Below are 57,671 nucleotides of genomic sequence, written 5' to 3' on the forward strand. Positions count from 1 at the left end.
CTGACCCTCCTTTTTACAGTTATGATTGATAACGTAATATTGGTTTACGAGCTGCTAGTGTTTCATCTAGACGTTTAATTACTGTTGTATGTGGCGCTTCTTGAACGATTTCTGGATTCTCTTCCGCTTCCTTAGCAATTTGGATCATCGCCTCTATGAAAGAATCTAAGGTTTCTTTCGATTCTGTTTCAGTTGGTTCGATCATGATACATTCCTCAACATTCAATGGGAAATAAATCGTAGGCGGATGATAACCGAAATCAAGCAACCTTTTAGCAATATCAAGGGTCCGCACGCCTAGTTTCTTTTGGCGTCTGCCGCTTAATACGAATTCATGCTTACAGTGCTTATCGTATGGAAGGTCATAGTACTCAGCGAGCCTTCTCATCATATAATTTGCATTTAGAACCGCATTCTCTGTCACGGCCTTCAAGCCATCCGGCCCCATTGAGCGGATATATGTGTAGGCTCTAACATTAATGCCGAAATTGCCATAGAAAGGCTTAACGCGTCCAATCGATTGAGGTACATCATTTTCAAACATATATTGACCATCTTTTTTTACAAGAACAGGTTTAGGCAAGTATGGGATTAAGTCTTGCTTTACGCCAACTGGTCCAGAACCAGGGCCACCGCCGCCATGTGGCCCGGTGAACGTTTTGTGTAGATTTAAATGCACAACATCAAAGCCCATATCACCAGGACGTGCTTTGGAAAGTACAGCATTTAAGTTTGCTCCGTCATAATACAGTTTACCACCTGCATCATGGACAACTTTTGCCATTTCTAAAATATTCTCTTCGAACAATCCTAATGTATTAGGATTCGTTAACATTAACGCAGCTGTATCGTCACCTACTACGCGTTTTAAATCTTCAAGATCAACCAAACCGAATTCATCCGATTTGACTGTGATCGTTTCAAACCCAGCAACAGTTGCAGAAGCAGGATTCGTTCCATGGGCAGAGTCTGGGACAATGACTTTCGTACGTTTCGTATCTCCGTTTGCCTCATGGTAAGCACGAATCATCATTAATCCAGTCCACTCACCGTGTGCCCCTGCGGCAGGTTGTAGTGTGACTTGATCCATGCCCGTAATTTCCACAAGATGTTCTTGAAGATCATACATTAGCTCAAGTGCACCTTGCACAGTGCTGGCATCTTGAAGCGGGTGAATATGAGCGAAACCGGCAATTCGAGCTACATTTTCGTTAATTTTCGGATTATATTTCATCGTACAAGAACCGAGTGGATAAAAACCTGAATCCACACCATGGTTACGATTCGAAAGAGCCGTATAGTGACGCATAATATCAAGCTCAGATACTTCTGGTAATTCTGCTTCCTCAATGCGGATATAGTCAGTTGGAAGCAACTCTTCAAGCGAGATCGCTTCTACGTCCATTTCCGGTAGGCTATAACCGATGCGTCCTTCGGTACTCATTTCAAAAACTAATGGTTGATCCTGATTATTCATGGCTATCCCCCAATTCTTGTACAAATGCATCAATTTCTTCTTTTGTTCTCAACTCTGTTACGGCCACAAGCATATGATCTTGCAGTTCTGGGTAAGTTAAACCTAGATGATAACCGCCAATCATATCTTTTGCAAACAATTGATCATTAATTTCCCGATATGATCTTGGAAGTTTTATCACGAATTCGTTAAAAGAAGGTCCTTCGAACACGACTTCGATTCCTTTAGCTTGTAAGGCTGTTTTCGCATAATGAGCTTTTTGAATATTTTGTATAGCCATTTCCTTTACACCCTTTTTACCGAGTGCCGTCATAGCAACAGAGGCAGCGAGAGCATTTAGCGCCTGGTTTGAACAAATATTGGAAGTCGCTTTATCACGACGAATATGTTGTTCTCGAGCTTGAAGTGTCAATACAAAACCACGTTTGCCATCCTCATCAACGGTCTGCCCGACAAGTCTACCTGGAACTTTACGCATTAATTTATTTGTAACTGCAAAATAGCCGCAGTGTGGTCCGCCAAATGCCGCAGGAATTCCAAATGGTTGAGCATCCCCAGTAACGATATCAGCACCTAGTTTTCCAGGTGGCGTTAGGGCACCTAACGCTAATGGGTTACTTGAAACAATAAACATCGACTTTTGTTCATGAACGATTTTTTCAATCTCTTTCAAAGGTTCAATGCGTCCAAAGAAATTTGGATATTGAATGATGACTCCCGCAATATCATCGCTGATTAACTCTTTTAGTGCATCCAAATCGGTTACGCCATCACGATGAGGTATTTCCACCACTTCAACTCGCTGTCCCTTCGCATATGACGTAACAACATCACGAGACTCAGGATGAACCGTGTTAGAAATCAAGATTTTCTTACGTCTTGTATGTCCACTGCTTAACATCGCTGCCTCAGCAAGAGCAGTTCCACCATCATACATAGAAGAATTGGCAACATCCATGCCAGTCAATTCACAAATCATCGTTTGAAATTCAAAGATTGCTTGAAGCTCCCCTTGAGAAATCTCCGGCTGATATGGAGTATACGCTGTATAAAATTCAGATCGAGAAATCACATGGTCGACGATAATTGGTTGATAATGATCGTACACACCAGCACCTAGAAATGAAGCATACCGCTTTGCATCAGCGTTTTTCCCAGCCAATTTAGTAAGCTCTTTTAAAAGAGCGGGTTCTGATTTAGCAGGTTTAATCTTGTATTCACCTTGGAAACGTACACTCTGTGGAATATCACTGAATAGCTCATCTATACTAGAAACACCAATTGCATCTAACATTTCATTTTGATCTTTGTCAGTCATCGGTAGATAGCGATGTTTAGTCATGATTTTCTCCCCCTCATCCTCTTGGTCGTTTATAAAATGGTGTCTTAGCCACTACCGCTTTCACACGTTTGGAACGAATTTCAACTTCAACTTCTGTTCCAATCCCTGTATACTCTTTTTTCAATAAGGCAAGACCGACGTTTTTCTTCAATGTGGGCGATTGTGTCCCAGTTGTCACTTCGCCAATCAATTCAGAACCGTAGTAAACAGAATAGCCATGACGTGGTATGCCGCGTTCGATCATTTCGATGCCGACGAGCTTACGAGGTGCACCTTGTTCTTTTTGCTTAGAAAGAACAGACTTACCAATGAAATCAGCCTCTTTGTCAACTTTGACAGCAAAACCAATTCCCGCTTCAATAGGCGAAATATCAGGTGACAACTCTTGACCATATAACGGAAGCTTCGCCTCGAACCGGAGCGTATCACGAGCACCTAGACCGATTGGTAGAACGCCTTCATCCTTACCTGCTTCAAGAATCGCTTTCCAGAGAGTTTTTGCGTCTTCGTTTTTACAATACATTTCAAAGCCATCTTCCCCCGTATACCCTGTGCGTGAAACGAGAGCCAAGACTCCATTAAGTTCCACATTTTCTTTGAAAGTAAAAAAGTCAATCTCACTCAAATTCGTGTTTACAGCTAATTTCTGAAGGATTTTTTCAGCCGCAGGGCCTTGAAGAGCAAGCAAAGCTACTTCATTTGAGATATTTGTCAGTTCAACATCTTCAATCAAGTGTTCGTGCAGCCAATTGTAATCCTTCTCGATATTGCCAGCATTCACAACTAATAAATAGTCATCTTCCGCTTTCTTATAAATAATTAAATCATCGACAACACCGCCATTTTCATAGCACAATGCGGCATATTGCGCATGCCCCACATCAAGCTTGAGAAGATCGTTCGTAATCATTCTTTGTAAAAAGTCAGTGCTTCCTTTTCCTTTTACAACAAACTCTCCCATATGAGAAACATCGAACAAGCCTGCCTTTGTTCGTACTGCTTCATGTTCTTCTTTAATGCCAGAAAATTGGACTGGCAGCTCCCAGCCACCAAAGTCAATCGTTTTACCACTATAATCTGCATAGATCGTAAATAATGGCGTCCTTTTTAATTCAGTCATACTACGCCTCCTCACATTTTTTAGGGCATAAAAAAAGACAGAGTAGCCCCTTAGAAGCTTTTTCTCTGTCCTGAAACCTGAAAGTTTACCTAAAAAGGCTTTCCCCTTTGGTGGTCTTAAAAGCTTCTGCTTCTAGACACTCTCCAGAGTTGCGTCCAACAAGGGTTCTTTTGCCTGAGAGATTCGCTGCTAAGCTTGCTCCTTCGGCGCTACAATTGTAGTCTCTCCCCCAGCCTTCATCCGCATATAATATTATCTTTTTTGCACATACTATGTAAATAAGGGTTGCACCATAAAAATGGTCTTTGCCGACTTTACACATTTTTTTAATTCGCAGTAAATGAGGCTACTTCCGCCAAACACTTAGAATACCGTTATTACTATAGTAATAAAACAGTGGGATTCTTTCAATTAAAAATTATATTTATTGATAGAAAATTTCAAAATTTAACACTTACGTTCATACTACCATTAATAATGCTTGAATCGCAATCATTTTTCGTAAAATCCTAACTTTTATTATATTTTATCCTATTAACGTTCGTATTTAACCTTTAATTGTTTAGAAAGGAGCATTGTTTATGCAAATTCAAATCACATTTGATGATGAATGGTCAGAAGAATTTTTAGATAAAGTGGAGAATGATGGTCCCTGGGCGAATTGGGAACTGTATAAGCTTGCCGTTCAAGCGGAAAAACATCTGGCCATTCCAGAATTTGAAGGATTGCAAGCACCTCATCACCTTAATCAGCTAACACCACTTCCTCATCAGCTTGAAGCCGCCCGACAAGTTGTCGAGAATATGAATGGCAAAGCGATTTTGGCTGATGAAGTAGGGCTTGGGAAAACAATCGAGGCCGGTTTAATCATTAAAGAATATATGATTCGCGGTCTAGTAAAAAAAGTACTCATTCTCGTTCCAGCTTCACTCGTTTCACAATGGGCATTCGAGTTAAATACAAAATTTCATATTCCCGCTGTTGTTCAGAGAAAGAGCTATGTATGGGATTCATGTGATTGCATCGTATCATCAATTGATACAGCAAAGCGTAACCCACATAGAGACATCATTTTTAAACAAGAATACGATTTAATCATTATTGACGAGGCCCATAAATTAAAAAATAATAAAACGAAAAACTATGAATTTGTTCAAAGTTTAAAAAAGAAATTCTGCCTATTGTTAACCGCAACACCCATTCAAAATAAGGTAGAAGAAATCTTCCATCTTGTTTCCCTTCTTAAGCCCGGACATTTAGGGAATGCTGCTCTTTTTTCAGAGAAGTATAAAGGAAAAGGTCGGACGATTTATGAAGATGAGCACCTAAAGAAGCTAGTGAACACGGTCATGATTCGAAATCGCCGTGCTGATACTGGAATCGAGTGGACAAAACGACATGTTGAAACAATTATTATTAAGTTTTCACCTAATGAGCAGGCATTATATGATGCTATAACTGCATTCCGACCGCATTCTGAAGGAGCAGGAAGTTCATTTTCCAGCCTAACCCTCCAAAGAGAAGCTTGCAGTAGCAAAGAAGCGGTCTTTACCACTTTAAAAAACATGTCTCAAAAACATGAAAATCCTGCACCTGAATTCATAGAAAAGTTGAATAGTCTCTTTGAAACAGCAAAGCAGGTTGAACGCAATTCAAAGGCAGAGAAGGCATTGGAATTAATACAGAAAATCAATGATAAAGTCATTATTTTTACGGAATACCGAGCTACACAACTTTATTTACAATGGTTTTTACAGCAAAACGGCATAAGCTCAGTGCCTTTTCGCGGCGGATTTAAACGTGGTAAAAAAGATTGGATGAAAGAGCTTTTTCAAAATAAAATTCAAGTACTGATTGCCACAGAAGCCGGCGGTGAAGGAATCAACCTACAATTTTGTCATCATCTAATCAACTTTGACTTACCATGGAATCCGATGCGTCTCGAGCAACGAATAGGCAGGGTACATCGGCTCGGTCAAACGGAAGATGTCATGATTTATAATTTCGCTACAGAAAATACAGTGGAAGAACATATTTTGAAACTTCTCTATGAAAAAATTCATTTATTTGAAAAAGTAATTGGCGAGTTAGATGATATTTTAACAAAATTAGATATCGGCAATATTGAAGATTACTTAGTGGATGTAGTAGAAGGATCAAAATCAGAAGGGGAGATGAAAATCAAAATGGATAATCTTTCGTCCATGATTCAATTTGCCCAAGAAATGAAGGAGGGAAATCTTCATGCAGCAACAGGAAATTCATGATTTTTTGCTCACCTATTTCAAAGCGAATCATTGTGAAATCATAGAAAATCACCCTGCATATTTAACAATTCAGTTAACAATTGAACTCGATAAGGAATTGATGAATCGTCCCTTTTACTGGCACTACCTTGAAAAAACCGGTGGCGTTCCCAACCCATCTCAGCTCACTCTTATAACAGATCCGCAGCAGGCACCTGCTGACTTAAAAGGAGAATTGATCCATTTCGGTTCACAACGACTTCATCAGATTTTTGCGTCTACGAAAAAGCTTGCCGGATTTATCCGCTTATACGAGGAAATTATCCAGTCAGGTCCTGCTCAAAATCCTTTATATCCATGGCTTTCTATCAATGCAAAAATATCCTATCAAAGTGATCGCAAGAAGGATATCCTGTTGTCTGCAGGCTTAAATTTAATCACAGGAGAAATCGTTGAACAGTTTCATGAAAAACTTTTACAAATACAAGTAACTCCGAAAATTCCAGATTACTCATTTACCTTATCGCCGCTCATCAAACCAAAAAGCGGTCTGCTCAGACTTGATTCATATATTCGGCGAACATTTGAAGGAGATGATCATACTTGGGCTGAAAGAGCAATTGAGCGATGGGAAGATGATTTACGGTTACTTGAAAATTTTTATCAAGATATGGAAGACAAAGCTGAGAGCTACTATACCGAAAAGGAAGCATTACAAAATCGTTATGAACCGAATATTACCATTTCTATTGTCAATGGCGGATTATTTTACTTATCCAACCAAGCGATTTAGTTTTCTTGAAACGAAAAGAGGTTGTACCATAAAGGTCAAGACTCCTCAACTACTATATTTTGTTTATATGATATATCCATAGCACGATAAACAATATATAGAGAATGAGAACAGACCCTAATAGGACAACCTTTTTCGTTTATTTTCTTTTTAATAGCATGCTTATTGCAAAAGGGATAATTCCAAACCATTGACTCAGAAATGTTGGTCTATTTTCTTTTTTATGTTTGCGTTGTTCTTTTCGAACAGATTTCGGAACTTCGAAGTATGTGACGAATTGCTGGGTTAAATACTTAATATAATCATTTGTAGACATAGACATCACCTAGTTTTCAGTATGGACAGAGTCAGATTTAATTATGCAAGAGATCAAAACTACTTTATTCGCATTAAGTAAATACTTCTACCCATTCCAATATCTTTGCTTCCTGTTTGTCATAAAGGATCGTCACTTTCCTTATTAGATCTTGCGTTGTTAATACCGATAATTTAATCGAAAGATAACGCTCTTCCCTGCTGATTACCACATATTCAACAGTCCCATTCAGATAATGAAGGACTCCCTCATTCATATGGTCATCTACGACCAAGCTTGGAACCTCATGAATGGCCAACAACAGAAGATGATCAAGTACTAAACCATTTTCAACATCTTTATAAAACATTTTTTCAATTTTGAATTTTTCTACGCCATAGAAAGTGAAAACAATCAAAACCGTAGCTACAACTAGTGTGACAGGCAGCACTGCCCCTTTCTCATTCTTGAACATGTTCAAATCCACTTGTCACAAAGGGCCTCAGCACCGTTGTATACGTATCGCCTATTAAATCTGTTACAGATATAATCAGCTTATATCCTTCTACCCTACAATGAAAACTAGAGACGTTTTGCAGCATGATTTGATGTCCCGTATGATTCACTCGCCTTCGTAAAATATGATTATATTTTTCTATACTGACAATATCTTCTCCTACAACAAGATAAATACTACCATTTGCTATCGTCTGACTGCTAGATCGCCAAAGTTCTTCCTTAATTTGATGCAGAAAAATTTCCCACTCCATTTGATTTAGCCGTTTATCTTGCTGAACTTCTTTCCCTACTACAACATAGAGCTGAACAATCATTGCAGCAATCAGGATAAACACTGACAAAGATAGCAGCATCTCGATGAGTGTAAACCCTCGATTATTCCACTGAATCACAAATCGCTTCATATGAACCCTCTACATTTTTATATTCTATACAACCCATTAGCTTTGCCGATCCGTCCGCATTCTTCCAATTGAAACGGTACTCGTCCGTTATTTCAGTTGACACTCCTTCATCACTGTCAAGATAGGAGGCCAATTTTTCATAAAGATGATGAAGAGCAACAGATCTATTTTTCAGATTTGCACGATCATTCTTGATTTCATGGACGATAGGCAAAATTGTACCGACGATTATTAAGCAAATAACAAAAGCAACCATTGTTTCTAGAAAGATATACCCGTTAGAGTTTCTCAATTTTCATCCTTCCTGACCCAAGATAAATAGTAAGTGTATGCACTGAGTGCTTTGTCCGAATCAGCCAAGTGCCTGACAAATTAGGTGCTCCTTTTTGATAAAAAGAAATTTCTAAATTCATACTCCCTTTTTCGATTTTAATATCATTTGGAATCGAGCGCTGAACAAGTCTTTTCTTTTTATACTCAGTACTTCCATAGTATTCTTTGTTTTTCAAATCAATCGAAAAAATCGTTTTCCTATTATGAGTCATTGCATAATGCTGAACATAATGCAAATCATCCATCAGCTGATCCATGAAGAGCCGATTCTCCATACTTTTTGAAAAGCCTGGGAGAAAGCCGACACTAAGCGAAACAATCAACATAAAAATGGACAAAACAAGCAACATCTCCGAAAGAGTATATCCCTGTTCGTTACTTGTACTCGGGAACTCATTCTTCATCTTTACTTCCAGTTACTAAGCTGACTTCTCCATCCGTATTCATCACGATATCTCCTTCTTTCTTGCAATAAGTCTCTTTCAGATATCCTTCATCTTTCAATTCTGCTAAACTATTCGGTAGTGTATTATGATCGATTTGATACGCCTGTACCTGACTTTGAGCCATTTTCACATAAGCATCACAGCCTTTCGACTGAATGGAGTTTTGATTTTTCAAAATGTTAGGGATGGTAATGATTAGTAAGATGGAAATAACAAATAGTACAATCAACATTTCAATAAGTGTAAAACCTCTTTCATTCATGCTTTCTTCCTCCTTAAAGTCCTTTCATAAGTGAAAACATTGGTAATAAAACCGCCAAATAAATGGAAACAATCACAAGACCAATGAGCGAAAATAAGGTTGGCTGAATGATCTGCATCAATCCCTTCATCTTCTCTTCCGCTTGATCTAAAATAAACCTGCTATACATATATAATTCTTGCTCAAGCCTTCCAGACTTCTGCCCATTTGCAGTAATGACCCCCAATCTCTTTTCAAAATAGGGCAGATCGCGAAAAATGGCGTCAAGTGGCTTCCCTTCTGTTAATTCATTTTTTATTAATTGACAAATATCATGATAAAAAGGCTGGACTCCACTTCTTGCGAATAGAGTAATACTTTCATTAATAGACAAACCACCTGCTAATAGGCCACTTAACTGGCTTGCGAAAAAATGGGTTTCATACAATTTTATAAAAGTGCCAACAAGGGGAATTCTTAATAGCAAATTTTGGCGTTTGAAGGGTGAGAGTTTCTTCAAATAGAAGGAGTGAAGTAGCAAATAGACAATAATCGCAAAAACGAGGAAGTAAGGAAGCAAATCTAAAAAATTCACGAATACAAGGATGACTTGTAACAACAACGTTTCATCTGCATTCATCGTTTGAAAGAGTAGTTGAATTTTTGGTAGAAGCACAGTTTTCATCATATAAAATACAAGCGTTACAAAGAAAATAAGGAAAAACGGGTACAGAAAGATTTTTTTTAGTTTCTCAATGTCATCATTTCTTTGTCCCCAATACAGCCCTGCTTCCTGAAGTGCTTTAGGTAGGTTTCCATATGCTTCAGAAAAATAAATAAAATGGACCAGTTGAGGATGAAAATTCATCATCGTTAAGACGCTGTGAAAGGGATTGCCACTTCGCAACGCTGAAATCGAACGCTGCAAATCCGTTTCTTTCTTTTTATTATGTTGAAGCATCAGAAATTGGATCGCCTCAGCAAGCGGGTAACCAAATTCTAAAAGCTCTCCTAATTTAAGTAGAAATTGTGATTGCTCCTTCATTTTCCAATTACTTCGTTTCATATTCAAACACCAATCTTGTAAATTCTTCTTGATTGACATAACCAAATGCAACTGCTTTGCCGATTTCATTCCTCAATTTCCGATACGAAACATCATTACCTGCTCCTTTGGCTGCTCGTAATACTGCTGACAGCTCTTTCCCGGTAATTAGTTCGTAGGCACTCGCTCTTTTTCTTCTTTGAATACCGCACTTACCCTTACATTCATTTCTTTCACAAATAGGACATTGAAGTTCTAATAATCTTTGAGCTGTCACAGCTAGTAGTGTTTGTTGAATTTCAATCCAACTAATTCCGAATTCTAGCAGTCGATAAACAGCACCTTGTGCATCCCTTGTATGCATCGTTGTTAAGATGAGATGGCCCGTCATAGCCGCCCTCACAGCGATTTCTGCCGTTTCTGCGTCACGAATTTCGCCAACCATTATCACATCAGGATCGTGCCGCAAAACTGCCTTTAAGCCTACGGAATACGTAATGCCGGCTTTTTCATTAATTTGTACTTGCAGGACTTGTTCTGATTCGTTTTCAATGGGGTCTTCTAAAGTGATGACATTGCGGTTCATCATAGCTTTTGCGTGGTGAAGTAGCGAGTATAAAGTAGTCGTTTTGCCGCTTCCGGTCGGTCCAGTTAGAATAATCATCCCGTGAGAGTGTTTTACTAGAGCTGAAAGTTTGTCAGCGGTGTTCTTAAAGATGGAAAGATGTTCGATAGGGAGAATGTTGTGCTTGGGAATGAGGCGAATCACAAGGCTTTCGGAAAAAGTGGCGGGTAAAGTAGATAATCTTAGACCAATCATTTTGTTTTCCATCTCAATTGTGATGGCACCGCTTTGTGGTCGTCTCTTTTCCCCAATATCCATCGAAGCAAGAAATTTCAAATGAGATATGAGGCGTTCACTTTCGTCTTTCGTTAATACTTCCTGAGGATATAGCTTGTTGTCGATACGGAATTGGATGAGAGGACCATCTTTTCTAGGTACAATATGAATATCAGATGCTCCTAGACGGACAGCCCGCGAAAGAATATCATCAGCTGTCTTTTCAATTGATTTCAATTACAAATCACCTCCTATTTTGGATACTTGTACAATTCGACGCCATTTGGCAAAATCCTTCTAAAAAATAAAACTTTTTAATTATTTTTGGCAAATGTTGTTGCTATGTGGCTTTATCTGATTGGGCTTGATTGAATTGTATGACTTGCTGACTCTTTTACTACCAAAAGAATTTCCATATATAATAATGGGCAAATTAAATAAGACATTGGACCAAATGTTGAGAGAAAAATGACCCAAAAAGGAATATGCTAAACAGATTACATCAAATGATTGTAGCATTGGCAGAACAAGCGAGTAATTCCTATTTGTTGTAAACCTTCCAACCAACACATATTTGGTAGTGTTTACAAACTAAGCTTTACAGGTCGTGAGCAACTATTCTATAATTACGTTAGATGTAACCATCATTGGGAATTAAAGGGGGTATTAAAGTGGATCGTATGTATCGCGTTCTAGGTTTTTGGACAGCCATTATGGCAATCTTTTTCTACCTTGGAGACATGTATGGATTATCTTTACTTTTCTTCGGGCAAACTGGTTTTTTTGTACTTTTAAGTTATCTTCGTCTTTCAGAGCGTATGTATATCTATGTGTTTGGCGCTTATTTAACCGTTTTCTTCGTTGGATACAGCTATTACACAGTATTTTTACTGCCTGTGGGCGGGGCAGCACATTAAGTGCTACATAGCAAAGGGGCCAAGGGTCATACCTCACACTCTATACACCGTTTATTATGTCATTACACGACAAATAAACGATATATAGTAAAAGTGGGGGTCTGACCCTTTTTTATTTGGGAACTCTCTTTTTATCGCACTAGAGCAAAAAGCCCCCTACAGTTTGAAATTTCTCTTTATTTTAAAATCCATTCAGAAATGGGTTTTGATCCATTTCATCAGCAATATTCGTAATCGGTCCATGTCCAGGCAAGACAATCGTATCCTCCGGCAAGGTTAATAGCTTATCGTGAATGCTTCTCAGCAATTGCTGTTCATTGCCACCTCTTAGATCTGTTCGGCCTACGCTTTGTTGGAAAAGGACATCCCCTGAGAAAATCATCCCTTCATCTCGTAAATAATAGGAAACACTTCCTGGTGAATGTCCTGGCGTTTCCAATACAGTAAAATTGAATTCACCGAGCAATAAGTCAAATTCTTTAGTAATCATTTGATCTGCTGGTTTTATTTCGATTGGATGCGCTGGTGTAAATGATTGTGAGCCATTTAGTGATGCATCCGCCAGCCATTTTGCTTCTTTTTCATGTAAATATACGGGAATCTGGTAATACTCTCTGATAACATCCACAGCCCCGATATGGTCAAAATGAGCATGTGTTAATAAAATCGCAATGGGTTGCCATTGTTTCGTCTGGATGTACTGAATTAATTTATTGCCTTCTCCACCAGGATCAACAATCACACACTTTTCTGCTTTTTCCATTACATAACAATTTGTTTGTAACGGTCCTAAAGGAATCTGATTCCACTTCAATATCTTCCACTCCTATTCTAATCACAATACGTATTATTCATTTTACACAATTAATAGTAGATTCACGAGTAAGCTGTACCGTTTTAAACCTATCATTTTTGAAAAAATAAAACCATTTATTTAACTTACTGACGGAATCAATTCAAAGATACAACAATCAAAACATACTGGAATTCTAATGGCTTAAAATAATTATAGGTATGAGTGTGATGTCATTTATAGTGCGCACTTAATATATTGAAGAACATAAATGAAATAACAAATATAAATTAACCCGCAAATTAAGTGGTGAAAAACTTGCGATTGCGCCAAACAAATTGCCATGTTTTTTCCCCCACAAGTAAACCCGTTATGAACTTGCAAACAAGGTTCATTTTTTAACCTCGACAAACATCCAAAAAAACATTAAAATGTTAATATATGCAATCAAAATTACATATTCTAAAGTTCATTAGCTAATCTTTGGGTACATTTAGGTAAGCAAAGATTAAGAACAAAGGGGGCTAAAACATGGGATTAGTAATTATTTTCGCTCTAGTCGCGTTACTAGGACTAGCTGCTACACTTCGTGCATTTAAAGATAAAAACATTCTAGCAATTTTGTTTGCTGGAGGAAGTACTGCCGTATTTGGCTGGTTTGCCGTAATGACTCTAGTTAATAACGGCTTTCCAACACTTGTACACTGATCAATTAAAGCGTAAGAAAAAAGAGGCTGCCAATCCGGCGGTCTCTTTTTTCTTAGCTTATTTCAAATATAGTGAAACTTCAATCAGCAGAGGACTTACTGCCCGTTAATGCGGAATAAATGCTTTACTGTTTTATTATTCAAATTAATGATTTTTTCAAATTGATTCCCATATAGGCACCAATTGCCATTCGGTGAACAGCTTATTGGTTCATTCTTTGCTTTAGTGAGAATCACTTCTTCTTTTTCCGTTTTCCAGTTGAATACCTGTAAAGAAAATCCCCCAGCATATTGTCCAACATTCGCAGCTTTTTCCGGTATGAAAGATATAAACTGAGAAGATTCTTCTCTCATATCAAAGTAAGGAATCAGCCAATTTGAATAGTTCTTTAAATGAGGAGCTGAAAAACTAGATATAAGTTTGTTTTCATCATTAAAAAAGCTATACGTAGCTTTATCATAGTTCTCACTTTGATCTTGAATGGTCATTAATGTATGTGCTGTTCTAGAAAAGTAAATTACATCAAGCATGATACTTTCCCGTTGCTTAGTATAAAGATTCTTCTTCATCAGCGGCGCTTTTAAATTGGGCTCATCTTCATTCCAATCAAGATACAGCAATTCTTCCTTACTTCCCCACTTCACAAAGGGCTGTGGAAACTCTATCGCTTCAATCTTTTGTTCTTTCGTATTGACGATGTATGTTCGAAATGACCAATCTTCAAAAAAACTAGAAAGAAACAATACACCTGGGTCATGAATATTCCATTCATACGCTAATTCAATGGATGGAACTGAAGCTGAAAAAGCTTTCGTGCCGTCATGATTCAAAACTTCAATTATTGCTTTATTGGCTAACGGAGCTAAACGAACGAGCACATATGAATGATCCGGACTAATACTAACGTCCACAATATCATCGGTAGGTAAATAAAAAACGAGCTTTTCCTGAGTCTTAAAATTCCAACTCATTAATTGCAACGAATCGCTTTCATCAAGTTTTGACGCATAAAGAATGGTGGAAGAATCCAGCCAACCATACACTTTTTCAATCTGTTCATGAGAGTCGATTAGAAATTCTGGTATCTCGTCATTGTCTTTAACGGCGATGGGGTTTTCTAAGTCTTTTTCCGGTTTCAGTGTTTCTTCATTATTCGTGGCCTCACAAGCCGATAGGAGAAGGAAAGTGGAGATGATACATAAGATTAAACGAATGTTTAAACGATTTGCCACAAATCTTGGCTGCAGCAATTGATAAGCTACTGGCCTAAAAAACTTTTCAACCTCCACACCTCCTATTTTTACTAACGGTATAGATATTCATTATAAAACAAAATATCTACGAAAGCCCCTAAAAACTGTCACAAAAATAAATTTTTATTAACTTACGTACAAAACAAATATTGCGTTAAAACGCCACCATTTATCATGAAGGACCAATCAAATAGCACGCTACACTCACCTAATCACAATGGTTGCGGAGCGAAGCCAGATTTCAAGATGTTTTCTATAAAAATAAGTATACTTGCTAAATAGAAGGCTTATTAATAAGTTGCGAAATCCTGAACCCCATGTCCTCATACAAAAAGATGTCCCAAAATAAAAGGCCAGCTCTTACAAGGACTACATCCAGTTTAAATGTCGATAAACTGGATAGTAAATGCTTCGACTGACCGTTTTGGAACATCCGTTTATTGTCATAATTTATCTAAAGTGTTTAATTAGCAAATTGTTTTTTCACAAGCCATGCGGCGCCGATGACACCTGCATCATTTCCAAGTGTAGCCAAACTAATGGTTGTCGATTTGCGAACACGTTTAAATGCGTACAGTTCGAAATATTCCCGTACTGGCTTAAGCAGTAAATCACCTGCTTTAGAAACACCTCCGCCAATTACAATCTTTTCTGGATTCAAGATATTACCTGCTTGTGCTAATGCAAGGCCTAAGTACTGACTAACTTGTTGAATAACCTTTAGTGATATCGCATCTCCTTGTTCCGCACATGTGAAAAGTAGCTTCGATGACAAGCTCTCACCACCAAATATCTTTTCTTGTAGTAAGGAAGGTTCGTCTGTTTTTTCCAAAGCTTCTTTTGCCAATCGAACGATTCCTGTGGCAGAAGCTACCGTTTCAAGACAGCCTGTTTTACCGCAGTTACAAGGAGCACCTGCGTCCGGCACAACTGTAATATGCCCCAATTCTCCGCCTGCACCGCTTACACCATGAACCATTAAACCATTTGCAATGACGCCACCACCAACGCCCGTTCCAAGTGTCACACAGACGATATCTTTTGCCCCATTCCCAGCACCTTTCCACATTTCACCGAGAGCCGCGATATTTGCATCATTATCAATAACAGCTGGTAATAAGGTTTCCGCCTCCAACAAGTCCTTTAACGGGTAGTTGTTCCAACCAAGATTAATAGCTTCATAGATTGAGCCATTAGCAGCATTAACAGGGCCTGGTGCCCCCATACCAACACCCAGCAACTTACTTTTAGACTCGCCTAATTCCGCTAATTTATCATCAATCGCTTTGGCTATATTAGTAGTAATACGTTGACCACTATCTGAAATATCAGTGGCAATTTCCCATTTATGAAGCATTTCTCCGTACATATTAATAATTGCGAGTTTTGTTGTAGTTCCACCCAAATCCACGCCCATTAACCATTTATCCATTTTAGTCACCTTCTATTTTTAATATTGAATATTTTTATGCATCAACTTGACTACTTCTCATTCTCAGCCTGAATCTCCTGCCGTAACAACAAAATAGCCATCTGAAATTCTTTAGGTTCCATCATACCTAACTTATACATTTCTCGAATTTCTACTTCCATTAATTCAAGATCTGCGATTCTGTCACCCGTATAGATGAACGTTCCAAATCTTTTTAAGTATGTTTTAATATCATATATTGTTTTCATGAATTCCCCTTTCTAAAGTTGCTTTACTTAGCTTTATTTAAATTCTATTAAAAGTATAGCGAATGCATGATTAACCAACAAGTGAAAGCGTTTTTTCGGAAAAGGGGCGGTACTTCGCAAATTCAACTCCACACCGCCGCCTTCATAAAGTGATACAGTTTATATAACTGGAACCTTTTTATCCTGCATTAATGAGCAGTAAGCCCCCACTGATTGAAGTTTCACTTTATCGATGGGTTTTTAGAGCAGGCCCTCATGGATGTTTTATCTTTGAAAAACAAAATCTTTTTTCATAGTTGTCCATCTAAATTCATAAGATGGAGTACCGTGATCTTTTGGAGGTGAACGATGAAAATTGAATGGAAGCATACAGCCATTATATTAGTAACAGCTCTATTAGCTGCATTCTTTTCATTCGGATCAAAATCTGTCGAAGAAACTATTATCTTTTTTCCGATAGATCCAGACCTCAGATTTAATACAGTTGATACCAATTTACTTGCAAGGCAAGCTGGTACCTCTCAATATCAAGTAAACTGGAAAATCGAATCAACCTTAGTTAAGCCGGTTTATTTACGCCAAGATATATCTTTATTATATAAAAACGGCCGATTAATAGGAATAATAAAGGATTGGAAACAAAATCAAGCAAATTTATTACAAACAAAATCTTTTACTGAACAAGAAAGTGGTCTCTTCGAAAGTGTTAGTTATCATTACGGAGAAGTGCATCCGAAATCAAACACCTATACTAGTGTGCAAAAAATGAGTAAAGATCATCTTTATGCAATACTCACTCCCAAAAAGGACTTTCAAGCGTTTCACGATTCAAGCAATAATGAGCAAAGAGCATGGCAGCATACGTTTGACAAGTACACAAAATCGATTGTAGAAACAGCTTATACTGACGCACTAAAACAATTTGGCATCCTAGAAAATCATTACATCGCTTTACCATTAACGGATCTGGCAAGTAGATTCGATGAACTGCTTAAAAGTTTTCCACCGGAACAGAGAGAAGAAATAATCGGTAAACTGTGGGAAGGGTTATATAAAAATTATGTTATGGGGATCAAAAAAGAAGACGGTAGCATTCTAAATCCAATTGGCAGTACCGTCCCTATTGTGCTTGTTGCAAAAAATCACAGCGAGCTTCTCGTTCTATTTCAAACTAGTGACGGTACCCCTATTTTGCTTCGTCAAAGTTTATAAAAAATGGTTCAAAATCACAGAAGGGTCAGACCCCGCAAACATGAATGAAACGCTTCATACTGATTTAGAGTGTGTGGTCAGACCCTTCAGAGATACTATTGTGACTTTTTAAAAGGATTAGCTTTAATACACGGACTAATAATTTTCAATCAGGTTTCCTCGTATTGCATACGTAGGGTCACTTTATGGCGCTTCGTTCAACAAATTCAATATTTTTTGATATTCTTCTTGATTTGGAGAAAGATCAACCGCTTTTTGAATCTGCTTCTTCGCTTCTTCCATACGATTCAGTTTATAATAGCATAAACCTAAATAATAATACGCTTCATGAAATTCCGGTTTTTGCTTTACAGACTCTTCATAGTTGATTGAGGCATCTTGATAATTTCCACGCTCAAATTCAATATTTCCTAAAACAAATGATGACCATGGATGATTTTCCATTTTATCAATACTAGCCTTTAACAAATCGGATGCTTTATCAGTCTCTCCAGCTGTCATATATTCTTGGGCTAGACTCGCTGTCGTTTCATCAAAATATATGGATTGATTCCTATCACTATAGGCGTATTGAAGTAATCCATAAGTAAGGATAATCGTAGCTCCCGCAAATAACAGTTGTTTAATGTTTAGTCTATGTTTAGGCAGATGAACGATTCCTGCAGCCAAGAAACCGCCAATCAACCCGCCAATATGCCCGGCATTATCAATTCCTGACACTGAAAAGCCATAGCCTAAGTTAACAGCAATCAGAATAATGATATTCATACCCATCGTTCTAAAAAATAGCTTCGGGTATATTATTCCAAAATATAATAAAGCCCCAAAACAACCAAAAATTGCTCCACTTGCTCCTGCAGAAAGGGACGGCGTGATGATCAAACTTGCTAACGATCCTCCAAAACCTGCAACGAGATAGATGATCAAGAAACGGATATTTCCATAAAGCCGTTCAACTTCCGTACCAATAAAATAAAGAGACATCGTATTCATCAATAAATGCATAAAGCCAATATGTACAACAATCGGTGTAAAAAAGCGCCACCATTCCCCAGACATAATATAAGGAGAATATTTCGCACCATAATCCACTAATGTTTTTGTATCCGTACTACCGCCATTCATTTCCATAAGTAAAAAGATGATAAGCTGAATTGCCATAAAAAAATATGTAAATAGAGGTTTCCCTCTTTGGAATAGCTGTTGTTCTTCCTTTGCCTGTTGAACAGAACCCGCTAGTGCTTCCTGTTTTATCTTATTAATCTTTTGTTCGTCGATTTCCTCATCAGGAGATAATTCAATGAAAAGAGACTTAGTAAACATCGTATCAAGCTCATTTATTCTGGCAGAATAGGATGCTGTACTTACAATTTGTGAAGTGACAGTCGTTTTGTTTGCCGTCCTTTTCTTGTCAATAAATTCATAATCATCTACAGGTTCAAAAGCTGAAATATAAATATTCAAAACATCCAACGGCTTTTTAACCAGTTTCTTTCTTATTTGTTCACCTATTAGAGTAGCTCTTTCAATATCACGCTTTAACCAATTCGCCCAATCAAGATCGTGACGAATGATTCTAACAACAGGAAACACTTTGTCTTTATCTGTTTCAAGCCAGATTTCTTGATGATTGTCAGATATCGTAACCATTCGATAATGATATTGAACTGAAAGCTTTTTTACGATTGACCAATATAAATAGTCCTCCTTAAATCCCAATACTTTCCCCACTTTCTTACTGCTAATTTATGTAGTCTTGCTTACCCTTCCTCTTCACTATAGTAGATTTAATTGTAATTGTACAAACATAGATATATGAATTGTTATGCTTTTTATAAATCTAAAGACTTAGAAAAATCTAGATCGTATCAGATTGATGGACTCTTACTCTCGAAAAGTTTGCCATTCAACCCGTTAGCCCCTAAAAAAGGGCTGATCCTCACTCCTCTAAATTAAGGAGATACAGAATCAGACCCAAAACTTTCCTTACGTATAATTGGAGCCATTCCCTTCACTAAATAGACTTTGCATCATCTTTTCACGCACAACACGTGATCCAAATGTTCCCGAAACGAGCAATTTACGCAAAAAAGAATTGGCTAATACTAGATTTATCAGGCGGTACCGATAATGATACCCAAAATACACAGCCGTGCCAATCATCGCAATTTTCATTATTGTTCGAAGCATAATAATCCCTCCTACTCCTAGTGTGGCGAAATCGGGATTTTTTATCCCGGTTTAACTGTTCGTATTAAATCTAACGGCTGTGTACTTCATTTATGCTTCCTAGTCATGTCCGTTATATCCACTTTAATGAAACATACGAGCATGATGTTAAAACAGTACAGCACGACTAACTTTCAATAGAATGACACTCTTTTGATGGATGTGCCTCTGGATTAACGCTTCGTACTATACACATGATTTGGTGTGATAATTTGGGCAACAGGGATATCGTGACCCTCAATTGGCAAGTATTCCATTAACTGAAGTTCGAATGCAAGTGACAGTAGCTTACCTTTATAATCAGTAAGAAAACGGTCATAGTACCCGCCACCGAAGCCTAAACGGTACCCTTGTCTAGTAAATGCTAAGCCCGGGACAACCAATAAAGAGAGGTCTTCCTTATTTGCATGCTCCGTCTGCAATACTGGCTCAAGCAAGCCAAAATAAACCGTCTCTAATTCCGAGAAGCTGGTTATGTACCTGAAATCTAATTGTTTACTGCTTGGTATACATTTCGGAACCGCTACGCGTTTTCCTTCGAGCCAAGCTTGTTCGATTATAAATTTAGTTTCAGGCTCCGGATGAACCGCTACAGTAATACCAATCGTTTCTGCCTGCTTCCATTCTTTTAACGCGAATACGTTCTGTGCAATATCACGTGAAAACTGGGTATGCTCAATCGTAGATAAACTCGATAATCTACGTTTCATTTCTTCACGGATTTTTCGCTTAATATTTGTCATGTATAACCCTGCCTTTCTATTATTTCAACATGCAATCCTTAACATAAATAAAGTGAAACTTCAATCAGTGGGATGTTTCTGCCTGTTAATGCGGGATAAAAAGGTCGCTCGTTTTTGTCAGATCTATTCAAATTTTCAATTAATTAACTTCGTATTGTGCTACGTTTTGCATAGCAAAACCATTTACTTCATAAAAAAAACAACAGGAGAAAACCCTGTTGCTTACTTTGTTTCACGGTGTGTAGTTGAACGTTTTTCTCTTGAGCAGTACTTTTTAAGCTCAAGACGATCTGGATTGTTACGTTTATTTTTTTTAGAAATATAGTTACGATCTCCACATTCAGTGCAAGCTAATGTAATATTCACGCGCATGTGTATTTCCCTCCAAACATATTGACGTTTTCACATAGGACTTTTCTATAATAGCATTTTTTCTATGCAAATGCTAGTCTGTTTTTTGAGAAATATCATTATAAAATTCAACTATCCATCAGGAGATTTATAGGTTGTTTATCATCCACCTATTATTTCATTATTTCTCAAAACAAAAGCTGTTGTGTGGGATTATAGCCTGTAAAACCCGGGCAAAACACTATTATTAATCGGGAAGTGCAGAGAGTAGTTGATCATGCATAAACAATGCTTCCTCTTTCGTCTTTGTATGGATGACCCAAGCGACTGCTTCAATACATTCATCAGGTTGAATTTCCGGTTCCAAGGAAAAAATGCTGCTCACTTCTCCTTTTGCAAGCGGTGAATAGGAAAGAATTCCGTCTTTAAGCGATTTAAAACAGCCATACTGATACAAGCTTCCTTTCCCTTGAATACAATACTGCGAGATTCCCTTTCCTTTTACAAGCCCACCAAGCAAGGCGACTGACTTTTTGCCAATGTGTAAGATAGCCTTCTCACCTGGGCAATAAAAGGCAACATTTTGAGGATCCCGCATGTTTTCATAATGAAATACCATTTTAGGTGATTTTAAAAAAGCAGATGTATTTTTTATCGTACATCTCACAAATGAGATATGCTGTTTTGAAAAAGATTGGATCAATGAGCGCATTTTCCCCCCTGAATTGACAGCCATTTCTTCTTCAGAATACCAGTCAAATTCTCCGTCAATCCATATGCCGGTTTTTAATTGCTTCTGGAAACCATATGACTCATTTCCCTTTGGTAATGTTTCGTAAGCAGATAATGTGTTCATCATGATTCTCTCCTTTTCAATAAATGTAAGCGCTTCAATCTATCAGTACAAAATGAGACCTACAACCTTAAAGCTGTGCGTCCGTTCAATAGTTAGAATAATCAGTTTTTTATTACTCTAATGGTAGCACTGAATAGCATTCCGTACAATAAACGCATTTTGTCGAATTTCATGACTCCTTTTCCTTCTAAGTAAAATAGTAAAAAATTTTTTCTATAACAAAGCATTTTGTTTTTTTTAAGTTGAATTCGACAACGTTTCAGACAAATACCGGTTTATTTTTTATTATTATGCTCAATGTTTCGGAAACTTGCCCAAATTTGCAAAAAAATGTGGTAAATTAAGAAAAGTGACTGAACGGTTAACGCCAATTCCCTTTGTTTTTACCGTCCTTGAACAGCATCCTTTGCTCAATGAATGGTCTATTTATCGAGATATCAGGATAATTAAACAAACAAATGACCCAATTAATAAATACTGAGGTGAACGTATGGAATATCTACTAATTGGTCTTTTTACATTTTCGATTATTCTTTTACTAATTTCCTTCTTCAAAAAAGATCATGTAAAACTTGAAGAAGAAATGGAACAAATGGCCATTACGCATATGCAAGAAATGTATCAAATTAAAAAGAAAATAAAAATATTGGAAGAAGAACTACTTATTCAAGAAACTCCTTCATCGTATGCAGTACAACAACCAACCAACACTGTATTACAGATCAATGAAATTCTTAAAAGCCAGGTGCTCTCACTATATCACCAAGGAGTATCTCTTGAGCAAATAGCCAAACAATCTACCTTATCAATGGATACGGTCATCACTGTCATTGAAGAAGCAACAAAAGCGAGGATCAAAACATGAATAAATCTACAATTCGAGCATTTGCAGCAGGAATCATATTCACTTCTGCTTTTGTTGGAGGCTATTCATATGTACTCCCTGTTGAAAAGAATACCCATCTAACAGTTGATGAAGCTATAAGAATCGTCGAACAAAGCGGTTACAAAATCCAGACTGCTGAATCTGACCAAAAAGAACTTGTAAGCAAGCCCGAACAGGTTAGTAAGCCTATATCTAAAGCTGAACCTGAATCAATAGAGAAACCTTCCACTATTACTTATACGTTAATCGTAGAATCTGGGATGACACCTGAGAAAATAGCTGAAGTACTAGAAAAAGAGGGTATCCTTGAAAATGGTGTAGTGTTTCTCCAATACTTAAAAGAAAATCAATTAATCAAACGTATTCAAATCGGACAATATACATTTACACCTAATATGGAAATTACGGAAATTGTTAAAAAGCTGACTGAATAGTGAATACAAAAAAGAGGATGTCGTTACATCCTCTTTTTCATTAACCAAATCTTCCACTAATATAATCTTCTGTCCGTTTGTCAGTAGGGTTTGAAAAAATCGTTGTTGTATCACGATATTCGACAACCTCACCGCTTAAGAAAAATGCCGTACGGTCTGAAATACGTGCAGCTTGCTGCATATTATGCGTAACGATGATAATACTAAAGTCCTTTTTTAGTTCCTGTATTAGTTCCTCTACTTTTAATGTCGAAATAGGATCCAAAGCGGAAGTAGGTTCATCCATCAAGATTACATCCGGTTCAATGGCAAGGCAACGTGCGATACAAAGACGCTGTTGTTGTCCCCCTGAAAGACCATAGGCATTCTCTTTAAGACGGTCTTTCACCTCATCCCAAATCGCTGCACCACGTAAACTTTTTTCAACAATTTCATCAAGAACCTTCTTATTTTTGATTCCATGGATTTTGGGTCCGTAAGCAATATTTTCATAAATAGACTTTGGAAATGGATTTGGCTTTTGAAATACCATTCCTACTTGAGTACGTAAATCTTCCACTCCATATGATTTATCAAGAATATTACGACCTCTATATTGAATTTCACCAGAAGTTTTTACCCCAGGAACCATCTCAATCATGCGATTTAGCGTTTTAATATACGTTGACTTACCACATCCTGATGGGCCAATGATAGCTGTAACTTCATTTTCATATAAATCCAAGTTGACGTTTTTTAGCGCATGTGTGCTTCCGTACCATAAATTCAAATCGGTTGTTTTATAGACAAATTCTTTTTCTATATGTGTCATTTGAGTTTTTTCATCCTGTTCACTTTGGGATCTTAATAATGTAACATTCATTTGCTGTTTCCTCCCTTAATATCTTTTCTGGAAATGATTTCGAATGAATACCGCTATCGAATTCATCAGGATTAATAAAACAAGCATAACAAGAATACCAGCCGCTGCTACATCTTGAAATTCTGTTTGAGGACGGGATGTCCAGTTGTAGATTTGCATAGGTAATACAGTGAATGTGTCCATGATTGTTTTAGGTAAAAAGGCGACGAACATCGGAATTCCAATAACGATAAGCGGCGCAGTTTCACCAATCGCTCTCGATAGAGCCAAAATCCCCCCCGTTAAGATTCCAGGAATCGCAGCAGGTAATACAACTTTTAAAACAGTTTGCCACTTCGTAGCTCCCATCGCAAAAGATGCTTCCCGTAGTTCTTTCGGCACAGATCGGATTGCTTCTTGTGAAGCTACAATAATGACAGGAAGAACGAGAAGGCTCATCGTTAATCCTGCTGCTAACACAGAACGCTCTAATGCTAATGCTCTAACGAAAATGGTAAGCCCCAGTAGTCCAAAGACAATCGAAGGGACACCAGCAAGATTGGAGATATTAAGTTTAATGAATGATGTGAATTTATTTTTTTGCGCATATTCTTCTAAATAAATCGCTGTTCCGACACCAAGTATTAACGAAACAGGAGCCACGACCACCATAAGCCAGATTGTACCAATGAAGGCAGCCTTAATTCCTGCATTTTCCGGTCTTCTTGATGCGAAATTTTGGAAGAAATCCAAATCTATATAGCCAATTCCTTGGGTAATAATTCTGTAGAACAATACTCCGAGTACTAACAATCCAAACAATGTAGAAAGGAAAAACAATCCTTTAAACATTTGGTTTCTGATAATTCTACTCGACATTTGTTTTGCAATGATTTCTTTATCTACTAACTTTTGCATTAATATTCCTCCTTAAACTTTCGTGTGATGAACTGTGCAAACAAGTTCATAAACAGTGTAAAGAGGAACAAAGTCATTCCTACTGCATATATACTATAATAAATGGTCGTTTGATACCCAGCATCACCTGTGCTCACCTGAACAATATACGCCGTCATCGTCTGAATGGAAGATGTGACGTCAAAACTAGCATTCGGTGTTGAACCACCTGCTACTGAAACAATCATCGTTTCACCAATTGCTCGAGATAATGCAAGAACAACTGATGCAGTAATACCAGATACTGCTGCGGGTAAAATGACCTTAATTGTCGTCTCTAATTTAGTGGCTCCAAGCGCAAAGGCTCCTTCGCGAATTGAACGTGGTACAGACGACATGGCATCCTCTGATAAAGAAGCAACCATTGGTGTAATCATAATTCCCACGACAATCCCAGGGCTTAATGCATTAAATGTTTCAAGACTTGGAATCAACTGTTTTAATATTGGCGTAACAAATGTCAGTGCAAAAAATCCATACACGATAGTAGGGATACCAGCCAATACTTCTAAAATTGGTTTTATGATTCTACGTGCTTTTTCAGAAGCATATTCACTCAAATAAATGGCTGTTGCCAAACCAATCGGGACTGCAACAACCGCTGCAATTCCTGTTACTTTTAAAGTACCCACAACGAGCGGCATAATTCCAAATGATGCATCTGTCGCAGAAAATGGATACCATTTTTTATTTGTGAAAAATTCAATAATTGATACTCTGTCAAAAAAAATAAATGTTTCAAATATTAATGTGAACACAATGCCAATCGTTGTCAAAACCGATAGCACCGCTGTTAATAAAAGTAGTCCGGGAATTAACTTTTCAAAATTAAAGTGATTTTTTTTCTTTAATCGTTTCTCTGTTATCATTTGCTGCACTGAGTATTCTTTCTGGTTACCGCGTGGCAATCTGAAAACCCCTTTCATCATAGCCAAAAGGATGGCGGGTTCATCCAGGTTGTACCCGCCATCTTTTCATTTTTTGTTATTCTTATCTAACTAAACTTATTTTGTAAGTTCAGCAAGTTTTTCTAAATCTTTTTTATAATCTTCTTCAGGTAAGCTGATATAACCAACTTCTTCTGCCATTTTACCTGCATTTTCAATTGCGAATTTTGTGTAATCTGCAACTTGTTCTTTTTCAGCTACTGCTTTATTAGATACATATGTGAAAACTGTTCTTGAAAGTGGTGCATAGTCCCCATTTCCAATTGTTTCATGAGTTGGTTCAACTGGACCATTTCCATTATCAATGCTTACATCTTTAAGCTTGTCTTGGTTTTCTGCGTAATAAGCATATCCAAAGAAACCAATCGCATTTTTATCACCTGATACACCTTGAACAAGAATATTGTCATCTTCTGAAAGTGTTGCATTTGAAACAATTGGTGCATCCCCTAAAATTACTTCGTTGAAATAATCATATGTTCCTGAATCTGTACCTGGAGAATAGAATTTAATTTCTTCTTTCGGCCACTCTGGACGGATATCAGACCACATTTTTGTTTTGCCGTTATCTACCCATAGCGCTTTTAATTCTTCCACTGTCAAGTGGTCTACAAAATCATTATCAGGGTTAACTACAACTGTTATCCCGTCAAATGCTAATGGTAATTCAGTATATTCGATTCCGTTTTTATCAAGCTCTGCTTTTTCTTCATCTTTCACTGGGCGAGAAGCATTGCTTAAGTCTGTTTCTCCTGCAATGAATTTCTTAAATCCGCCACCAGTACCTGAAAAACCAACAGATACTCTTACATCTGGCTGAACTGCTCCGTATTCTTCAGAAACAGCTTCCATGATTGGGTATACAGTAGAAGAACCATCAATAATAACTTCTCCAGAAAGTTTTGCACTTGTGTCCCCAGTAGTACCAGAAGTACTTTCTTCTTTAGTAGTGTCTGAGCCGCATGCTGTTGCTACAGCCAATACTCCAGTTAACATTGCTGTTAAAGCGAAACCTTTAAACTTCTTCATTTACTTATTCCCCCTGATATCTTCATTGTTTGTTTCTACAAACTAAGATTACTATCTTACTGTTAACGAACATTAAACCATTTGTAAATTTTGCGTAAACTTCTGTACGAATTTTGTAAACAGCCAACAAGAATTGAGTCGAATTAGCGAGAAAAAACAATTCTATTCGTTATTTATGCCCGCTTTTACAGATAGATATTTATGTGCACGACAGTCTACTCCCAATCCAACGATGAAAAAAGTTCAGGTTCTCAAATTGGTCACCATATGAAGGTGGCGGTCCGGAGCTAATTTTTGCGAAGTTCAGTCCCTTTTCCAAAGAAAAAAGGCCTGACACCACAGACTCTATAAATAGTACAATGTTCGATGTACTATCTATAGGTCGTGAAGTCAGACCTTTTTCAGATTTTCTTTTACCAAATGTTTATTCGTTATTTTGATTTATTTCCGCCTGCTCTTGTAGAACTTCCTTACTATTAGTCACCTTCGTCTCTGAAGTCGCCTCTGTTTGACCTGCCTGTTGGCGAGTTTTTTTCAAGTCGAAATAAGTATCTAGAGCAAATTCAGCCAATTTTCCATTCAAGCCATTACTAGCATGACCTTGATAAGCCCAAGGAACAACCACTGCAAAAGCAACTTCAGGATTCTCTGCTGGTGCAAAGCCAACCATGCTAAGGCTCATAGTCGCTTGAAGTTCTTTATATTTATCTTTGTTTGGTCCATCATAAAATGCTTGGGCCGTACCTGTTTTGGCACCTACCGTATAAGGTTTATGACCAAAGTATTTATATGCAGTTCCCCCCTGTTCCATGGCAACCAATTTAAAGCCATCCTGAACTCGCTTAATCCAGCTATCCTTCATATCTAGCTTATTAAGTACTTTTGGGGTTATTTCGCTAACTACTGCACCAAGTTCTGTATTATCATCAACAGGATCGTGTATTTCTTTCACCATATGTGGTTCCATTCGATAGCCGCCATTGGCAATCGTTGACACGTATTGGGCTAACTGCATCGGAGTATAGGTGTCATACTGTCCAATTGATAAATCGAGCAATTTACCCGGAAGTGTTTCAGTTCCTTTGTACCCAACCATTTCATTCGGTAAATCAATACCTGTTCTCGCACCTAGCCCAAATTGGGCAAAAGAATTTCGCATCGTATCAAAAGTGCTTGGGGGAATATTCAGCCCCCTGCCTGGAACATACTCTGCTCCAGCTATGGCAATCGCTGTTCTAAACATATATACGTTAGAGGATTTTTTCAAAGCTGTTAAATCATTTATATTCCCCATATTTGTATATGAACCTTTTGAAAGGTTTTTAATATTTAACCTTGTATCGTAGAAATACGTATTTGGATGAATAGCACCGGTTTTATATCCAGTCAATATCGTTGCACCTTTTACACTAGACCCAACTGTATAGGAAGATGATATATTACCAAGTGCATAATCATTGATCGTTGGTCTACCTGTTTCCTTATCAATAGCATATTGCTTCCCAGCCATTGTCAATATTTCACCCGTTTTCGGATCCATTAAAACAACAAAGGCCCGATCGAGGAATTTCGTATTACCTGCTTTTTTAGCCTGAAGTAATTGTTTCTCAATTTCATTATCAATTGCTTGCTGAAGATCCATATCAATAGTTAAGACTAAATCCTTCCCACGCTGTCCTTCAGATACAATTTGGGATTCAACAACATTTCCACCCTTATCTGTAATATTCTTCACTTTCGCTTTATTGCCTTGAAGCACGTCTTCATACTGTAATTCGAGATAGCTTTTCCCTACTCGGTCGTTCCGGCTATACCCGCGAGAAAGGAAATAATCAAGACGTTCACTCGGTAAACCTTCGTCTGATGATGATACTTTACCGAGGACGGATTTCAATGTTTGACCAAAAGTATATGTTCGATCCCAGTCCGTTGTAATGTTTACACCTGGCAAAGAATCAAGATTTTCACTTACCCGTGCGAATTCTTCCTCGGTCACATCTTTGTTTTTAACAATTTGTGGTGTTAGTGCATAGCCGCTTGAGAATTCACGGTAAATGGCAAGCACTTCAAGCTCGGCATCTGTAAAAGAATTGATTTCTTCCTCGGTAATTCTCTCAATTTGAAGCTTGTATAAATCTTTTTGTTCAAGTTCGCCTTCGGTAACCTTTTTTCGATCGGCATCGGTAATTTTCGCTTCGGCTTCATCCGGATGTTTAAGGATCCAGAAATCTTTTCTATCTCGTAGCGTTATTTTATCCGTTTCTTTATTAATTAGTTTTGCTAGTTTTTCTGCAGTGTCTAGCATATCCGTTGCTCTTGTACCCTGGCTTCTCGTATAAGTAATAGCGTCCAATGGCTTATTGTCGACGATCACGTTTAAATTTCGATCATACATTTTCCCACGAGGAACTGGATTGTTCACTGTCACTTCTTCCGTTCTCTCAATTTCTCTTTTATAATCATCCCCATAAACAATTTGAACAAGTCCAAGACGGAGAATTAGTACTGAAAATAATAGAAAAACAGCAAAGAAAAGTAGATTTAATCGTAAAGGAACATGAGTCTTTTTCTTCTTTTCTTTTGACACGCTAAGCCACACATCCTCTTCTAAAAATAGTAATCTATCTTATTTTATATAACTTGAAAGAGAATATCTAGTTTATTTACTGCTTATTTATTTTGTCTTACAGGTGTTTTGGCTTCTCTCTAGAATTGATGTACTTATTAGTGCCAGAATGTTTTATTACGAGCTGAATTTCCTCGAGCAGGAACTAAAAATGCGTGGGGCCTACTTTCATTAGCAGTAAAAAGGGCGTAGACCTCGCGTTTTATGTTATTAAAACCTTATTTATTCGCGAGGTCTAGCCCTTTCTCGTCATTCGTATATTAAGCAGGGTGGTCCATCTGAATTTTTCTAACAAATAAATAAATAATTGTATGTCCTGATCCAACGATCAATAAAAAGATAGGTAAGCTTTTTACCGGGTCAAAATAGATGACAGTGAGGATAAAGCTCGCAATAGAAACAATTCGACCAAGCAGGATGTAGAGTTCTCTTACTACAATATATTCAATCCTTAACTCTGCAGCCTGCCATGCACGACCAATAATATCGTAAGTTAAAGACATATACGGTACAAGTAGAATTGGATAAGCAATCGCGATCGTCGCCGCGTAAAAAAGCAGCTTGGCATAGGTAACATCGAAAGCAATTAAGAACACGCCTGCATATAAGAGTATTCCGCCAAGCAAGATTGATTTCTTCCTCATTTTTTGCTTAATATATCTTGCCGCGAAATAATAAGCGATAAACGAAAGGATTGAATTCACCATACTGTAATTTCCTAATGCTAGTTCACTTCCCGTTTGAATGAAAACAAAAATCGAGACGACAAACATAAATGTTCCTTCACGCAAACCTTGGAAAAAATGTGCATACGTAATTTGACGCCAATTATCATTATTTTTCCTTTCTTTAAGTGTACGCAAAAATAAGTATTTCCCATGTGCTGGCCGTCTTTCTAAAGAAAAACTAAAATATACCGCTATCGCAAATAATAACAATGATACAGCGAAAATTATTGTGTACCCTGTAAATTTTTCCATCTTGGAAATGATAAAGCCCGCGAAAATAGGTCCGATTATTCCTCCTGCAGAAGTAAGCAGTCCTAAAAAGCCATTGAAAAAATCACGTGTTTCTGGTTCTGTAATTTCAAATGTTAACACATTAAAAGCAAGCCAGTAAAACCCATACCCTATTCCAAGTAATCCACCTAGTAGGATTAGAAAATGAGTGGCCTGTGTGCCAATTAAGAGAACAGCTAAATAAAAAGCAGCTAAAAATATTACACCAAGCCTCAAAACTATAACCCGGTCCACCTTTTTGGCAATTCTTCCAGCAAACACAAATGTGAACGGCTGAAAGAGTGCCACGGACAAATTATAAATGCCGATATCCACGTATTCTCCAGACTGCTTCCAAAGAAATACATTTACAAACGTATTTGAGAGCGCAATACTCATGCTGTATAGTCCGCCGATAATTAGCAAAATCCGTAAATCCCGATTAATCTCCAAGTCTCCAGTCCATTTTTTTATAATGCCCATATTTTAACTCTCCTTTAATTACTTTTATAGTGTTTGAAAAACAATGGACATTTATTTAAAGGAGAGGTTATTTCAAAATTTTTCCTCCAAGTACAAAAAAAAGAGGAGGTCCCGGGTCTGAACCACATCAACTATCTATCGTTTTAAGTCGTGAACATGACACGAAAAACGATGGATAGCGTGTGAGGTCAGACCCTTTTGGGACATCCTCTTTTTTTAATACCCAGCTTATTTTGCTGCGCTGTAACGACTTGCTACTTCATCCCAGTTTACAACGTTCCAAAATGCGTTGATGTATTCTGGACGACGGTTTTGGTAGTTCAAGTAGTAAGCGTGCTCCCAAACATCTAAACCAAGTAAAGGTGTTTTACCTTCCATGATTGGAGAGTCTTGGTTAGGAGTGCTTGAAACTTCTAGCTCACCATTGTTTACTGAAAGCCAAGCCCAACCAGATCCGAAACGAGTTGTAGCTGCTTTAGCGAATTCTTCTTTGAAGCTGTCAAAGCTACCGAATTTAGATGTGATTGCATCCGCTAATTCACCAGTTGGCTGTCCGCCACCGTTTGGTGAGATGATTTGCCAGAATAATGAGTGGTTAGCATGTCCACCACCATTGTTGCGTACTGCAGTACGTTTCGCTTCAGGAACTGCATCAAGGTTCGCGATTACTTCTTCAACACTTTTGCTCAAAAGTTCTTCATTGCCTTCAAGTGCAGCGTTTAAGTTTGTCACATACGTGTTATGATGTTTAGTGTGGTGAATGTTCATTGTTTCTTTGTCGATGTTTGGTTCTAACGCATCATATGCGTACGGTAATTGTGGAAGTTCGAATGCCATAATAAAATTCCTCCCTATGTAACTTTAGTTTTTTTACGATGTAGAGTTGCTCATCTACTGCTCGTTTAAATTAGAATATCAAAGTTTTGGTAACGTTTCAAACGTTATGCTTCAGCATTTACAAAATCTTAATCGGTTAGGCACTGTTAAACTTTCCTGTTGATTTTGCTCCAGGCGTTCGCTTCTAGTGAACGGTCATGAAGTATTCTCGGCATCGCGCCTGTGGGGTCTTCTTTGACTTGCTTCCCCCGCAGGAGTCTCACTCCTTTTTGGTTATTTTTTATTACCATAATTTAAATTAGCCATTTTTTTGATTTAACTTGACAATCGGAAGATTAGTGCAAAACGTACCCACTCATTATAAAACAGTGAACAAGAAGTAAATGACCATAAACAGCTGGATAATACTCTTTGTTACAACACTACCAACAAAACCAATTACTGAACCAAATCCTATTTTTGCTGCTACGACTGGGTTTTTTTGATGTACAACCATCTCCGCAATGACCGCTCCTAAGAAGGGACCAATGATAATTCCTAAGAACGGGATCAGAAACGGGCCTACAAGGATACCGATTGTACTTCCCCATATGCCTGCCTTAGAACCCCCGAACTTTTTCACTCCTGCTAAATTAGCTACATAATCTGCGCCAAATAACAGGAGGACCAATAATATTTGTATAGTCCAGAACCCCCAATTATAAGGCTCAAAGGAGTAAAATATACCATACAACAAAATACCTCCCAATATAAACAGCACACTTGGGATAATCGGGTAGACTAGACCAATAAAGCCGATCATAAACACGATAGCTATTATGAGCCAAAATACGATATCCATTTTCATCCTACTTTCTAAAAACAATCTTTCTGGCTTATTTTACCCATACCTGCTTATCATTGTAAAAATAATTCGTTCAAATTCATTCTATACCTATCTTTAAATGACTTTCAGTTGTGTTCTTTGTGACACCTCGCTAAAATGAAAAAGATATAAAGAAACCATTATATAAAAAGGGCTGTGAAGAATGAATATTTTCAAACAATTTATTTTAAGCTTATACTCACCGAAGAGCATTGCAAGTTTTCGAAACCAAGGAATCGGAAAAACGATCTTGTTCATCTTTTTCCTATCACTCGTTTCCATTATTCCCTCTGGCTATTATTTCAGTACGACAATCTCTTCAAGCATTCCTGCAATTAAGTCAACATTTACGGAAGATTTGCCTGAATTTACAATAAAAAATGGAGTACTTTCTGATGCTAAGAAAGATCCCGTGATTATTGAGAAGGATAATATGACGATTTATATGGATGACAGTGGTGAAATAACTGCCCAGCAAATTGCTCGAGAATCCATTACTGCTATCGGATTTTTACAAAATGAATTAGTCTTCGCTACAGGTGGAGAATTCCAATCGGCGTCTTACTCCTTGCTTGAAGGACAAACTCTCTCAAATAAAGACATTGAAAAGATGCTAGATACAGCTTCATCCATTTTGCCTATAGCATTAACCGTTTTAGTTCTAGCAATGTTCCTGTTTACATCAGCACTGTTGTTCATAAAAGTATCCATCTTTGCTATGTTTAGTTTACTTTTCAACAATTCACTTAGGTTAGGACTCTCCTATCGTCATCTCTGGAGAATTACAGCTTACAGTGTTACATTATCGACCGTCTTTTTTACAATCATGGCTGCCTTCCAAACAGTTGTTCCATTCGGTTCTATCATTAACTGGTTCGTTACTTTTGTCATGTTGTATTTATCTCTAAAAGAAGTACCAAAAAACAAAGATGGAATCGAAAGTATTCGATAAAGTGAAACTTCAATCAGTGGGGGCTGCATCCCCCACCTATCTTTTTTTAGGGAGCTTACTCATTAATTGGAAATACTGCTTCTATACTTTATCTACATCATATGCATTATCATTTCCACCATCATGTTTGATTTAGCCATTGGGCTAAATGAGTCTCTTCAAACCCTTCATACTAATAGATTTTTCCCTACATGCAATATTTCGGCAACTAATTCTTGTAAAAAAACTGCCCAATTTTAGGCATAGTACAAATGGTTTTACATATACATGAAATTAAGTAAAACTTCAATCAGTCGGGTTTTTCTTCATCCCCACTGATGGTTAGTCCCGTCGTTCTACTGTTGATTCCATGAATCACAGATTTAGTACGCAGAGTCCTCATATCTTCGTCTATGTGGCCCACTCCCTATGGGCGCAAACTTTACTTCTGCGTAACTCTCAGTAAGATTCACTTTGTCATAGCAATCGAGCATTTATGGCAAAAAGCGAGGCGACCGAAGTGGGAACGTCTCCTAAGATTGCTCACTTCCTGTGAGCTACGGAGACGCCATCACATTCTGTGATAGCCCGATAAGTATAGGATGGAATACAGCACAGAGTATTACAGCTTATAACCTCGAGGGGCTAGGAGCCGAAACTAGATTGGGCAGTTAATCCCCACCTACGCTTCATCGATTACTCTAAGCCTTGAGGAGGGGACTTGACTTTTCGTTAATGCGGGATTAAGACAAGCTAGGGGGATATCCATGAAAAAAATGCTGCTCTTCTTATCGATATGTTTTACTGTTTTTATCATTTATTACGATCTGACAAATGGAACTCTCCCTACTAAGTCCACTGTGAAATCCATAGAAACTAGTTCCGCTCCTGCTTCAGAAATTATCCCGATTCCATATAAAGAAATTAAGATAAATGCAGGAGATTCATTATTATCTATTATTAAAAAGCAGGAAGGTACACTTCCTCTTTCCATCGAAACCATCATTTCGGATTTTGAGAATTTAAATGGGATTAAGCCTGAAGCCATGCAAATCGGCCATACGTATAAAATTCCTTTCTATAACGAATAATAGAAATTTCACTGAGTCGGCAACTTTTTCTCAAATGATTGTTAATCCGGTTTTTACCGGCAGTTTGACCCTACCTACCCTCTTTGTACCTCACAGGCTTTTAGGTGTGGGTTTGATTTTCGTTCATGCGGTCTAAAAGATTCAATCCTTGTCAACTGACTCATAAGATTGTTACAATAGGTAAAGCGGTCATTAAGACGTACCGAAATATGATTTTTTCCTAAAGGAGAGAATTCCACGTGAGTGAAATAATACATCGAACGAAAACACGCCCAATTAAAGTTGGAAACTTAACAATTGGCGGAAACAATGAAGTAATCGTACAAAGTATGACAACAACAAAAACGCATGATGTTGAAGCAACAGTTGCGGAAATCCTGCGTCTCGAAGAAGCCGGATGCCAAGTTGTTCGTGTTGCCTGTCCTGATGAACGTGCAGCGAAAGCTATACCAGAAATTAAGAAAAAAATTAACATTCCACTTGTCGTGGACATTCATTTTGATTATAAGCTTGCTTTATTAGCTATAGAAGGCGGAGCAGATAAAATCCGGATCAATCCGGGTAATATCGGTCGTCGTGAGAAAGTAGAAGCTGTTGTAAATGCGGCAAAAGCAAAAGGGATTCCCATTCGAATTGGTGTAAACGCTGGGTCGCTTGAAAGACGGATTATTGAGAAATACGGCTACCCTACCGCTGATGGAATGGTAGAAAGTGCACTTCATCACATTAAAATTCTTGAAGACCTTGATTTCCATGATATCATCGTTTCCATGAAAGCATCTGATGTAAACTTAGCCATTGAAGCATATGATAAAGCTTCTAGAGCGTTTGATTACCCGCTTCACCTTGGAATCACTGAGTCAGGAACATTATTCTCTGGAACTGTAAAAAGTTCAGCAGGACTTGGTGCGATCTTAAGCAAAGGTATCGGTAATACGATGCGTGTTTCTTTAAGTGCTGATCCAGTTGAAGAAGTAAAAGTTGCTCGTGAGCTATTGAAAGTATTTGGTCTTGCCTCAAACATGGCAACACTTATTTCATGCCCAACTTGTGGCCGAATTGAAATTGATCTCATCAGTATTGCTAATGAGGTAGAAGAGTATATTTCAACCATTAAAGCACCGATTAAAGTTTCGGTCCTTGGCTGTGCCGTAAACGGTCCAGGAGAAGCGAAAGAAGCGGATATCGGAATTGCTGGAGCACGTGGGGAAGGACTATTATTCCGACATGGGAAAACTGTCCGTAAAGTACCTGAGGAAACAATGGTAGAAGAACTGAAAAAAGAAATCGATCTACTTGCAGAAGAATATTATGCAAAACAACGTGCTGAAGCTGAAGCCGAAGCTGCGAAATAATAAAAAGATAAGGCCTGGAATAATCCAGGCCTTTTTCTTTGCCCCTAATTTCATCCTTTAAAAGAACGGCATGATAAAGATTCCGACGATTATGGAAACAACTCCAACACCAATTGCCCATGCCCCAAGGGTTGATGCTCCTCTTCTACGAGCAATGAATCCAAGGATAATCCCGACAATTCCTAAGATTACTGGCATGAAGAACAGAGAGAGAATGGACACTATCAATGCAAATGCACCAAACCCTGTTCCTGTTTTTCCGTCATGGTCATCACGCTCTCTTACTGAGTATGCACGGTTACCCATTGGTTCAGCAAATTCAGCGGATGTTTCCTCATCATACCGGTGGGAAGAAATGTCTTTCTTCTCAGTTACTACTGGCACCACTGTCTCAGTCGCTACTGGTATAGTCTCATAGCTGCGATTTATGTCTGATATGACTACCTGATCTTCGTCATCCAGTGCCGTTGTATCTAAGTGATTCTCCACTGTCTCAAGCTTTTTGGATTTCCTCTTTTCATCATCCATGCTGGAATATCGATCTTCTTCCATTCGTGCATCCCTCACTTTCGTTTATAGGAGCATTTATAGTGTATGTGATAATCGTCAAAAACCTCATGAAAATTATTTCTTTGCATGGTTACATTTACTAGTGGTACACTTGAAGTTAAATGTAATAAGGAGGATAAATAGCTTGCGCAAACGACTAGGCATTGATATCGATGGGACAATTACTAGACCTGATACATTTGTTCCATATTTAAATAAGGCTTTTCAATTATCACTTACATATGAGGAAATGAATCAATATGATTTTAATCCTTTTGTAAATATTTCCGAAGAAGAATTTTCTAAATGGTTTATCGAGAATGAACCCATTATTTATGCCGAATCCATTCTTGTAGACGGTGCAAAAGATGTTTTGCATAAATGGGCTAATAGGCATGATCTTTACTTTATTAGTGCTAGAAATAATGCAATGTTGGATGTGACTGAAACTTGGTTTTCAAAGCAAGAATTACAATACAATCATATTGAATTGATTGGATCACACGATAAAGTAGCGACTGCGAAGAAATTTGAGGTCGATCTTTTTCTTGAAGACAAACATGACAATGCGGTAGCTATTGCAGAAGAATGCAATATTCCAGTATTATTATTCGATACACCGTACAATCAAGATCCCATTCCTGATGGTGTAATTCGTGTTTACCATTGGCATGAAGTGGAAAAATGGGTGGAGAATTGGTTAAAAGTTTCATTATAATTGCAAAGAGGATGTCTCACAAAGGTCGGACCTCGCACTCTAAATCAGTATTTCGTGTTTACTGAATTTAGTTGTTGCGCGGTCTGACCCTTTGATTTGGGACATCCTCTTATTGTGTAACACAGTTCGGACACTTACCATAAATTTCGAATTTATGACCTGAGATATCATAATCTTGCAAACTTTCGTTTAAGTCATTCATTGGACAAGTATCAATCTCTTTCGTTTTTCCACAATCTAAACAAATGAAATGATGATGGTGGGAATGATGGCCACAAGTAAAACGAAAATGCTTCTCTCCTGCTAATTCTGTTGTTTCAAATACCCCTAAATCCACAAAAAGGGAAAGATTACGGTAAATCGTATCAAAGCTAAGTCCTGGGTAATCTGACTTCATATTCTCAAGAACATCTCGCGCCGTTAAATATTTATCACTTGAAGAAAATAATTGAAGCATTTCTTCTCGTTTCCCCGTGTGCTTATAGCCTTTATCTTTTAATAATTGCATTGCTGTTGTTACGTTCATAATAATCACCCTACCTTACGCAAATCGTGTTTTGATTTTTCCTATAAGAATCGAGAGAACTAATATTAATACAGTAAGCATAACAATAGTACCACCAGGTGCAAGGTCGAGATAATACGATAAAAACAATCCAGAAATGACGGAAATCTCTCCGAAGATCACCGAATAAAATATCATTTGCTTAAAGCCTTTAGCAAAACGAAGACTAGCCGCAACCGGTATCGTCATTAGAGATGAAACGAGCAAGATCCCCACAATCCGCATGGACGCAGCAATGACAAGCGCAACCATTACTATGAAAATAAAGTGAATGGCTTTTGAAGGGATTCCTGATGCCTTTGCGTGCTCTTCGTCAAAAGACAATAAGAAGAGCTCTTTATATAATAAGACTAATGTTAATGCAACGAAGATAGCAACAATAATGATAAGTTGCAAGTCTGTTCGGCTGACGGCACTGACACTGCCAAATAAATAGCCATATAAATCTGTATTAAAGCCGTTTGCAAGCGAAATAAAAATCGCACTTAAACCGATTCCACTCGATAAAATAATCGGTATCGCGAGCTCCTTAAAATGTTTATATACATTTCTCAACTTTTCAATAAATAACGAACCGACAACGGAAAACGTCATGCCCATATACAATGGATTTAGTCCCGCTAATGCAATAAAGTTCTTTTCTAATAATAAGCTAAATGCAATTCCTGCTAGGGCGACATGGCTAAGAGAATCCGCGATCATCGACATTCTCCGTACCACAACGAAAACGCCGATTAGGGGCGCCAAAGCACCAATAATCAAGCCTGTTAGAAATGCATTTTGTAAAAATTCATACTGCAAAATACCCGAAATCATGGGTGACCTCCAACCTCTTAATGATTATGACTGAGTAGCTGCACTCCATGACCGTATATAGAGGAAAGCTCTTCTTCATTTAATTCATTGTATTCACATGCATCTCCATGGAAATGCAATGTTTTATTAATGCACGCGACATGGGTAACTTTGTCCGTTACAGTTGCAACATCATGAGTAACTAAAATAAGTGTGATCCCTAATTGTTTATTCATCATATCAAGAATTTCATAAAATTGTTGGACGTTTTTTTGATCAACACCTACTGTTGGTTCATCCAAAATCATCAATTCCGGTTCACTGACGAGAGACCGAGCAATGAATACCCTTTGTTGCTGCCCTCCGGATAACTCCCCAATATTTCGATCTTTAAAGCTAAGCATGCCGACAGACTCCAGCGCTTTGACAACTTTCTTTTTATGTTCTTTGCGAGGAATTTTAAATAAACCGATTTTTTTCGTTAATCCACTTAGCACCACTTCAAATACCGTTGCTGGAAAGCCAGTATTAAAAGAATTAGCTTTCTGCGACACAAATCCAATCTTCTGCCAATCTTTAAATTGACGGATCGGTTGTCCAAATAATTCAACTTCCCCTTTTTGTATCTTTAACACACCGAGAATTAATTTCAGCAATGTAGACTTTCCCGAACCATTCGGACCAACAATGGCTAAAAAGGCCCCTTGAGGTACTTGAAGTGAGACATCTTCTAAAACCAGATCTTTTGAATATTTGTAGGAAATATCCTCAACCTTGATAATCGGTATCCCTTTGTTATTTCCCAATCTAATCACCTATTTTATTTTTATAAGAATCGTTACGATTTACATAAAGTAGTATATAAGAAATACGGCTACTTGTAAAGGAACTAAGATTTTTAGCTAAGAAAATTGCCTGTATTATCTATAAAGTATGGTTCATTTCAGCTCACTTCCATCATATGTTAACCATATGTTAACAAAAAGGAGGTTCAATTGATGAAATTATTTGAAACGATGATTAACCACAAAATTAATAAAATTAAGGCCCATGAATTGCAATCCATTGCCAGTCAGCACGGAGTCAGACTTACTCAAAACGAAGCGAACAATATTAGCAAAATTCTGGCAGGGAGAAATATTAATGTTTTTAATCCCTCGGAGCGCCAACTTGTACTTAACGAAATTGCAGAAATTGCTGGTACAAAAACAGCTAATCAAATCGCAAGGCTATTTACCCAACTCACAGCGAATTTTTAAGAATATGGTCTTGAATTGAAATTCTATCAGGTGTACCTCACACCCTATACAATGTTTATTATGCCTATTTATATAAACAATTGATAGCAGATGTGGGGTCACCCTTCTGTTCTCGTCCAGCCTCTTTATTCTCCATTCACTACAGAACGTACTGATTATAAGTACTTTACAAATTCAGCGACTGGTTTTCGGTACCCTCTTGGCTTTCTACTCTGAATTTTTTCTTTACCAATCGCAATCATTAGAACTGGTTCATATTGATCGGATATTGATAGCAATTTCTTTAACTGGTCTGGATCAAATCCGATCATTGGGCAAGTATCCCATCCCTTGCTTTTGGCCGCCAACATAAACAACATCGCTGATAAAGATGCATTTCGTATCGCTTCATCTCGTTGAAATACTTCTCCTCTACTTTCATAAAGAGACAAGACATCTTGAACTTCATGATCATATTCTTGCTTGCTTAACATGCCCAGCATAAGGAGGCCTTCAAATATACGCTTAGCATCTTTAAACGCTCTTTTATCGCCCAATACGATCAAAACAGCTGATGCTGTACCTACTTTGTATTGTCCATTGGCTGCCTTTTTAACACCTTCCTTTAACTCCGGATCCATTACAACTAGATAATTCGTATGTTGCAAATTGAACGCTGATGGCCCCATTTTAACTAGCTCAAAAATTTCATTAAGTTCCTTCGCAGTAATCGAATGATTGTCTAAAAAATTATGTACCGAACGTCTCTCTCTTAACAACTGATCAAATAATTCCACTTCATTACCCCCGAATTATCCTTACTTTCTAAAAATGTTTATTAGTATAAATCGTGTTTTCTCTATCATCTACATTTACTTCAATTCATTTATCTTGAATAATTTTATTATTAATTAAAGATAATTAAATTGCTTCATTTATTACCTGTCAACAAAAGTAAGTGAAAGCTGTACAGGGATTAATAGTTGATAAAATCGTAAAAGGTCAGGATCCACACAAATATACAGTTAACGTGTTAAACACACTTTTTAACACCTGCATATTATGGTGAATTCTGACCATTAGATTTTAAAATAGGTTATTGATTTTGTTTTTCAGCAGAAACGCTAAAATTGCAACATCATTAATTCTTTACTAATTTCGTTACAACCTTATTGCCAGATGGCTTTTTTTCGATTATATCTTCTGCTGGTTTAGCCCGTTTTATAAAGAAAGCTAAGATTAAAGCAACCCCAGCAATACCGACAGTCACTAAGAAAGCATCATTAATTCCTTCTAACATCGCTTGCATCGCAATTTGTTGTTTCATTTCTGCTGCTTGTGCGGCCGTTGGCTGCCCAACCAAGTGTTTCATTGCATCGGCAGCTATTTCAGTCGCATGCGTTTCCGTACGATTCGACATAATCGTTACCAATAACGCTGTACCAATGGCGCCAGAAACTTGCTGCATAGTATTGTTCATTGCAGTACCATGTGGGTAATAACGCGCCGGCAATTGGTTTAAGCCATTAGTCGAAACTGGCATCATCACCATGGACATACCAAACATCCGGGCTGAATATAAAATGATTAAGAAAGTATAAGAAGTATCAAGAGTTAATTTACTGAAGTAATAACTTGTAATTGTCGTTATCGCTAAACCAATAACGGCTAGTATACGTCCACCAAATTTGTCAAATAATTTCCCATTAATTGGTGACATAACAGCCATTAATATTGCCCCCGGCAATAGCATTAATCCCGCATCCATAGGAGATATTCCGCGAATCGTTTGGACATAAATAGGAAGTAAAATCATAGCCGAAAACATAGCCATCGTAATTGTCATGGAAATAGCTGATGATAAAGCAAACATTGGATACTTATAGATTCTAAATTCAAGCATTGGTCTTTCTAACTTCAATTGACGTAAAATAAACCAAACCAATGCAATTACCCCAATGATCAATGTCCCATATACAAGCGGACTATCCCAGCCTTTCGTACCTGCAGAACTAAAGCCATATAGCAACCCGCCAAAACCTAAACTCGACAAAAGAACCGAAAATAGGTCGAGACGGATATCGACTTTTTCCTTTTTCCCTTTCAGCAAGAAGATGCCAACCAACAACACGACAATTGCAATGGGTGTTACAAAATGGAACAGCATTCTCCAGTCATAGTGTTCAATGATCCAGCCCGATAAAGTCGGACCAATCGCTGGGGCTCCCATTAGAACTAAACCAAAAATCCCCATCGCCGCTCCTCTCTTTTCCACAGGAAAGCTCGTTAACATGACATTCATTAACAATGGCATCAAAATGGCTGAACCTGATGCTTGAACCATTCGTCCAATTAATAAAAGCGGAAATGCATGTGCAAAACCAGCAAGAACCGTACCGAGCGTAAATAATAACATGGCTGTTAAAAAAAGGTTCCGTACAGAGTATTTTTGAATTAAAAATGCCGTCGTTGGAATTAAGATCCCGTTTACTAACATAAAACCTGTAGTGAGCCATTGCACAGTCGATGTCCCTACATCTAAATCCTTCATAATTGACGGCAAGGCAATGTTTAGTAAAGTATTGTTTAAAAAAGCTATAAATGCACCAATCATCAAGACGGCAATCATGCCGTACGGTGGACGATCAGTCTTTTGTATTGAATGATCCATTTGTGTTCCCCCTATGAACTCGCAGTTCATTTTTTTATACTCTTATTCCGATTCCACATTATATAATAACTATTTTAATTTTGCAATCCAAAAATATATAATCACTACTAGGTTAAACTGGAGTAGTGATTTTTATGCAGTTGCTGGGAATGGACAGAATAATGGGATCATTCGAGGCTTGGATAGTAAAAAATTTAAGCTAAATGCCAAAAGAATATTTATACATTTATGTTGTTGATACCATTTTCACTACAAAAAAGGCGATAGATTCTTTACAATTACCTGGAGAAAATCATTCCAGGTATTTTGATAAAGAAACTATCGCCCGCTAGAAAACCAAACAAATGGTCTTACTTATATAAAATTAGTTTTTAGGAGCTTTTTCCCAATCAGCTGCAAATTTCTCAATGCCTTGATCTGTAAGCGGGTGCTTAGTAAGTTGCTCAATAACATTGTAAGGAATAGTCGCAATATGAGCACCAGCCATTGCTACACGAGTTACGTGATCTGGATGACGGACTGAAGCCGCAATGATTTGTGAATCTAATTGATGAACGCGGAATAGTTCAGCAATTTTTGATACCAATTGAACACCATCTTCAGAAATATCATCTAAACGACCTAAGAACGGTGATACATAAGCAGCACCTGCACGAGCTGCTAAAAGAGCTTGGTTCACAGTGAAAATAAGAGTTACGTTAACTTTAACTCCTTTCTCTGCAAGATAACGTGTTGTTTCTAGACCAGCTAATGTCATCGGAACTTTAATTGTTACCTTTTTATCTCCACCATTGATTTTAATTAGTTCCTCTGCCTCAGCAATCATTTCTTCTGCTGAAACAGCAGCAGGCGTAACTTCTGCAGATACAGATTCAACAGATGGTACAGCTTTTAGAATTTCTTCAATACGATCTTCAAATTTAACCCCTTCTTTAGCAACTAAGGAAGGATTTGTCGTTACACCAGAAAGAACGCCAATTTTATACGCTTTTTGAATATCCTCTAGGTTCGCAGTATCGATAAAAAATTTCATTATAAATTACCTCCGTATTTTCATTAATTTTTTTTTCTTGCTTACTTCTTCTCTACTGCATGTCCACCAAACTCATTGCGGAGTGCTGAGACAACTTTCCCTGTAAACGTATCTTCTTCTAATGAGCGATAACGCATTAACAAGGACATCGCAATAACCGGAGTCGCCATTTGAAGGTCTAATGCTGTTTCAAGCGTCCATTTCCCTTCACCTGAAGAATGCATGACCCCTTTAATATCGTCTAGTTTTGCATCTTTAGAGAAAGCATTTTCTGTCAATTCCATCAACCATGAACGAATAACAGATCCGTTGTTCCAAACTCTTGCAACTTTTTCATAATCATAATCAAATTCACTTTTTTCTAGGAGTTCAAATCCTTCACCAATGGCAGCCATCATTCCGTATTCAATACCATTATGAACCATTTTTAGGAAATGACCACCACCTGCTTTACCTGTAAAAATATAGCCATTTTCAACAGAGGTATCTCGGAAAATAGGTTCTACGATCGACCATGCTTCCGCATCCCCACCAACCATATAATTGGCACCATTACGCGCACCTTCCATACCGCCAGAAGTACCTGCGTCTAAGAAGTTTACCCCTATTTCTTTAAAGTAATTGTAGCGGCGAATGGATTCCTTATAATGGGAGTTACCAGCTTCAATCACAATATCTCCAGGTTCAAGGAATGGTTTCACTTCATCAATCACTGAATCAACAACAGAATGAGGTACCATTATCCAAAGAACTCTTGGTTTGTCTAAATTTTCAACAAGTTCTTTATAACTTGATGTACCCGTTGCCCCAAAGTTTCTCATTTCTTGTACTGCAGTGGGATTTACATCAAATGCTACCACTTCATGGTTATGATCCAATAAATTTTGACCGATATTTAACCCCATTTTCCCTAAACCGATTAATCCGACTTTCATGATGACGCCTCCTATGATCGTAAAAGCATATATATATAAATTCCGCGTTTTCTAATTTCCTTCATTCACAATTAAACTGTCAATTAGAAAACGCAGATTTATTATCATTCAGGTGCAAATTCTTGATTAAGAATTTAATAATTCTTTAGAAATTTTGACAACATTTTCTGTCGTAAATCCGAAGTATTCCAGAACTGACGCTCCACTTCCTGAAGCTCCAAACGTTTCGATCGATAAAATTTTCCCTTCTTGGCCGACAAATCGTTCCCAACCTAGAGAAATACCCATTTCAATTGCTAAGCGCTTCGTAACTGAAGCAGGTAATACTTGTTCTTGATATTCTTTCGGTTGGTTTTTGAAAAGTTCCCAACTTGGAATAGCTACGACACGAACCGATACATTTTCTTTTTCTAGCTCTACTTTCGCACTTGCAGCAAGTGAGACTTCAGATCCTGTAGCCATTAAAATCATATCAGGATTTTCGTTTGTTTCAGTTAGAACGTAGGCACCTTTAGAAAGGTTTTCCAGATTACCTTTTGTTTCTTCAAACACTGGCAAGTTTTGGCGGCTAAGTACTAACACTACTGGACCATCCACGTTTTGTAATGCATAAGCCCATGCACTTGCTGTTTCATTTGCATCACTTGGACGGATCACTGTAAGACCAGGAATCGCACGAAGAGCAGTCAATTGTTCAATTGGCTCATGTGTTGGACCATCTTCACCTACAGCGATTGAGTCGTGTGTAAACACATACGTAACTGGTAGTTTTGATAAAGCCGCTAAACGGATCGCTGGACGTAAATAGTCATTGAAGACAAAGAATGTACTAACAAAAGGTTTTACTCCACCGTGTAGAGCCATTCCATTTCCAGCAGCACCCATTGCATGTTCACGAACACCAAAGTACACATTGCGACCAGCAAATGATTCAACAGCAAATTTCGCTTCGCCTTTAATATCCGTCATTGTAGATCCTGAAAGATCTGCGCTTCCTCCAAAAATAGATGGAACTGTTTTAACAAAGTGGTTAATTGCTTGACCGCTTGCCACTCGTGTTGATACTTCTTTATCCGTATCAAAAGTTAGAATGTCTTGCGCTTCAATTAATACTTTTCCATCAATCGCATCAGAAAGTTCACTTGCCAATTCAGGACAAGCTTCTTTGTACGCAGCAAATAATGTATTCCATTGCTCTTCTTTGTTGCCGCCAACCTGTTTTAATTCTGCAAAATGAGCTTTTACTTCTTCAGGTACATAGAAATCTTCTTCATAATTCCAGTCATAAGCTAATTTTGTTGCTTTCGCTTCTTCAACACCAAGTGGGTTACCATGTGCTTTATTCGTTCCAGCAACTTTCGGGCTACCAAAGCCAATGATTGTTCTAATTTCGATAAGAGTTGGTTGATCTAGATTTAGTTTCGCTTCTTCAATCGCCTTTGTGATTGCTTCAACATCGTTTCCGTCTTCCACTCGTAAATACTGCCAATTGACAGATTCCGCACGTTTTTTCGTATCTTCACCATATGAAAGGTTTAATTCACCATCTAGTGAAATATCATTAGAATCATATAACGCGATTAATTTTCCTAGTTTCATATGACCCGCCATAGACATTGCTTCATATGCAACACCTTCCATTAAGTCACCATCGCCTACTAATGCATACGTAAAGTGATCTACTACCGGGAATTCTTTTTTATTGAATTTAGCCGCTAAGTGCGCTTCTGCCATAGCCATACCAACTGCAGTTGCGATACCTTGACCTAATGGACCTGTAGTTGCTTCAACACCATCTGTATGACCCACTTCTGGATGACCAGGTGTTTTACTGTTTAATTTACGGAAGTTTTTTAGATCCTCTAAAGAAACGTCATAGCCCGTTAAATGAAGCAAGCTGTATAATAAACTTGAACCATGTCCTGCAGACAAAACAAAGCGATCACGGTTAAACCATTTTGAATGGGCAGGATTATGAGATAAATGATTCGCCCATAAAGCGTACGCCATTGGTGCCGCACCCATTGGTAGACCAGGATGTCCTGAATTTGCACTATTAATTGCATCAATAGATAAAGTACGAATTGTATTAACAGCTAAAGTTTCAATATTATATGTCATTTTAATATCCCCCTGAATGATCTTTTTTTTGTTAAACAAGCACAGCTTCCTTTTTCGAGACTACAGTTTCTTCATCTAACCACCATTTAAAGCCTACATTTTGTAATAATTGATGGGCTTCCTTTGGCCCGTATGATCCGGACTCATATTGCATGAGTGGAACAGACCCTTCGGAAAAAGCATCAATAATAGGTTGCACCCATTCCCAAGCCAATTCAACTTCTTTCCAATGGGCAAAGAAGGTTGAATCGCCACGAAAAGCATCATAAATGAGTCTTTCATAGGCTTCAGGTACATCTTTTTGATTGGAAGTGAAATTCATTTTTATCGGTTCGATTTCCCCGTTTAATGGGTTTTTGCTATTTAATTGTAATGTAACATTTTCATTTGGATTGATTTCAATGATTAAGAGGTTCGGAGCCACTTTCACATTTTGATCCTTATACAGTTCATTTGCTGAGTCTTTAAATTCAATCACAATCCGCGTAGACTTTTCTTTCATTCGTTTGCCTGTTCTAATATAGAACGGCACTCCACTCCAAAATGAATTATCAATCCAAAGTTCAGCAGCGATGAAGGTGTCATTCATAGAAGTAGAATGAATTCCTGGTTCGTCTAGATAACCATTCACCTGCTTCCCATTCATTTCACCTGATGTATATTGACCGCGTATTACTTGTAAACCGACATCTTCTTTTTTTAATGGACGAAGTGATTCCATTACTTTTCTTTTTTCATTTCGTATGTCGTTTGCACTGATTTTGTTTGGTTTTTGCATCGCTGTCATCATTAGCATTTGTAACATATGATTTTGAAACATATCTCGAAGTGCACCAGACTTATCATAATAGCCTGCTCTCTCCTCAACCCCAACGGTTTCACTCGCTGTTATTTGTACATTTGCGATATTTTCGTTGTTCCAAAGCGCTTGCAATACTGGGTTTGCAAATGCTAACGCTTCTAGATTTTGAACCATTGGCTTACCAAGATAATGGTCAATTCGATATATTTCTTCTTCCTCAAACGCTTTCGTTAAATTTGCATTTAAAAGGCGTGCAGATTCTAAATCATGTCCAAAAGGTTTTTCAATAATCAGACGCTTCCATCCCTTTGTAGAACCTAATCCGCTTTCTTTTATATTTAAAGCAATGAGATCGAAAAACTCAGGACCAACAGAAAGATAAAACATTCTATTTTCTGGAATATGTAATTCCTTTTCTCTCTGTTCAACAAGGTCACGTAATGATTGATAGTCTTCAATCTTCGTTGCATCAAATCGGCTATAGCGAAAAGCATCAAGAAAGTCTGCTAATCTAGTTTCATCATCTATTATACTTCTAGAAAAGGTTTGCAAAGATTGTTTCACATAGGCTTGTAAGTCACTATCTGACATCTCTTTCCTTCCTACAGCGATGATGGAGATCTTTTGAGGCATTTTTTGATTTGCATATAAATTATACAAAGCAGGGAAAATTTTCCTCTTCGCCAAATCCCCCGTTGATCCGAATAAAACAAAGGTCATGGACTCCATCCCTTTATTCCCCCTTAATTAACAAAAACATGGTTGATTTCTTCGTACGAGGTTGTTATTCATTAAGAAGAATTTACCAGGTACTCTTTATTGTATGAGTTACTTTATATAACCATGTTATACCTTGGTTCATTTATAGTCAAGTAGTTTGTGTCTACTTTGTGAACTTTGTTTAAGCTGTTATATAATAAGTTTTTCAAATCTAACCCTAGAATATAACACAATAGGAATTATATGAACCCTTTGTTATTATTAATAAACTACTAACAAAAAATTTAGTTTTTAATGCCGACTCCTTAATTTTTCATGATCGATTTTTAACCACGATTTGCTTATCGGTGTTTAGAGTAATCACAGCATCTGCCATTTGATTAAACAAGCCATTTTCAACAACACCTGGAATCATATTAAGTTTTTGTTCTAATGTGACGGGATCTAGTATATTTGGAAACTTAGCATCAATAATGTAATTCCCATTGTCAGATTTATATGGACCATTGTTGGCAGAGCGGATTTTTGTTTCTGCCCCTAATAACCTAATCTGTTTGTTTGTCATTTCCACTCCAAATGGGACTACTTCAATCGGGAGGGGGAACGCTCCTAAATAGTCAACCATTTTAGCAGGATCAGCAACGACAATAAAACTCTTTGCAGCTCTCGCGATAATCTTCTCTCTTAAAAGAGCTCCGCCTCCTCCTTTTATTAGACTTAATTGCGGATCTACTTCGTCCGCTCCATCAATGGTTACATCAATATGATTAATCTCTTTAAAGGTAACGAGAGGAATTCCACATTCATTTGCTAGTTGTTCCGTCTGAATCGAGGTCGGGACCCCTTTTATTGAAAGACCTTCTTTCATTAATTGCCCAAGTTTCATAATCGTATAATAAACGGTCGAACCAGTACCCAGTCCAACAGTCATGCCATCTTTTATAAATTCAACTGCTTTTTCACCAACGATTTTTTTTTCAATCACCGTTCTCGCTCCTTATATCATGTTTTAAGCTATACCTTGTACAATGTAAGAATCTACTTCCGCTTACTATCTCATTTGACCAATATTGTATCGTTTTCTTATAGACATTTTCCACTATACATTTTTTCATTATATTTTTCAGCGTATTTCCGTGTTTAAGATTATAATAAAAGAAATTGCATTTTTAGTTATCACATTAATTAGAATATAATAATTTCATTAATAATAACATAGTAATTTTATATAACCTATTTATTCGTTACTCATTATAACGAAATTCTATAATAATGGCATTAAACATACATTTTAAAAGTATTATGTGTTATTATATGTTTACATAGATTATTATTTATTATCGTTAAAAATATTATTAGTTACTATTTGTTCCCTATGTGATTTGGAATATACTGAAGATATGAGGTGAAAAATATGATTGAGGAAAAACAGGAAGAGAAGCTATGTGAAAAGGTGGAACAGTCCTATCACTTATTGGGGAAAAAATGGATAGGCTTAATTCTCTATACGTTGAAGGATGAGCCAAAAAGATTTAGTGAGATTGCTACCTATATCCCTAATTTAAGTAAACGAGTCCTAAATGAACGAATCAAAGAGCTCGAGGATAGTGGCATTGTTATTCGTAATGTGATTGCTGATCGACCTATTCGTACCGAATACTCTTTAACTAAAAAAGGGACCGAATTATCGAAAGCGCTTTCTTATTTTGAGAATTGGGCTGATAAATGGCTATAATGAACGGACAGCATCTTCTTAACGGATAAGGAGATGTTTTTTTGCTGTAAAATCTACTCATACATATTACTCAATTTAGCTCACATTTGTTTCGTTTCTTCTACATCTGCATATTGACGATAAACAGCGAACAGCTTACCTCAGCCATTCGCTGTTTGAACTTAATTTAATGCAATTTTTTCTAAAAGGCTGCTATCAAAAGTATTCCCTTTTAACATCTCGATTTCGAATTTATATGGAGCTTTCTTATTTTTCTTGTCTTCACCAACGAATGGTGTTTCAAGAATCTTCGGAATCTCGGTTAACTGTGGATGATGAACAATATAACGCAACGCTTCAAAACCGATATGGCCAAAGCCAATGTTTTCATGGCGGTCTTTACGTGCGCCGCGCTCGTTTTTACTGTCATTTATGTGTAACACCTTCAACCGATCAAGTCCAACGATTTTATCGAATTCATTTAAAACACCATCAAAATCCTCGATAATATTATACCCAGCATCGTGGACATGGCAGGTATCAAGTGTAACAGACAGTTTATCATGAAGTGTAACACCATCAAATATCATCGCAAGTTCTTCAAAGCTTCTACCACACTCCGTACCTTTTCCAGCCATTGTTTCTAGTGCAATTTGCACTTCTTGATCGGAAACAAGTACTTCATTTAATCCTTCTATGATTTTCTTAATGCCTTCCTCCGGTCCAGCACCGACATGTGCACCAGGGTGAAGCACAATTTGTTTCGCACCAAGTGCTTGCGTTCGTTCAATTTCACTTCGCAAAAAATTGACCCCTAGTTCAAAGGTTGCTGGATTTTGTGAGTTGCCGATGTTGATGATATAAGGGGCATGAACGACAATATCAGTTATCCCATGCTCTTCCATATGTTGGTGCCCTGCTGCAATATTCAACTCTTCTATTTTTTTACGTCTCGTATTTTGCGGGGCGCCAGTATAAATCATAAACGTATTTGAACCATAAGAAACAGCTTCTTCACTCGCTCCAAGCAACATACTTTTTCCGCTCATCGAAACATGTGATCCTATTTTCAACCTCGTCTCCCCCTAACTTTTATCACGGTTTAACTAATCAGTGGGAATGAACTTCCCACTGAGGGTAGTTCCGCTTTATTTCTTCTTTTGTAAGCGACGCTCACGTTTTTTGAAACTTTCAACCTCGCGTTGAACTTTCTTTTTATAGCCTGGCTTTACTTTGCTCGGTTTCTTCACCATTTTCTTTGCTTTTTCGTCGATTTCATTTCCTTGTTTTTTACGTGTTTTTCGTTTATTACGAGCATCAATTTCCACCCAATCGCCATTTACTAAATCGCGATCATGGAATGTAATTCCTAATTTCTCCAATCGATTTAATGCATCCTCGTCAGATACGTCATAGATGGTGGCGGCTATTCCTGAATATCCAGCACGTGCCGTTCTACCAGTTCGATGGATGTAGAAGTCAAGATCTGATGGTAGCTCATAATTAATAATATGAGAAACACCTTCAATATCAATTCCACGAGCTGCTAAATCAGTCGCTACAATGTATTGGTATTCCAAATCATTAATTTGCTTCATCATTTTCTTACGATCACGCGGTGACAAATCACCATGAATTCTACCGACTTTTAATCCCTTTTCAATAAGAGCATCGGCAACTGTATCTGCCATTTTCTTCGTGTTCGTAAAAATAATCGCTAAGTACGGATTATAGTTTACAACAACGTCATGCAATAACTGCGTCTTATTACGATGACGCAACGGAACAAGTACATGTTCAATCTTCACCGCGGCCGCTTGCTTTGGATCGACTTGGACATGCTTCGGATTATTCATATATTTTTTCATGAAAGGTTTTAATTTCTCAGGAATTGTTGCTGAGAAGAGCAACATTTGAAGATGCTGTGCCATTTTTGAGGCAAATTTGTCAACATCTTCTATGAAGCCCATGTCGAGCATTAAGTCGGCCTCATCGACAACAAGCATATCAGCCGAAAAAACACGAAGTGCTTGATCAGCTACCAAATCTTTAATTCTACCTGGTGTACCAATTACGAGATGCGGTTGTGTTTTTAACTTATCAATAGTCCGTTGCTTATCAGTCCCACCAATAAAAACACGAACTTGCAAAGGTGATTCCTCTGGAAAATGCTCAGCAATCTTAAGAGCTTCTTTGTAAATTTGGTTGGCAAGCTCACGTGTTGGGGCGGCAATAATCGCTTGCACTTCTTCTTTCGTGCTATCAAGTTTATTCATAATTGGTAGTAAATACGCGTGAGTTTTCCCCGTACCTGTTTGCGATTGACCAATTAGGCTTGTTCCTTTTAAAACGGCCGGTATGACACGTTCTTGTATTTCCGTCGGTTTATCAAAACCTAATGACTCTACGGCCTCTATCATATAGCTTTCCAACTTAAATCGTTCAAAATTGTTTTGCTTCATCTAAAAACTCCTTTAAATCGTCAGGCTTTCCAATCTTCATCAGAACCTTGACATATCTATTTATTATAGTTTAAGAATGGTGTAATACGCAAGTGCGCGTATATTTTCCATCATTATGATGCGTCGACAGAAAAGATTTAATGGATACAAAATACTTATTTGATACTTCACTATTAAAACAGATAACCTTTTTACTTACTAAGCATAATTTATATAGAAGAGGAAAATTTGTTAGAAAGGAGTGACAATATGCCTCCAAATAGAATGTTCGGGCAAGGCCCAGGATTCGGGCATAGCCGTGGAAACGGCAATCCACAACCATACAGAGGCCCTAATGGATTTTTGGGGCCAGCTAACTTCCCCCCACAGCAGGCTAGAAATGCGATGAGACCAGGGTCTGGCTTCGGGCAAGGTCAAGGAAACCGTCCACAGAAGCCACCTTCATCGGGTGGACTTTTATCCAAGCTATTAGGAAAAAATAAAAAACAACCGTCCATAAACCCATTCGCCCCCCCTTCTGCATCCAGTCAAGCAACTAGAGGAGCAGCAGCACAATCAGGAGCTGGAGGAATTTTGGAAACATTAAAAAATCCCGGCGCTCTTTCAGGTATGCTAGCTAACACACAAAAAGTCTTACAGGCCGCGGAACAAGTGACACCAATGATTCAACAATACGGTCCTATTGTTAAGAATATCCCGTCCATGTGGAAGATTTATCAAGGCTTAAAAAACTCAGGGTCAACTGATTCAACGGATTCAACGGATTCATCCGAAGAGACACCAAAGGAAGCGGTTGAAGATACTTCACCTAAAGAAGAGAACATAACTGTCACGGAGGAACTAGTGCCAGCAAAAAAACCTCGAAAAAAAAGAGCGACACAAGGTGATTCAAGTCCAAAATTATATATTTAATCCGAGGGTGTCAATGTGGCACTCTCTTTTTAAGATGGCTATGTTAAAGCTCATTGTTGATTTTGGCACTTTGTTGATTGTAGCGGAAGGCGTGAGCACCCTGCGAGAAAGACGAGTCATATTATAGGGAAGACCCCACAGTCTCACAGCGCCGAGGAGGCTCCCTGACCGGCCGCGGAAAGCGAACGCCTTTCCTTCAAATCAACAAGCAAGTTTAGCAGAGCCATTAAAATAAGAAAAGTTCAAAGTTCTAAAGAGCAATCTATTACCTTCCCTCATACTATTATTACGTGATGAATGAACTTGCTTAGGACACTCACCTTTTATCAGAAAGTCATGATTATTACCACATGGATTGAATAACCTCTTTTACATACGAACATTCTTTGTAAAATTTCGTAACCTCTTATATAATATAAGTGTATCTATGGATTTCTTTTTCCATATAAGGAGGAACCACATTGAAAGTAATTAAAATATCACCGCGCGGCTATTGCTATGGCGTTGTGGATGCCATGGTTATCGCTCGGAATGCGGCTTTAGATAAAACATTACCACGTCCAATTTATATATTAGGAATGATTGTTCATAATAAACATGTGACAGATGCTTTTGAAGAGGATGGAATCATAACGCTTGACGGAAATAACCGGAAGGAAATTCTTGAGAAAGTGGATGGCGGTACCGTTATTTTCACTGCCCACGGCGTCTCACCTGAAATTAGAAAATTAGCTGAAGAAAAAGGCCTTGTTAGCATTGATGCGACTTGTCCAGACGTTACCGTTACCCATGATTTAATTCGAGAGAAGACGTCTGTTGGCTATCAAATCATCTATATCGGGAAGAAGAACCATCCAGAACCCGAAGGAGCACTTGGAGTAGCACCAGATATGGTTCATTTAGTTGAATCAGCTGCAGATGTAGAGAAACTAACACTAAAAGACGAAAAAATTATTGTAACGAACCAAACAACAATGAGCCAATGGGATGTTGTCGATATTATGGACAAAGTCAAAGAGAAATATCCACATTGTGAAGTACACAAAGAAATCTGTATGGCAACCCAAGTGCGTCAAGAGGCCGTTGCTCAGCAAGCTGGTGAAGCTGATGTACTGATTGTTGTTGGAGACCCTAAAAGTAATAACTCCAATCGCCTTGCACAAGTGTCTATTGAGATTGCTGGTACACAAGCGTATCGAATCGCGGACCTTTCTGAACTTCAATTAGACTGGTTAAAGGATGCAAATACAGTTGGTGTAACTTCAGGCGCTTCCACACCAACACCAATTACGAAAGAAGTCATTACCTTTTTAGAAAAATACGACCCAGAAGATGAATCCACTTGGGATACGACTAAGAAAGTACCATTAACGAAAATCTTGCCGAAAATTAAGCAAAAATCTTAAAATAATTGTTAAAGTAAAAGGAATAGACCTCACATCTATTAAATATCGTTTTTAAATGTGTCATTGACACAATAAACGATAGATATAGTGTGAGGTTTTCTTTTTTGATTACGAGTCAATAATTTGTAGACATATGTAATAATTTGTTAAAGTGTTGAAAAAAGGAAAGTGCGTTAAAGGTGAATATGAAATGAGTGTAACAAACATAGATTATTTATGGTTTATATTTATCAATTACAAAGTCCAGCAATATCAATTAATCGATCATATCATGATTTTGTTTGCGGAATATGTTCAATATGCTTTTGTCTTATTGATTTTTATCTTTTGGCTCCTAAGAGCAATTTCCGCGTAATCGCTGTTCAGGCTATGTTTGCATTTACTTTGGCCTATTCAATAACAAACTTATTGAATTATTCATTTATAAGGAACGCCCTTTCATCTCGCATAAAATTATTCAACTCGTAGAGCATTCTGCTAATTCCTCTTTTCCGAGTGACCATGCTACGTCTGCAACAAGAGTTGCTTTTTCAAGAATATGGGTGGGGGTACACTACCCCTTTGATGTACTTGCAGGGATTTTAAATGGAGTCATAATCGCATTTATTACACATTATTTTTTATTCAAACTGAAACCTATTACTTTAGTACTTGTAAGGTAACTGGTATTTAAATGAGAAAAATTAGAAAAGGGTGTCCCTAAAGGACCTGGCCTCGTACTATATATAGTATCTAGTAGTAAAATACTAACTATAATCTGTATATAGTTGTTACGGGGTCTGATCCTTTCGTTTTGGGACAGCTCCTAAATGTGTTTATTGCACAAAATTAAACATATTATTGTTAACCTATACTTTTGGCAAACTCTTATTCATTAAATAAACGTAAATGGATCCGTATGGATGTCCGAGGCGATGAATTCAACAGCTAGCCCTTTGGCACGACAGCTCTCAGCCATGACATTTGCTACTCCTTTTTTCATAACTTTTTCTACGTTATGACCGGGATCAATAATGTTTAATCCCATCGCTTTTGCATCGTGCGCAATATGATAATACATATCACCCGTTACATACACATCAGCACCTTTAAATATCGCAGAGGTGAAATATTTATTCCCATCTCCACCTAAAACGGCTACTTTTTTCACCAAATCTTGACGGTCCCCGACCATGCGGACCATATCAACCTCGAGTGTTTTCTTCACATGGCTGGCGAATTGCTCAAGTGTCATTTCTTCTTTCAATGTACCAACTCTTCCAAGACCCAATACTTCACCTGTGTTTTCTAGCTCATAGAGATCAAAAGCAGGCTCTTCATAAGGATGTGCTTTGATCAGAGCCGAGAGAAGTTTTCGCTCTATTGTCTCAGGATAAATCGTTTCAATTCGTGCTTCGGCAACACTTTCAATGATTCCTTTAGAACCTATCGTCGGATTACTTCCCTCTTGCGGTAAAAATCTACCCGTTCCTTCCATCGAAAACGAACAATCACTATAGTTGCCAATCGCTCCTGCTCCAGCTTTTCCAATAGCTTCCCTCACTGAATCCGCAGCCTCAACTGGAACGTACACAACAAGTTTCTTTAACTTCACTTCATGTGTAGGAACGAGCACTTCAGTTTGTTGCAACTCTAACGCATCAGCTAATAAATCATTTACTCCACCTTTTGCCACATCTAAATTTGTATGAGCAGCATAGACCGTAATATCATGCTTAATTAACTTTTCAATCACTTGACCACTTGTTTCCGTCATATCGATTTTTTTCAATGGACGGAAAATGAATGGATGATGTGCAATGATGAGCTCAGCTCCAGCGTCGATAGCCTCATCAACCACTTCCGGAACTACATCAAGGGCAACCAATACTTTTGTCACAGGTCTTTTCAAACTGCCGATTTGGAGACCAATTGGATCGTTTTCCATAGCTGCATATCGCTTAGGTGAAAACTGTTCAAATAATTCAATGATTTGGTAACCATTTGCTGTTTTCATATCCCTAATACCACCTCCACTTGTTGAATTTGATTTATTAATTCCTGACGCTTACTACTTGTTGCAGCATTCTGACTCTTTTCATCCATCTCTTGGATGATTCTTTGCCAATGTTCCTTTTCAAGCTGCCACTTTTTCAAAAATACTTCATGACGCTGCGCCATTAAAAATGGTCCAAAAAGCAGAGCGGATTCAGCATCATTTGCATATGGCTTGGTAGGTATTCCTCGTTCAGCAATTAGAATTTCGTAAATTTTCCCATCTTCTTCAAGAATTTCTTCATTTACTAATTCCCAATCATTTTCAAGTAACCACTTACGAACAATATTCGAACCGACATTCGGCTGTAGAACAAGCCTCTTTACAGCACCAAGCTTATCTTTCCCATTTTCAAGAATGGAGGAAATTAATAGACCACCCATCCCGGCAATCGTGATGCATGTCGCCTCATTAGGCAGCAATACATCAAGACCATTTCCTAACCGTACATCTATTTGGTCTTCTAATTCCGTCAGTTTCACTTGTTTTTTCGCCGACTGAAAGGGGCCTTCTACTACTTCTCCCGCAATCGCTTTTACGCTGATCCCTTTCTGAACTGCATAACAAGGCAAATACGCATGATCTGATCCAATATCAGCCAACACGCTTCCTTGTTGTATATATGTAGCAACTCGCTCTAATCTCATCGATAGTTTTTCATGGTTCATTTTATCATCTCTCTTTTCAATTTACGTCCAAGCTAGATTGGCATCGTACATAAATTATAACAAAAATCGATAAGAACTGCGATGATTAGAAAAACCGGCTCGATCCTGGACTTAATGAGAATAAATTTTTAGCATTCTTTAAGTCAAAGTAAGTAAATCAATTATCATATTCCTTTATTCATTATTATTTTTGACTTTTTTTA

Annotated in this window: 59 protein-coding genes, 1 pseudogene and 2 riboswitches; of the genes and pseudogenes, 17 read left to right on the forward strand and 43 right to left on the reverse strand. The window is 37.7% G+C overall.

Going from position 1 to position 57,671, the window contains the following annotated elements; translation table 11 throughout:
* Positions 1–19 precede the first annotated feature (19 nt).
* The 3 genes from gcvPB to gcvT are packed head-to-tail and all read right to left on the reverse strand — an operon-like array spanning position 20 to position 3,939.
* The gene (gene gcvPB / locus V179_RS0112590) at positions 20–1,477 is read right to left on the reverse strand and encodes an aminomethyl-transferring glycine dehydrogenase subunit GcvPB (RefSeq protein ID WP_028391775.1); all 1,458 of its coding nucleotides are present in this window, start codon (positions 1,475–1,477) and stop codon (positions 20–22) included.
* Positions 1,470–2,819 carry an aminomethyl-transferring glycine dehydrogenase subunit GcvPA gene (gcvPA, locus tag V179_RS0112595; RefSeq protein ID WP_028391776.1) on the reverse strand — a complete coding sequence of 450 codons (1,350 nt, stop codon included), beginning with the start codon at positions 2,817–2,819 and terminating at the stop codon, positions 1,470–1,472. The genes gcvPB and gcvPA overlap by 8 nt, the downstream gene beginning before the upstream one ends.
* A gap of 13 nt (positions 2,820–2,832) precedes the next feature.
* Complete coding sequence (gene gcvT, locus V179_RS0112600) at positions 2,833–3,939, reverse strand: glycine cleavage system aminomethyltransferase GcvT (RefSeq protein WP_028391777.1); 1,107 nt, start codon at positions 3,937–3,939, stop codon at positions 2,833–2,835.
* 63 nt (positions 3,940–4,002) lie between these two features.
* Positions 4,003–4,088: riboswitch (glycine riboswitch) on the reverse strand.
* A 3-nt stretch (positions 4,089–4,091) separates the two neighbouring features.
* A riboswitch (glycine riboswitch) is annotated at positions 4,092–4,179 on the reverse strand.
* 341 nt (positions 4,180–4,520) lie between these two features.
* On the opposite strand from gcvT, the gene V179_RS0112610 reads away from it, so the two are divergent.
* Positions 4,521–6,206, forward strand: a complete 1,686-nt coding sequence (locus tag V179_RS0112610) for a DEAD/DEAH box helicase (protein ID WP_028391779.1) — start codon at positions 4,521–4,523, stop codon at positions 6,204–6,206.
* Positions 6,184–6,978, forward strand: coding sequence for a YqhG family protein (locus V179_RS0112615; RefSeq protein WP_028391780.1), 795 nt, complete (start codon positions 6,184–6,186; stop codon positions 6,976–6,978). Before V179_RS0112610 ends, V179_RS0112615 begins: the two co-directional genes overlap by 23 nt.
* Before the next feature lie 139 nt (positions 6,979–7,117).
* Here the strand turns inward: V179_RS0112615 and V179_RS30060 are convergent, their stop codons facing one another.
* The 8 genes from V179_RS30060 to comGA all read right to left on the reverse strand — a co-directional run bounded on the left by V179_RS30060 (position 7,118) and on the right by comGA (position 11,339).
* Complete coding sequence (locus tag V179_RS30060) at positions 7,118–7,294, reverse strand: YqzE family protein (protein WP_084552337.1); 177 nt, start codon at positions 7,292–7,294, stop codon at positions 7,118–7,120.
* A gap of 73 nt (positions 7,295–7,367) precedes the next feature.
* Complete coding sequence (gene comGG / locus V179_RS0112625) at positions 7,368–7,748, reverse strand: competence type IV pilus minor pilin ComGG (RefSeq protein ID WP_028391781.1); 381 nt, start codon at positions 7,746–7,748, stop codon at positions 7,368–7,370.
* Positions 7,735–8,196, reverse strand: a complete 462-nt coding sequence (gene comGF, locus V179_RS29120; RefSeq protein ID WP_051404944.1) for a competence type IV pilus minor pilin ComGF — start codon at positions 8,194–8,196, stop codon at positions 7,735–7,737. Before comGF ends, comGG begins: the two co-directional genes overlap by 14 nt.
* Positions 8,168–8,488 (reverse strand): hypothetical protein, encoded by a 321-nt coding sequence (locus V179_RS0112635; RefSeq protein WP_028391782.1) that lies wholly within the window; start codon positions 8,486–8,488, stop codon positions 8,168–8,170. The genes comGF and V179_RS0112635 overlap by 29 nt, the downstream gene beginning before the upstream one ends.
* The gene (comGD, locus tag V179_RS29125; protein ID WP_028391783.1) at positions 8,475–8,933 is read right to left on the reverse strand and encodes a competence type IV pilus minor pilin ComGD; all 459 of its coding nucleotides are present in this window, start codon (positions 8,931–8,933) and stop codon (positions 8,475–8,477) included. Before comGD ends, V179_RS0112635 begins: the two co-directional genes overlap by 14 nt.
* Positions 8,923–9,237, reverse strand: a complete 315-nt coding sequence (gene comGC, locus V179_RS0112645) for a competence type IV pilus major pilin ComGC (protein ID WP_028391784.1) — start codon at positions 9,235–9,237, stop codon at positions 8,923–8,925. Before comGC ends, comGD begins: the two co-directional genes overlap by 11 nt.
* Before the next feature lie 13 nt (positions 9,238–9,250).
* Positions 9,251–10,282 (reverse strand): competence type IV pilus assembly protein ComGB, encoded by a 1,032-nt coding sequence (gene comGB / locus V179_RS0112650; RefSeq protein ID WP_028391785.1) that lies wholly within the window; start codon positions 10,280–10,282, stop codon positions 9,251–9,253.
* The gene (gene comGA / locus V179_RS0112655) at positions 10,269–11,339 is read right to left on the reverse strand and encodes a competence type IV pilus ATPase ComGA (protein ID WP_028391786.1); all 1,071 of its coding nucleotides are present in this window, start codon (positions 11,337–11,339) and stop codon (positions 10,269–10,271) included. The genes comGB and comGA overlap by 14 nt, the downstream gene beginning before the upstream one ends.
* Before the next feature lie 434 nt (positions 11,340–11,773).
* Here comGA and V179_RS0112660 point away from each other — a divergent pair, with 434 nt between their 5' ends.
* Positions 11,774–12,019, forward strand: a complete 246-nt coding sequence (locus V179_RS0112660; RefSeq protein ID WP_028391787.1) for a DUF2626 domain-containing protein — start codon at positions 11,774–11,776, stop codon at positions 12,017–12,019.
* Between the two features lie 181 nt (positions 12,020–12,200).
* On the opposite strand, the gene V179_RS0112665 is transcribed toward V179_RS0112660, so the two are convergent.
* Entirely contained in the window at positions 12,201–12,833 is a 633-nt protein-coding gene (locus V179_RS0112665) for an MBL fold metallo-hydrolase (RefSeq protein ID WP_028391788.1), read from the reverse strand.
* Between the two features lie 510 nt (positions 12,834–13,343).
* On the opposite strand from V179_RS0112665, the gene V179_RS30065 reads away from it, so the two are divergent.
* Positions 13,344–13,520, forward strand: coding sequence for a DUF2759 family protein (locus V179_RS30065; RefSeq protein WP_028391789.1), 177 nt, complete (start codon positions 13,344–13,346; stop codon positions 13,518–13,520).
* A gap of 95 nt (positions 13,521–13,615) precedes the next feature.
* Here the strand turns inward: V179_RS30065 and V179_RS0112675 are convergent, their stop codons facing one another.
* The 3 genes from V179_RS0112675 to V179_RS0112685 all read right to left on the reverse strand — a co-directional run bounded on the left by V179_RS0112675 (position 13,616) and on the right by V179_RS0112685 (position 16,453).
* Positions 13,616–14,809, reverse strand: coding sequence for a YqgU-like beta propeller domain-containing protein (locus V179_RS0112675; RefSeq protein WP_028391790.1), 1,194 nt, complete (start codon positions 14,807–14,809; stop codon positions 13,616–13,618).
* A 427-nt stretch (positions 14,810–15,236) separates the two neighbouring features.
* A complete protein-coding gene (locus V179_RS0112680; RefSeq protein WP_034301116.1) occupies positions 15,237–16,205 on the reverse strand; it encodes an ROK family glucokinase in 969 nt (322 codons plus the stop codon).
* Positions 16,206–16,255: 50 nt separating this feature from the next.
* Positions 16,256–16,453, reverse strand: coding sequence for a YqgQ family protein (locus tag V179_RS0112685; RefSeq protein WP_028391792.1), 198 nt, complete (start codon positions 16,451–16,453; stop codon positions 16,256–16,258).
* 348 nt (positions 16,454–16,801) lie between these two features.
* Between V179_RS0112685 and V179_RS0112690 the strand changes: the two genes are divergently transcribed.
* Entirely contained in the window at positions 16,802–17,665 is an 864-nt protein-coding gene (locus V179_RS0112690) for a hypothetical protein (RefSeq protein ID WP_028391793.1), read from the forward strand.
* A gap of 183 nt (positions 17,666–17,848) precedes the next feature.
* Here V179_RS0112690 and V179_RS0112695 read toward each other — a convergent pair whose 3' ends face one another.
* The 5 genes from V179_RS0112695 to V179_RS0112715 form a co-directional block, all read right to left on the reverse strand.
* Positions 17,849–19,396, reverse strand: a complete 1,548-nt coding sequence (locus V179_RS0112695; protein WP_152534729.1) for a rhomboid family protein — start codon at positions 19,394–19,396, stop codon at positions 17,849–17,851.
* A gap of 255 nt (positions 19,397–19,651) precedes the next feature.
* Positions 19,652–19,855, reverse strand: coding sequence for a hypothetical protein (locus V179_RS0112700; protein WP_028391795.1), 204 nt, complete (start codon positions 19,853–19,855; stop codon positions 19,652–19,654).
* Between the two features lie 212 nt (positions 19,856–20,067).
* Positions 20,068–20,637, reverse strand: a complete 570-nt coding sequence (locus V179_RS0112705) for a 5-formyltetrahydrofolate cyclo-ligase (protein WP_028391796.1) — start codon at positions 20,635–20,637, stop codon at positions 20,068–20,070.
* 222 nt (positions 20,638–20,859) lie between these two features.
* Complete coding sequence (rpmG, locus tag V179_RS0112710) at positions 20,860–21,009, reverse strand: 50S ribosomal protein L33 (RefSeq protein WP_028391797.1); 150 nt, start codon at positions 21,007–21,009, stop codon at positions 20,860–20,862.
* A 226-nt stretch (positions 21,010–21,235) separates the two neighbouring features.
* The gene (locus tag V179_RS0112715) at positions 21,236–21,847 is read right to left on the reverse strand and encodes a hypothetical protein (protein WP_152534730.1); all 612 of its coding nucleotides are present in this window, start codon (positions 21,845–21,847) and stop codon (positions 21,236–21,238) included.
* Between the two features lie 487 nt (positions 21,848–22,334).
* Here V179_RS0112715 and V179_RS0112720 point away from each other — a divergent pair, with 487 nt between their 5' ends.
* Both V179_RS0112720 and V179_RS29130 read left to right on the forward strand, forming a co-directional pair.
* Entirely contained in the window at positions 22,335–22,709 is a 375-nt protein-coding gene (locus V179_RS0112720; protein WP_028391799.1) for a hypothetical protein, read from the forward strand.
* Positions 22,706–23,164, forward strand: coding sequence for an endolytic transglycosylase MltG (locus tag V179_RS29130; protein WP_051404945.1), 459 nt, complete (start codon positions 22,706–22,708; stop codon positions 23,162–23,164). The genes V179_RS0112720 and V179_RS29130 overlap by 4 nt, the downstream gene beginning before the upstream one ends.
* A gap of 40 nt (positions 23,165–23,204) precedes the next feature.
* Here the strand turns inward: V179_RS29130 and pstB are convergent, their stop codons facing one another.
* The 8 genes from pstB to V179_RS0112765 form a co-directional block, all read right to left on the reverse strand.
* On the reverse strand, positions 23,205–23,975 hold the full coding sequence (pstB, locus tag V179_RS0112730; protein WP_407637249.1) for a phosphate ABC transporter ATP-binding protein PstB: 771 nt from the start codon (positions 23,973–23,975) through the stop codon (positions 23,205–23,207).
* A gap of 66 nt (positions 23,976–24,041) precedes the next feature.
* Positions 24,042–24,923 (reverse strand): phosphate ABC transporter permease PstA, encoded by an 882-nt coding sequence (gene pstA / locus V179_RS0112735; protein WP_028391801.1) that lies wholly within the window; start codon positions 24,921–24,923, stop codon positions 24,042–24,044.
* Positions 24,923–25,888 carry a phosphate ABC transporter permease subunit PstC gene (pstC, locus tag V179_RS0112740; RefSeq protein WP_034301603.1) on the reverse strand — a complete coding sequence of 322 codons (966 nt, stop codon included), beginning with the start codon at positions 25,886–25,888 and terminating at the stop codon, positions 24,923–24,925. The genes pstA and pstC overlap by 1 nt, the downstream gene beginning before the upstream one ends.
* Before the next feature lie 78 nt (positions 25,889–25,966).
* Positions 25,967–26,938, reverse strand: coding sequence for a PstS family phosphate ABC transporter substrate-binding protein (locus V179_RS0112745; RefSeq protein WP_028391803.1), 972 nt, complete (start codon positions 26,936–26,938; stop codon positions 25,967–25,969).
* Positions 26,939–27,362: 424 nt separating this feature from the next.
* Positions 27,363–29,525 (reverse strand): peptidoglycan D,D-transpeptidase FtsI family protein, encoded by a 2,163-nt coding sequence (locus tag V179_RS0112750; protein ID WP_028391804.1) that lies wholly within the window; start codon positions 29,523–29,525, stop codon positions 27,363–27,365.
* 299 nt (positions 29,526–29,824) lie between these two features.
* On the reverse strand, positions 29,825–31,045 hold the full coding sequence (locus tag V179_RS0112755) for an MFS transporter (RefSeq protein WP_028391805.1): 1,221 nt from the start codon (positions 31,043–31,045) through the stop codon (positions 29,825–29,827).
* 228 nt (positions 31,046–31,273) lie between these two features.
* On the reverse strand, positions 31,274–31,882 hold the full coding sequence (locus V179_RS0112760; protein WP_028391806.1) for a superoxide dismutase: 609 nt from the start codon (positions 31,880–31,882) through the stop codon (positions 31,274–31,276).
* Between the two features lie 358 nt (positions 31,883–32,240).
* Complete coding sequence (locus V179_RS0112765; protein WP_028391807.1) at positions 32,241–32,723, reverse strand: DUF456 domain-containing protein; 483 nt, start codon at positions 32,721–32,723, stop codon at positions 32,241–32,243.
* A gap of 187 nt (positions 32,724–32,910) precedes the next feature.
* On the opposite strand from V179_RS0112765, the gene V179_RS0112770 reads away from it, so the two are divergent.
* The 3 genes from V179_RS0112770 (at position 32,911) to ispG (ending at position 36,124) form a co-directional block, all read left to right on the forward strand.
* Positions 32,911–33,699, forward strand: a complete 789-nt coding sequence (locus V179_RS0112770) for a DUF1189 domain-containing protein (RefSeq protein ID WP_028391808.1) — start codon at positions 32,911–32,913, stop codon at positions 33,697–33,699.
* Between the two features lie 746 nt (positions 33,700–34,445).
* On the forward strand, positions 34,446–34,769 hold the full coding sequence (locus tag V179_RS0112775; RefSeq protein ID WP_028391809.1) for a hypothetical protein: 324 nt from the start codon (positions 34,446–34,448) through the stop codon (positions 34,767–34,769).
* 248 nt (positions 34,770–35,017) lie between these two features.
* Positions 35,018–36,124 carry a flavodoxin-dependent (E)-4-hydroxy-3-methylbut-2-enyl-diphosphate synthase gene (gene ispG / locus V179_RS0112780; protein WP_182501868.1) on the forward strand — a complete coding sequence of 369 codons (1,107 nt, stop codon included), beginning with the start codon at positions 35,018–35,020 and terminating at the stop codon, positions 36,122–36,124.
* Between the two features lie 57 nt (positions 36,125–36,181).
* Here the strand turns inward: ispG and V179_RS0112785 are convergent, their stop codons facing one another.
* Positions 36,182–36,511, reverse strand: a complete 330-nt coding sequence (locus V179_RS0112785) for a DUF4190 domain-containing protein (protein ID WP_034301606.1) — start codon at positions 36,509–36,511, stop codon at positions 36,182–36,184.
* Between the two features lie 307 nt (positions 36,512–36,818).
* Here V179_RS0112785 and V179_RS0112790 point away from each other — a divergent pair, with 307 nt between their 5' ends.
* Entirely contained in the window at positions 36,819–37,391 is a 573-nt protein-coding gene (locus V179_RS0112790) for a nucleotidase (RefSeq protein ID WP_028391812.1), read from the forward strand.
* A 109-nt stretch (positions 37,392–37,500) separates the two neighbouring features.
* Here the strand turns inward: V179_RS0112790 and V179_RS0112795 are convergent, their stop codons facing one another.
* Genes V179_RS0112795 through V179_RS0112805 form a run of 3 tightly spaced genes read right to left on the reverse strand, consistent with a single transcriptional unit; the run spans position 37,501 to position 39,557 of the window.
* The gene (locus V179_RS0112795) at positions 37,501–37,917 is read right to left on the reverse strand and encodes a Fur family transcriptional regulator (protein WP_028391813.1); all 417 of its coding nucleotides are present in this window, start codon (positions 37,915–37,917) and stop codon (positions 37,501–37,503) included.
* A gap of 15 nt (positions 37,918–37,932) precedes the next feature.
* Positions 37,933–38,772: a metal ABC transporter permease gene (locus tag V179_RS0112800; protein WP_028391814.1), complete on the reverse strand. Its 840-nt coding sequence runs from the start codon at positions 38,770–38,772 to the stop codon at positions 37,933–37,935.
* Between the two features lie 17 nt (positions 38,773–38,789).
* The gene (locus tag V179_RS0112805; protein ID WP_220478486.1) at positions 38,790–39,557 is read right to left on the reverse strand and encodes a metal ABC transporter ATP-binding protein; all 768 of its coding nucleotides are present in this window, start codon (positions 39,555–39,557) and stop codon (positions 38,790–38,792) included.
* A 192-nt stretch (positions 39,558–39,749) separates the two neighbouring features.
* Between V179_RS0112805 and V179_RS0112810 the strand changes: the two genes are divergently transcribed.
* Positions 39,750–40,010, forward strand: coding sequence for a DUF2624 family protein (locus V179_RS0112810; RefSeq protein WP_028391816.1), 261 nt, complete (start codon positions 39,750–39,752; stop codon positions 40,008–40,010).
* A 155-nt stretch (positions 40,011–40,165) separates the two neighbouring features.
* Here V179_RS0112810 and V179_RS0112815 read toward each other — a convergent pair whose 3' ends face one another.
* The 7 genes from V179_RS0112815 to rpiA all read right to left on the reverse strand — a co-directional run bounded on the left by V179_RS0112815 (position 40,166) and on the right by rpiA (position 49,256).
* On the reverse strand, positions 40,166–40,786 hold the full coding sequence (locus V179_RS0112815) for a nitroreductase family protein (RefSeq protein ID WP_028391817.1): 621 nt from the start codon (positions 40,784–40,786) through the stop codon (positions 40,166–40,168).
* Between the two features lie 344 nt (positions 40,787–41,130).
* Positions 41,131–42,660 (reverse strand): DHA2 family efflux MFS transporter permease subunit, encoded by a 1,530-nt coding sequence (locus tag V179_RS0112820; RefSeq protein ID WP_028391818.1) that lies wholly within the window; start codon positions 42,658–42,660, stop codon positions 41,131–41,133.
* A gap of 364 nt (positions 42,661–43,024) precedes the next feature.
* On the reverse strand, positions 43,025–43,693 hold the full coding sequence (gene fsa / locus V179_RS0112825; RefSeq protein WP_028391819.1) for a fructose-6-phosphate aldolase: 669 nt from the start codon (positions 43,691–43,693) through the stop codon (positions 43,025–43,027).
* 41 nt (positions 43,694–43,734) lie between these two features.
* The gene (gene gnd, locus V179_RS0112830) at positions 43,735–44,628 is read right to left on the reverse strand and encodes a phosphogluconate dehydrogenase (NAD(+)-dependent, decarboxylating) (protein ID WP_028391820.1); all 894 of its coding nucleotides are present in this window, start codon (positions 44,626–44,628) and stop codon (positions 43,735–43,737) included.
* 126 nt (positions 44,629–44,754) lie between these two features.
* Positions 44,755–46,749: a transketolase gene (tkt, locus tag V179_RS0112835; protein ID WP_028391821.1), complete on the reverse strand. Its 1,995-nt coding sequence runs from the start codon at positions 46,747–46,749 to the stop codon at positions 44,755–44,757.
* A 31-nt stretch (positions 46,750–46,780) separates the two neighbouring features.
* Positions 46,781–48,280, reverse strand: coding sequence for a glucose-6-phosphate dehydrogenase (zwf, locus tag V179_RS0112840; protein WP_028391822.1), 1,500 nt, complete (start codon positions 48,278–48,280; stop codon positions 46,781–46,783).
* Positions 48,281–48,584: 304 nt separating this feature from the next.
* Positions 48,585–49,256 carry a ribose-5-phosphate isomerase RpiA gene (gene rpiA, locus V179_RS0112845; protein WP_028391823.1) on the reverse strand — a complete coding sequence of 224 codons (672 nt, stop codon included), beginning with the start codon at positions 49,254–49,256 and terminating at the stop codon, positions 48,585–48,587.
* A gap of 429 nt (positions 49,257–49,685) precedes the next feature.
* Here rpiA and V179_RS0112850 point away from each other — a divergent pair, with 429 nt between their 5' ends.
* Positions 49,686–50,006 (forward strand): winged helix-turn-helix transcriptional regulator, encoded by a 321-nt coding sequence (locus V179_RS0112850; RefSeq protein WP_028391824.1) that lies wholly within the window; start codon positions 49,686–49,688, stop codon positions 50,004–50,006.
* Positions 50,007–50,167: 161 nt separating this feature from the next.
* Here the strand turns inward: V179_RS0112850 and V179_RS0112855 are convergent, their stop codons facing one another.
* The gene (locus tag V179_RS0112855; RefSeq protein WP_028391825.1) at positions 50,168–51,058 is read right to left on the reverse strand and encodes a deoxyribonuclease IV; all 891 of its coding nucleotides are present in this window, start codon (positions 51,056–51,058) and stop codon (positions 50,168–50,170) included.
* 75 nt (positions 51,059–51,133) lie between these two features.
* The gene (locus V179_RS0112860; protein WP_028391826.1) at positions 51,134–52,447 is read right to left on the reverse strand and encodes a DEAD/DEAH box helicase; all 1,314 of its coding nucleotides are present in this window, start codon (positions 52,445–52,447) and stop codon (positions 51,134–51,136) included.
* Positions 52,448–52,696: 249 nt separating this feature from the next.
* Here V179_RS0112860 and vrrA point away from each other — a divergent pair, with 249 nt between their 5' ends.
* The 4 genes and pseudogenes from vrrA to V179_RS32460 all read left to right on the forward strand — a co-directional run.
* Positions 52,697–53,359, forward strand: coding sequence for a VrrA/YqfQ family protein (gene vrrA, locus V179_RS29135; RefSeq protein ID WP_051404946.1), 663 nt, complete (start codon positions 52,697–52,699; stop codon positions 53,357–53,359).
* Between the two features lie 461 nt (positions 53,360–53,820).
* Positions 53,821–54,765 carry a 4-hydroxy-3-methylbut-2-enyl diphosphate reductase gene (locus tag V179_RS0112870; RefSeq protein WP_028391827.1) on the forward strand — a complete coding sequence of 315 codons (945 nt, stop codon included), beginning with the start codon at positions 53,821–53,823 and terminating at the stop codon, positions 54,763–54,765.
* 190 nt (positions 54,766–54,955) lie between these two features.
* Complete coding sequence (locus tag V179_RS32455) at positions 54,956–55,120, forward strand: hypothetical protein (RefSeq protein ID WP_407637235.1); 165 nt, start codon at positions 54,956–54,958, stop codon at positions 55,118–55,120.
* A gap of 49 nt (positions 55,121–55,169) precedes the next feature.
* Positions 55,170–55,427: pseudogene (locus tag V179_RS32460) on the forward strand (phosphatase PAP2 family protein); the annotation flags it as partial.
* Between the two features lie 212 nt (positions 55,428–55,639).
* Here the strand turns inward: V179_RS32460 and V179_RS0112880 are convergent.
* Both V179_RS0112880 and V179_RS0112885 read right to left on the reverse strand, forming a co-directional pair.
* A complete protein-coding gene (locus V179_RS0112880) occupies positions 55,640–56,761 on the reverse strand; it encodes a Nif3-like dinuclear metal center hexameric protein (RefSeq protein WP_028391828.1) in 1,122 nt (373 codons plus the stop codon).
* Positions 56,758–57,468 carry a tRNA (adenine(22)-N(1))-methyltransferase gene (locus tag V179_RS0112885; protein WP_028391829.1) on the reverse strand — a complete coding sequence of 237 codons (711 nt, stop codon included), beginning with the start codon at positions 57,466–57,468 and terminating at the stop codon, positions 56,758–56,760. The genes V179_RS0112880 and V179_RS0112885 overlap by 4 nt, the downstream gene beginning before the upstream one ends.
* Positions 57,469–57,671: the final 203 nt, after the last annotated feature.

This window comes from Bacillus cihuensis (genome assembly GCF_000504145.1).
GTDB classification, from domain to species: domain Bacteria; phylum Bacillota; class Bacilli; order Bacillales; family DSM-1321; genus Peribacillus; species Peribacillus huizhouensis.

What these genes read in the sequence shown, in the direction of transcription:
- gcvPB (WP_028391775.1), bottom strand. Translation starts at nt 1,477, where the DNA reads ATGAATAATCAGGATCAACCATTAGTTTTTGAAATGAGTACCGAAGGA.
- V179_RS30060 (WP_084552337.1), bottom strand. Translation starts at nt 7,294, where the DNA reads ATGTCTACAAATGATTATATTAAGTATTTAACCCAGCAATTCGTCACA.
- V179_RS0112755 (WP_028391805.1), bottom strand. Translation starts at nt 31,045, where the DNA reads ATGGGCATTATAAAAAAATGGACTGGAGACTTGGAGATTAATCGGGAT.
- vrrA (WP_051404946.1), top strand. Translation starts at nt 52,697, where the DNA reads ATGCCTCCAAATAGAATGTTCGGGCAAGGCCCAGGATTCGGGCATAGC.
- V179_RS0112680 (WP_034301116.1), bottom strand. Translation starts at nt 16,205, where the DNA reads ATGGATAAATGGTTAATGGGCGTGGATTTGGGTGGAACTACAACAAAA.
- V179_RS0112820 (WP_028391818.1), bottom strand. Translation starts at nt 42,660, where the DNA reads ATGGATCATTCAATACAAAAGACTGATCGTCCACCGTACGGCATGATT.
- V179_RS0112685 (WP_028391792.1), bottom strand. Translation starts at nt 16,453, where the DNA reads ATGAAAACAATATATGATATTAAAACATACTTAAAAAGATTTGGAACG.
- comGG (WP_028391781.1), bottom strand. Translation starts at nt 7,748, where the DNA reads ATGTTCAAGAATGAGAAAGGGGCAGTGCTGCCTGTCACACTAGTTGTA.
- V179_RS0112770 (WP_028391808.1), top strand. Translation starts at nt 32,911, where the DNA reads ATGAATATTTTCAAACAATTTATTTTAAGCTTATACTCACCGAAGAGC.
- V179_RS0112610 (WP_028391779.1), top strand. Translation starts at nt 4,521, where the DNA reads ATGCAAATTCAAATCACATTTGATGATGAATGGTCAGAAGAATTTTTA.
- gcvT (WP_028391777.1), bottom strand. Translation starts at nt 3,939, where the DNA reads ATGACTGAATTAAAAAGGACGCCATTATTTACGATCTATGCAGATTAT.
- V179_RS32455 (WP_407637235.1), top strand. Translation starts at nt 54,956, where the DNA reads ATGAGTGTAACAAACATAGATTATTTATGGTTTATATTTATCAATTAC.
- V179_RS0112700 (WP_028391795.1), bottom strand. Translation starts at nt 19,855, where the DNA reads ATGCTTCGAACAATAATGAAAATTGCGATGATTGGCACGGCTGTGTAT.
- V179_RS29130 (WP_051404945.1), top strand. Translation starts at nt 22,706, where the DNA reads ATGAATAAATCTACAATTCGAGCATTTGCAGCAGGAATCATATTCACT.
- V179_RS0112795 (WP_028391813.1), bottom strand. Translation starts at nt 37,917, where the DNA reads ATGAACGTAACAACAGCAATGCAATTATTAAAAGATAAAGGCTATAAG.
- V179_RS0112860 (WP_028391826.1), bottom strand. Translation starts at nt 52,447, where the DNA reads ATGAAGCAAAACAATTTTGAACGATTTAAGTTGGAAAGCTATATGATA.
- tkt (WP_028391821.1), bottom strand. Translation starts at nt 46,749, where the DNA reads ATGACATATAATATTGAAACTTTAGCTGTTAATACAATTCGTACTTTA.
- V179_RS0112745 (WP_028391803.1), bottom strand. Translation starts at nt 26,938, where the DNA reads ATGAAGAAGTTTAAAGGTTTCGCTTTAACAGCAATGTTAACTGGAGTA.
- pstB (WP_407637249.1), bottom strand. Translation starts at nt 23,975, where the DNA reads ATGACACATATAGAAAAAGAATTTGTCTATAAAACAACCGATTTGAAT.
- V179_RS0112690 (WP_028391793.1), top strand. Translation starts at nt 16,802, where the DNA reads ATGAAAATTGAATGGAAGCATACAGCCATTATATTAGTAACAGCTCTA.
- fsa (WP_028391819.1), bottom strand. Translation starts at nt 43,693, where the DNA reads ATGAAATTTTTTATCGATACTGCGAACCTAGAGGATATTCAAAAAGCG.
- V179_RS0112615 (WP_028391780.1), top strand. Translation starts at nt 6,184, where the DNA reads ATGCAGCAACAGGAAATTCATGATTTTTTGCTCACCTATTTCAAAGCG.
- V179_RS30065 (WP_028391789.1), top strand. Translation starts at nt 13,344, where the DNA reads ATGGGATTAGTAATTATTTTCGCTCTAGTCGCGTTACTAGGACTAGCT.
- rpmG (WP_028391797.1), bottom strand. Translation starts at nt 21,009, where the DNA reads ATGCGCGTGAATATTACATTAGCTTGCACTGAATGTGGAGATCGTAAC.
- comGF (WP_051404944.1), bottom strand. Translation starts at nt 8,196, where the DNA reads ATGAAGCGATTTGTGATTCAGTGGAATAATCGAGGGTTTACACTCATC.
- V179_RS0112810 (WP_028391816.1), top strand. Translation starts at nt 39,750, where the DNA reads ATGAAATTATTTGAAACGATGATTAACCACAAAATTAATAAAATTAAG.
- V179_RS0112705 (WP_028391796.1), bottom strand. Translation starts at nt 20,637, where the DNA reads ATGACAAATATTAAGCGAAAAATCCGTGAAGAAATGAAACGTAGATTA.
- V179_RS0112715 (WP_152534730.1), bottom strand. Translation starts at nt 21,847, where the DNA reads ATGATGAACACATTATCTGCTTACGAAACATTACCAAAGGGAAATGAG.
- V179_RS0112850 (WP_028391824.1), top strand. Translation starts at nt 49,686, where the DNA reads ATGATTGAGGAAAAACAGGAAGAGAAGCTATGTGAAAAGGTGGAACAG.
- V179_RS0112880 (WP_028391828.1), bottom strand. Translation starts at nt 56,761, where the DNA reads ATGAAAACAGCAAATGGTTACCAAATCATTGAATTATTTGAACAGTTT.
- V179_RS0112720 (WP_028391799.1), top strand. Translation starts at nt 22,335, where the DNA reads ATGGAATATCTACTAATTGGTCTTTTTACATTTTCGATTATTCTTTTA.
- V179_RS0112760 (WP_028391806.1), bottom strand. Translation starts at nt 31,882, where the DNA reads ATGGCATTCGAACTTCCACAATTACCGTACGCATATGATGCGTTAGAA.
- gnd (WP_028391820.1), bottom strand. Translation starts at nt 44,628, where the DNA reads ATGAAAGTCGGATTAATCGGTTTAGGGAAAATGGGGTTAAATATCGGT.
- V179_RS0112775 (WP_028391809.1), top strand. Translation starts at nt 34,446, where the DNA reads ATGAAAAAAATGCTGCTCTTCTTATCGATATGTTTTACTGTTTTTATC.
- pstA (WP_028391801.1), bottom strand. Translation starts at nt 24,923, where the DNA reads ATGCAAAAGTTAGTAGATAAAGAAATCATTGCAAAACAAATGTCGAGT.
- zwf (WP_028391822.1), bottom strand. Translation starts at nt 48,280, where the DNA reads ATGGAGTCCATGACCTTTGTTTTATTCGGATCAACGGGGGATTTGGCG.
- comGC (WP_028391784.1), bottom strand. Translation starts at nt 9,237, where the DNA reads ATGAATGAAAGAGGTTTTACACTTATTGAAATGTTGATTGTACTATTT.
- V179_RS0112885 (WP_028391829.1), bottom strand. Translation starts at nt 57,468, where the DNA reads ATGAACCATGAAAAACTATCGATGAGATTAGAGCGAGTTGCTACATAT.
- pstC (WP_034301603.1), bottom strand. Translation starts at nt 25,888, where the DNA reads ATGAAAGGGGTTTTCAGATTGCCACGCGGTAACCAGAAAGAATACTCA.
- V179_RS0112800 (WP_028391814.1), bottom strand. Translation starts at nt 38,772, where the DNA reads ATGATTTCGGGTATTTTGCAGTATGAATTTTTACAAAATGCATTTCTA.
- comGD (WP_028391783.1), bottom strand. Translation starts at nt 8,933, where the DNA reads ATGAAGAATGAGTTCCCGAGTACAAGTAACGAACAGGGATATACTCTT.
- V179_RS0112765 (WP_028391807.1), bottom strand. Translation starts at nt 32,723, where the DNA reads ATGGATATCGTATTTTGGCTCATAATAGCTATCGTGTTTATGATCGGC.
- gcvPA (WP_028391776.1), bottom strand. Translation starts at nt 2,819, where the DNA reads ATGACTAAACATCGCTATCTACCGATGACTGACAAAGATCAAAATGAA.
- comGB (WP_028391785.1), bottom strand. Translation starts at nt 10,282, where the DNA reads ATGAAACGAAGTAATTGGAAAATGAAGGAGCAATCACAATTTCTACTT.